Source organism: Methylorubrum sp. POS3 (assembly GCF_043352485.1).
GTDB lineage: Bacteria > Pseudomonadota > Alphaproteobacteria > Rhizobiales > Beijerinckiaceae > Methylobacterium > Methylobacterium suomiense.
This window is the reverse complement of the sequence record NZ_JAPRBT010000001.1, coordinates 797,462-852,823: the sequence shown is the minus strand read 5'-3', so window position 1 is coordinate 852,823 and position 55,362 is coordinate 797,462. Positions and strand designations below refer to the sequence as shown.

56 protein-coding genes (1 of these 56 running past the window's edge) are annotated in these 55,362 nt (G+C 67.8%); 25 read left to right on the top strand and 31 right to left on the bottom strand.

The features are described 5' to 3' along the window. From pheT to rpmI, 4 genes are all read right to left on the bottom strand, one after another. Positions 1–1,451, bottom strand: the 5' portion of a protein-coding gene (gene pheT / locus OWC43_RS04100; RefSeq protein WP_393955797.1) for a phenylalanine--tRNA ligase subunit beta. It extends 973 nt beyond the left edge of the window; only the first 1,451 of its 2,424 coding nucleotides appear in the window; the start codon lies at positions 1,449–1,451; its stop codon lies off the left edge, out of view. A 63-nt stretch (positions 1,452–1,514) separates the two neighbouring features. Continuing rightward, the gene (gene pheS, locus OWC43_RS04095; RefSeq protein WP_393955796.1) at positions 1,515–2,594 is read right to left on the bottom strand and encodes a phenylalanine--tRNA ligase subunit alpha; all 1,080 of its coding nucleotides are present in this window, start codon (positions 2,592–2,594) and stop codon (positions 1,515–1,517) included. Between the two features lie 210 nt (positions 2,595–2,804). After that, complete coding sequence (gene rplT / locus OWC43_RS04090; protein WP_137828480.1) at positions 2,805–3,170, bottom strand: 50S ribosomal protein L20; 366 nt, start codon at positions 3,168–3,170, stop codon at positions 2,805–2,807. Between the two features lie 49 nt (positions 3,171–3,219). Further along, the gene (gene rpmI / locus OWC43_RS04085; RefSeq protein WP_056244427.1) at positions 3,220–3,423 is read right to left on the bottom strand and encodes a 50S ribosomal protein L35; all 204 of its coding nucleotides are present in this window, start codon (positions 3,421–3,423) and stop codon (positions 3,220–3,222) included. A gap of 379 nt (positions 3,424–3,802) precedes the next feature. Between rpmI and OWC43_RS04080 the strand changes: the two genes are divergently transcribed. Together OWC43_RS04080 and OWC43_RS04075 are read left to right on the top strand one after the other, a co-directional pair. Then, entirely contained in the window at positions 3,803–4,936 is a 1,134-nt protein-coding gene (locus OWC43_RS04080; protein ID WP_137828477.1) for a glycosyltransferase family 4 protein, read from the top strand. Between the two features lie 175 nt (positions 4,937–5,111). Beyond that, entirely contained in the window at positions 5,112–7,448 is a 2,337-nt protein-coding gene (locus OWC43_RS04075; RefSeq protein ID WP_393955795.1) for a glycogen debranching N-terminal domain-containing protein, read from the top strand. A 100-nt stretch (positions 7,449–7,548) separates the two neighbouring features. On the opposite strand, the gene OWC43_RS04070 is transcribed toward OWC43_RS04075, so the two are convergent. The 5 genes from OWC43_RS04070 to OWC43_RS04050 all read right to left on the bottom strand — a co-directional run bounded on the left by OWC43_RS04070 (position 7,549) and on the right by OWC43_RS04050 (position 12,825). Continuing rightward, on the bottom strand, positions 7,549–8,814 hold the full coding sequence (locus OWC43_RS04070) for an adenylate/guanylate cyclase domain-containing protein (protein ID WP_238308232.1): 1,266 nt from the start codon (positions 8,812–8,814) through the stop codon (positions 7,549–7,551). A 209-nt stretch (positions 8,815–9,023) separates the two neighbouring features. After that, a complete protein-coding gene (locus OWC43_RS04065) occupies positions 9,024–10,151 on the bottom strand; it encodes a carboxylate-amine ligase (RefSeq protein ID WP_393955794.1) in 1,128 nt (375 codons plus the stop codon). An 83-nt stretch (positions 10,152–10,234) separates the two neighbouring features. Continuing rightward, a complete protein-coding gene (locus tag OWC43_RS04060; RefSeq protein ID WP_393955793.1) occupies positions 10,235–10,597 on the bottom strand; it encodes a hypothetical protein in 363 nt (120 codons plus the stop codon). Then, complete coding sequence (locus OWC43_RS04055; protein ID WP_393955792.1) at positions 10,594–12,204, bottom strand: S10 family peptidase; 1,611 nt, start codon at positions 12,202–12,204, stop codon at positions 10,594–10,596. Before OWC43_RS04055 ends, OWC43_RS04060 begins: the two co-directional genes overlap by 4 nt. 168 nt (positions 12,205–12,372) lie before the next feature. Continuing rightward, positions 12,373–12,825, bottom strand: coding sequence for a DNA polymerase III subunit chi (locus OWC43_RS04050; RefSeq protein ID WP_137828502.1), 453 nt, complete (start codon positions 12,823–12,825; stop codon positions 12,373–12,375). Positions 12,826–12,982: 157 nt separating this feature from the next. On the opposite strand from OWC43_RS04050, the gene OWC43_RS04045 reads away from it, so the two are divergent. Beyond that, positions 12,983–13,291, top strand: a complete 309-nt coding sequence (locus OWC43_RS04045; RefSeq protein ID WP_137828472.1) for a hypothetical protein — start codon at positions 12,983–12,985, stop codon at positions 13,289–13,291. 280 nt (positions 13,292–13,571) lie between these two features. Here OWC43_RS04045 and OWC43_RS04040 read toward each other — a convergent pair whose 3' ends face one another. Beyond that, positions 13,572–15,200, bottom strand: coding sequence for a CTP synthase (locus OWC43_RS04040; protein ID WP_137828471.1), 1,629 nt, complete (start codon positions 15,198–15,200; stop codon positions 13,572–13,574). 167 nt (positions 15,201–15,367) lie between these two features. Continuing rightward, on the bottom strand, positions 15,368–15,829 hold the full coding sequence (gene secG, locus OWC43_RS04035) for a preprotein translocase subunit SecG (RefSeq protein WP_393955791.1): 462 nt from the start codon (positions 15,827–15,829) through the stop codon (positions 15,368–15,370). 218 nt (positions 15,830–16,047) lie between these two features. On the opposite strand from secG, the gene OWC43_RS04030 reads away from it, so the two are divergent. Further along, positions 16,048–16,320, top strand: a complete 273-nt coding sequence (locus OWC43_RS04030; RefSeq protein WP_137828469.1) for a hypothetical protein — start codon at positions 16,048–16,050, stop codon at positions 16,318–16,320. Positions 16,321–16,501: 181 nt separating this feature from the next. Here the strand turns inward: OWC43_RS04030 and tpiA are convergent, their stop codons facing one another. Further along, positions 16,502–17,266: a triose-phosphate isomerase gene (gene tpiA, locus OWC43_RS04025; protein ID WP_137828468.1), complete on the bottom strand. Its 765-nt coding sequence runs from the start codon at positions 17,264–17,266 to the stop codon at positions 16,502–16,504. A gap of 337 nt (positions 17,267–17,603) precedes the next feature. Here tpiA and OWC43_RS04020 point away from each other — a divergent pair, with 337 nt between their 5' ends. After that, complete coding sequence (locus tag OWC43_RS04020; RefSeq protein ID WP_393955790.1) at positions 17,604–19,508, top strand: SurA N-terminal domain-containing protein; 1,905 nt, start codon at positions 17,604–17,606, stop codon at positions 19,506–19,508. Positions 19,509–19,515: 7 nt separating this feature from the next. Next, entirely contained in the window at positions 19,516–21,036 is a 1,521-nt protein-coding gene (gene trpE / locus OWC43_RS04015) for an anthranilate synthase component I (RefSeq protein WP_393955789.1), read from the top strand. A 4-nt stretch (positions 21,037–21,040) separates the two neighbouring features. On the opposite strand, the gene OWC43_RS04010 is transcribed toward trpE, so the two are convergent. Beyond that, positions 21,041–21,760 (bottom strand): DUF5625 family protein, encoded by a 720-nt coding sequence (locus tag OWC43_RS04010; protein WP_393955788.1) that lies wholly within the window; start codon positions 21,758–21,760, stop codon positions 21,041–21,043. Between the two features lie 285 nt (positions 21,761–22,045). Here OWC43_RS04010 and OWC43_RS04005 point away from each other — a divergent pair, with 285 nt between their 5' ends. The 5 genes from OWC43_RS04005 (at position 22,046) to glp (ending at position 26,473) form a co-directional block, all read left to right on the top strand. Beyond that, entirely contained in the window at positions 22,046–22,648 is a 603-nt protein-coding gene (locus OWC43_RS04005) for an aminodeoxychorismate/anthranilate synthase component II (protein WP_137828464.1), read from the top strand. Positions 22,649–22,807: 159 nt separating this feature from the next. Continuing rightward, on the top strand, positions 22,808–23,821 hold the full coding sequence (trpD, locus tag OWC43_RS04000; protein WP_393955787.1) for an anthranilate phosphoribosyltransferase: 1,014 nt from the start codon (positions 22,808–22,810) through the stop codon (positions 23,819–23,821). Between the two features lie 44 nt (positions 23,822–23,865). Beyond that, positions 23,866–24,714: an indole-3-glycerol phosphate synthase TrpC gene (gene trpC / locus OWC43_RS03995; RefSeq protein WP_393955786.1), complete on the top strand. Its 849-nt coding sequence runs from the start codon at positions 23,866–23,868 to the stop codon at positions 24,712–24,714. Continuing rightward, the gene (gene moaC / locus OWC43_RS03990; RefSeq protein WP_393955785.1) at positions 24,715–25,206 is read left to right on the top strand and encodes a cyclic pyranopterin monophosphate synthase MoaC; all 492 of its coding nucleotides are present in this window, start codon (positions 24,715–24,717) and stop codon (positions 25,204–25,206) included. It begins immediately after the preceding gene. 40 nt (positions 25,207–25,246) lie between these two features. Then, complete coding sequence (glp, locus tag OWC43_RS03985; protein ID WP_393955784.1) at positions 25,247–26,473, top strand: gephyrin-like molybdotransferase Glp; 1,227 nt, start codon at positions 25,247–25,249, stop codon at positions 26,471–26,473. Positions 26,474–26,777: 304 nt separating this feature from the next. Here glp and glnT read toward each other — a convergent pair whose 3' ends face one another. The 4 genes from glnT to OWC43_RS03965 form a co-directional block, all read right to left on the bottom strand. Next, positions 26,778–28,076, bottom strand: a complete 1,299-nt coding sequence (gene glnT / locus OWC43_RS03980) for a type III glutamate--ammonia ligase (RefSeq protein WP_393955783.1) — start codon at positions 28,074–28,076, stop codon at positions 26,778–26,780. A gap of 95 nt (positions 28,077–28,171) precedes the next feature. Next, on the bottom strand, positions 28,172–29,506 hold the full coding sequence (locus OWC43_RS03975) for an FMN-binding glutamate synthase family protein (RefSeq protein ID WP_137828458.1): 1,335 nt from the start codon (positions 29,504–29,506) through the stop codon (positions 28,172–28,174). Continuing rightward, a complete protein-coding gene (locus tag OWC43_RS03970) occupies positions 29,506–30,195 on the bottom strand; it encodes a protein glxC (RefSeq protein ID WP_137828457.1) in 690 nt (229 codons plus the stop codon). The genes OWC43_RS03975 and OWC43_RS03970 overlap by 1 nt, the downstream gene beginning before the upstream one ends. Next, positions 30,195–31,103, bottom strand: a complete 909-nt coding sequence (locus OWC43_RS03965) for a glutamine amidotransferase family protein (RefSeq protein WP_393955782.1) — start codon at positions 31,101–31,103, stop codon at positions 30,195–30,197. Before OWC43_RS03965 ends, OWC43_RS03970 begins: the two co-directional genes overlap by 1 nt. Positions 31,104–31,320: 217 nt before the next feature. Between OWC43_RS03965 and OWC43_RS03960 the strand changes: the two genes are divergently transcribed. After that, positions 31,321–31,941 (top strand): helix-turn-helix domain-containing protein, encoded by a 621-nt coding sequence (locus tag OWC43_RS03960; protein WP_393955781.1) that lies wholly within the window; start codon positions 31,321–31,323, stop codon positions 31,939–31,941. Between the two features lie 146 nt (positions 31,942–32,087). Beyond that, positions 32,088–32,423, top strand: a complete 336-nt coding sequence (locus OWC43_RS03955; protein ID WP_137828454.1) for a hypothetical protein — start codon at positions 32,088–32,090, stop codon at positions 32,421–32,423. Positions 32,424–32,510: 87 nt separating this feature from the next. Here OWC43_RS03955 and OWC43_RS03950 read toward each other — a convergent pair whose 3' ends face one another. The 9 genes from OWC43_RS03950 to OWC43_RS03910 all read right to left on the bottom strand — a co-directional run bounded on the left by OWC43_RS03950 (position 32,511) and on the right by OWC43_RS03910 (position 38,528). Then, positions 32,511–33,131, bottom strand: coding sequence for a hypothetical protein (locus tag OWC43_RS03950; RefSeq protein ID WP_393955780.1), 621 nt, complete (start codon positions 33,129–33,131; stop codon positions 32,511–32,513). 8 nt (positions 33,132–33,139) lie between these two features. After that, positions 33,140–34,021: an ABC transporter permease gene (locus OWC43_RS03945; protein ID WP_393955779.1), complete on the bottom strand. Its 882-nt coding sequence runs from the start codon at positions 34,019–34,021 to the stop codon at positions 33,140–33,142. Next, complete coding sequence (locus OWC43_RS03940; protein ID WP_137828451.1) at positions 34,018–34,767, bottom strand: ABC transporter ATP-binding protein; 750 nt, start codon at positions 34,765–34,767, stop codon at positions 34,018–34,020. The genes OWC43_RS03945 and OWC43_RS03940 overlap by 4 nt, the downstream gene beginning before the upstream one ends. Next, a complete protein-coding gene (locus tag OWC43_RS03935) occupies positions 34,764–35,078 on the bottom strand; it encodes a hypothetical protein (RefSeq protein ID WP_393955778.1) in 315 nt (104 codons plus the stop codon). The genes OWC43_RS03940 and OWC43_RS03935 overlap by 4 nt, the downstream gene beginning before the upstream one ends. 60 nt (positions 35,079–35,138) lie before the next feature. After that, complete coding sequence (locus OWC43_RS03930; protein ID WP_393955777.1) at positions 35,139–35,573, bottom strand: hypothetical protein; 435 nt, start codon at positions 35,571–35,573, stop codon at positions 35,139–35,141. A gap of 43 nt (positions 35,574–35,616) precedes the next feature. Further along, positions 35,617–36,603, bottom strand: coding sequence for a YVTN family beta-propeller repeat protein (locus OWC43_RS03925; RefSeq protein WP_137828449.1), 987 nt, complete (start codon positions 36,601–36,603; stop codon positions 35,617–35,619). Between the two features lie 161 nt (positions 36,604–36,764). Next, a complete protein-coding gene (locus OWC43_RS03920; RefSeq protein WP_393955776.1) occupies positions 36,765–36,935 on the bottom strand; it encodes a type II toxin-antitoxin system HicA family toxin in 171 nt (56 codons plus the stop codon). Positions 36,936–36,962: 27 nt separating this feature from the next. Then, the gene (locus tag OWC43_RS03915; protein WP_137828448.1) at positions 36,963–37,214 is read right to left on the bottom strand and encodes a DUF1902 domain-containing protein; all 252 of its coding nucleotides are present in this window, start codon (positions 37,212–37,214) and stop codon (positions 36,963–36,965) included. 69 nt (positions 37,215–37,283) lie between these two features. Further along, complete coding sequence (locus tag OWC43_RS03910; RefSeq protein WP_393955775.1) at positions 37,284–38,528, bottom strand: ABC transporter substrate-binding protein; 1,245 nt, start codon at positions 38,526–38,528, stop codon at positions 37,284–37,286. A 277-nt stretch (positions 38,529–38,805) separates the two neighbouring features. Between OWC43_RS03910 and OWC43_RS03905 the strand changes: the two genes are divergently transcribed. The 8 genes from OWC43_RS03905 (at position 38,806) to OWC43_RS03870 (ending at position 45,294) form a co-directional block, all read left to right on the top strand. Then, a complete protein-coding gene (locus tag OWC43_RS03905; RefSeq protein ID WP_393955774.1) occupies positions 38,806–39,264 on the top strand; it encodes a DUF3280 domain-containing protein in 459 nt (152 codons plus the stop codon). A gap of 111 nt (positions 39,265–39,375) precedes the next feature. Next, the gene (locus OWC43_RS03900; RefSeq protein ID WP_393958485.1) at positions 39,376–40,089 is read left to right on the top strand and encodes a (5-formylfuran-3-yl)methyl phosphate synthase; all 714 of its coding nucleotides are present in this window, start codon (positions 39,376–39,378) and stop codon (positions 40,087–40,089) included. A 77-nt stretch (positions 40,090–40,166) separates the two neighbouring features. After that, positions 40,167–40,724: a uridylate kinase gene (locus tag OWC43_RS03895; protein WP_393955773.1), complete on the top strand. Its 558-nt coding sequence runs from the start codon at positions 40,167–40,169 to the stop codon at positions 40,722–40,724. Continuing rightward, positions 40,721–42,304: a DUF6513 domain-containing protein gene (locus OWC43_RS03890; RefSeq protein WP_393955772.1), complete on the top strand. Its 1,584-nt coding sequence runs from the start codon at positions 40,721–40,723 to the stop codon at positions 42,302–42,304. Before OWC43_RS03895 ends, OWC43_RS03890 begins: the two co-directional genes overlap by 4 nt. A gap of 9 nt (positions 42,305–42,313) precedes the next feature. Then, positions 42,314–42,910 (top strand): DUF447 domain-containing protein, encoded by a 597-nt coding sequence (locus tag OWC43_RS03885; protein ID WP_137828443.1) that lies wholly within the window; start codon positions 42,314–42,316, stop codon positions 42,908–42,910. A 23-nt stretch (positions 42,911–42,933) separates the two neighbouring features. Beyond that, on the top strand, positions 42,934–43,470 hold the full coding sequence (locus tag OWC43_RS03880) for an SRPBCC family protein (RefSeq protein WP_393955771.1): 537 nt from the start codon (positions 42,934–42,936) through the stop codon (positions 43,468–43,470). A gap of 139 nt (positions 43,471–43,609) precedes the next feature. Beyond that, positions 43,610–44,140 (top strand): SRPBCC family protein, encoded by a 531-nt coding sequence (locus OWC43_RS03875; protein WP_137828441.1) that lies wholly within the window; start codon positions 43,610–43,612, stop codon positions 44,138–44,140. 29 nt (positions 44,141–44,169) lie between these two features. Then, the gene (locus tag OWC43_RS03870) at positions 44,170–45,294 is read left to right on the top strand and encodes a beta-propeller fold lactonase family protein (protein WP_393958484.1); all 1,125 of its coding nucleotides are present in this window, start codon (positions 44,170–44,172) and stop codon (positions 45,292–45,294) included. A gap of 131 nt (positions 45,295–45,425) precedes the next feature. Here OWC43_RS03870 and OWC43_RS03865 read toward each other — a convergent pair whose 3' ends face one another. Both OWC43_RS03865 and OWC43_RS03860 read right to left on the bottom strand, forming a co-directional pair. Continuing rightward, positions 45,426–45,626, bottom strand: coding sequence for a hypothetical protein (locus OWC43_RS03865; RefSeq protein ID WP_137828439.1), 201 nt, complete (start codon positions 45,624–45,626; stop codon positions 45,426–45,428). Positions 45,627–45,679: 53 nt separating this feature from the next. After that, complete coding sequence (locus tag OWC43_RS03860) at positions 45,680–46,714, bottom strand: hydantoinase/oxoprolinase family protein (protein ID WP_393955770.1); 1,035 nt, start codon at positions 46,712–46,714, stop codon at positions 45,680–45,682. Positions 46,715–46,717: 3 nt separating this feature from the next. Between OWC43_RS03860 and OWC43_RS03855 the strand changes: the two genes are divergently transcribed. Then, a complete protein-coding gene (locus OWC43_RS03855) occupies positions 46,718–47,419 on the top strand; it encodes a HisA/HisF-related TIM barrel protein (protein WP_393955769.1) in 702 nt (233 codons plus the stop codon). Between the two features lie 25 nt (positions 47,420–47,444). On the opposite strand, the gene OWC43_RS03850 is transcribed toward OWC43_RS03855, so the two are convergent. From OWC43_RS03850 to OWC43_RS03840, 3 genes are all read right to left on the bottom strand, one after another. After that, positions 47,445–49,463 carry a glycosyltransferase gene (locus tag OWC43_RS03850; RefSeq protein ID WP_393955768.1) on the bottom strand — a complete coding sequence of 673 codons (2,019 nt, stop codon included), beginning with the start codon at positions 49,461–49,463 and terminating at the stop codon, positions 47,445–47,447. Then, positions 49,445–50,680: an HlyD family secretion protein gene (locus OWC43_RS03845; protein WP_393955767.1), complete on the bottom strand. Its 1,236-nt coding sequence runs from the start codon at positions 50,678–50,680 to the stop codon at positions 49,445–49,447. The genes OWC43_RS03850 and OWC43_RS03845 overlap by 19 nt, the downstream gene beginning before the upstream one ends. 485 nt (positions 50,681–51,165) lie before the next feature. Then, positions 51,166–52,119: a GlxA family transcriptional regulator gene (locus OWC43_RS03840; protein ID WP_393958483.1), complete on the bottom strand. Its 954-nt coding sequence runs from the start codon at positions 52,117–52,119 to the stop codon at positions 51,166–51,168. Positions 52,120–52,362: 243 nt separating this feature from the next. Here OWC43_RS03840 and OWC43_RS03835 point away from each other — a divergent pair, with 243 nt between their 5' ends. From OWC43_RS03835 to OWC43_RS03825, 3 genes are all read left to right on the top strand, one after another. Then, a complete protein-coding gene (locus OWC43_RS03835; protein WP_393955766.1) occupies positions 52,363–53,172 on the top strand; it encodes an SDR family NAD(P)-dependent oxidoreductase in 810 nt (269 codons plus the stop codon). A 15-nt stretch (positions 53,173–53,187) separates the two neighbouring features. Then, a complete protein-coding gene (locus OWC43_RS03830) occupies positions 53,188–53,589 on the top strand; it encodes a tautomerase (RefSeq protein ID WP_393955765.1) in 402 nt (133 codons plus the stop codon). 523 nt (positions 53,590–54,112) lie between these two features. Further along, on the top strand, positions 54,113–55,243 hold the full coding sequence (locus OWC43_RS03825; RefSeq protein ID WP_393955764.1) for an FAD-dependent oxidoreductase: 1,131 nt from the start codon (positions 54,113–54,115) through the stop codon (positions 55,241–55,243). Positions 55,244–55,362 lie beyond the last annotated feature (119 nt).

Sequence of the window (55,362 nt, the reverse complement as noted above, 5' to 3'; positions counted from 1 at the left end):
ACGCGGGCGAGCGGCTTCGGCTCGATCCGGTCGAGCCCGGCGATCCGGACGATCTCCTCGACGAGATCGGCCTTGCCCTCGACATCGGCCCGCCAGGACGGCGGCAGCACCTTCACGCGGTCACCGGAGCCGGCGATGTGGAAGCCGAGCGCTTCGAGCGTGACCTTCATCTCCGCCCGCGACAGCTCGATGCCGGCGAGGCGCCGCACCTCGGTCCAGGGGAAATCGATGACGTGGGAGAGCTCGGGCACATCGCCCACGACATTCGCCTGGCTCGGCGTCCCGCCGCAGAGGTCGAGGACGAGGCGGGTGGCGAGATCGAGCCCCGGAAGGGTGAAGGCCGGATCGACGCCGCGTTCGAAGCGGTAGCGGGCATCGGTGACGATGCCGAGGCGCCGGCCCGTGCGGGCGATGGCGCGCGGGTCCCAGAGGGCCGATTCGATGAGCACGTCGGTGGTGTTCTCGTCGCAGCCCGAGGCCTGACCGCCCATGATGCCGCCGATCGACTCGACCCCGTTCGCGTCCGCGATGACGATCACGTCGCCGTCGAGGCGGTACGTCTTGCCGTCCAGAGCCACGAGGCTCTCGCCCTCCTCGGCCCGGCGCACCACGAGGCCGCCCGCGACCTTGTTGGCGTCGAACACGTGCAGGGGCCGGCCGCGATCGAAGGTGAGGTAATTGGTGATGTCGACGAGCGCGTTGATCGGGCGCAGGCCGATGGCACGCAACCGCTTCTGCATCCATTCGGGCGAGGGACCGTTCTTGACCCCGCGCACGAGGCGCAAGCCGAACAGCGGGCACAAACCCTTGTCATGGGCGTCGAAGGCGAGCGAAACCTGGGTCGGGCATGGGCCCTCCCCGCGCACCGGCGGCAGCGGCTCGCGTTTCAGGGTGCCGATGCCGGTGGCGGCGAGATCGCGGGCGATGCCGTGGATCGAGGCGCAATCGGCGCGGTTCGGCGTGAGGTTGATCTCGATGACCGGGTCGTCGAGCCCGGCCCAGACGGCGTAGGGCGTACCCACCGGCGCGTCCACCGGCAGATCCAGGATGCCGTCGTGATCCTCGCTGAGGCCGAGCTCCGCCCCTGAGCAGAGCATGCCGCGGCTCTCGACGCCGCGGATCGTGCCGACCGAGAGCGTGATGTCCTTGCCGGGAACGTAGGTGCCGGGAGGCGCGAAGACCGAGAGCATGCCGGTGCGCGCGTTCGGCGCCCCGCACACCACCTGCAGCGGCTGCCCGTCGCCCGCATCGACCTGGCAGACGCGCAGGCGATCGGCGTTGGGGTGCTGCTCGGCGGAGATCACCCGCGCGATCACGTAGGGCCTGAGGGCGGCGGCCTTGTCCTCGATCCCCTCGACCTCCAGCCCGATCCGCGTGAGCGTCTCGCTGATCGCGTCGAGCGAAGCCTCGGTGTCGAGGTGGTCCTTGAGCCAGGAGAGGGTGAATTTCATCTCAGAACATCCTCGCGGCCGCCGGGGCGAACCGAGCCGGAATCCACAATCGTTGCGACAGGGTCAGGCCGTCAGCCCGCCGACCAGGCTCGGCACGTCGATCGGCCGGAAGCCGTAATGGTCGAGCCAGCGCACATCCGCCTCGAAGAACGGGCGCAGGTCCGGCATGCCGTATTTGAGCATGGCGAGGCGGTCGATGCCCATGCCGAAGGCGAAACCCTGGACCTGATCCGGGTCGAGGCCGCCGTTCCGCAGCACGTTGGGATGCACCATCCCGCAGCCCAGCACTTCCAGCCAGTCGGTGCCCTCGCCGAAGCGCAGCTCACCGCCCTTGCGCGAGCACTGGATGTCGACCTCCGCCGACGGCTCGGTGAAGGGGAAGAACGAGGGCCGGAAGCGCATCGTCACGCTGTCGACCTCGAAGAAGGCACGGCAGAACGATTCCAGCACCCATTTCAGGTTGGCGATGTTGGCCGAGCGGTCGATGACCAGCCCTTCGACCTGATGGAACATCGGCGTGTGGGTCTGATCGGAATCGTGCCGATAGGTCCGGCCGGGCATGATCACGCGGATCGGCGGCTGCTTGGCCCGCATGGTCCGCACCTGCACCGGCGAGGTGTGGGTGCGCAGAAGCTTGCGCCGTCCCAGATGATCGGGCGCCAGGAAGAACGTGTCGTGCATCTCGCGGGCCGGATGGCCCTCGGGGAAGTTGAGCGCGGTGAAGTTCAACTCGTCGGTCTCGATATCGGGACCTTCCGCCACGGAGAAACCGAGATCGGCGAAGATCGCGGTGATCTCCTCGATCACTTGGCTGATCGGGTGGATGCGACCGCGGATCTCCGGCGCCTCGCGCAGGGGCAGCGTCACGTCGATGCGCTCGGCGGCCAGCCGCGCGTCGAGGGCGGCCTCGACCAGAGCCTCGCGCTTGGCCAGGATCGCGCCCTGCACCCGGTCGCGCAGACCGTTGATGAGGGGACCGCGCTCCTTGCGCTCCTCCGGCGTCATCGCGCCCAGCGTCTTCAGAAGCTCGGACACGCTGCCCTTCTTCCCGAGGGCGGCGACGCGCAGGGTTTCGAGGGCGGCCTCGTCACCGGCCTGCTCGACCTGGCCGAGGAGGTCGCGTTCGAGAGCGTCGAGATCCATGGTCTGTCCTTAGCCGGTCGTCGCGGGCTGCCTTTTGCGCGCGTCGTTTGCCGTCCTGCAAGCGCGCAAACGTTCGCATCCGTGCAAATCGCGAGGAGGCCCCGGGCGGGCAGAACGGGCCGGGCCCGTCCGGAAACGAAAAGGCGCGGCGCTCGATGAAGCGCCGCGCCTTGATGAAGGGTCGCGCTCCGCCCGGGGGCGGTACGCGGATCAGGCGGCCTTGGGCAGGGCCGACTTCGCCTTCTCGACGACGGCGGCGAAGCTCGCCGGCTCGTGGATGGCGAGTTCGGAGAGGGCCTTGCGGTCCACCTCGATGCCCGACTTCGCCAGCCCGTCGATGAAGCGGGAATAGGTCAGGCCATGCTCGCGGACCGCCGCGTTGAGACGCTGGATCCAGAGGGCGCGGAAGGTGCGCTTCTTGTTCTTCCGGTCGCGGTAGGCGTACTGCAGACCCTTCTCCACCGCCTGCTTGGCGATGCGGATCGTGTTCTTGCGCCGGCCGTAATAGCCCTTGGCGGCCTTCAGAACTTTCTTGTGCTTCGCGTGACTGGTCACGCCGCGCTTGACGCGGGCCATGGGAGATCTCCTCGGATTTTAGAAAAGCAGGTTCGCTTGGGACGAAGTATCAGCGCTGGTTCGGCAGAAAATACTTCTTCACGTTGGCGGCATCGCCCTCGAACAGGGTCGTGGTGCCGCGCAGGTTGCGGATCTGCTTCGTGGTCCGCTTGATCATCCCGTGGCGCTTGCCGGCCTGGGCGTACATCACCTTGCCGGTGCCGGTGATCTTGAAGCGCTTCTTGGCGCCCGACTTGGTCTTCAGCTTGGGCATTTGGCTCTCCTGACGCAACGGCGGGCCGGCCGGAGAGCCGGTGCCTTGCGCTGTGATGCTGCTGGAGCAACGGGAACCGCCACGGCAGCCCTATCGGCCGGGCGGTTCGACGCGGGCGGCTTATGGCAGAAACATCCGCGGGTTTCAATCGACCGAAATCGCATGGCTCGACCACATCCTCGCGCCGTCAAGCCTCCCCACACGCGCACCCACGAAGACTGTGGAAAGCCTGCATTCGGTGGGCTTGCAAAGATTCCCCATCGCGCCAGGGGCGGTGCGGAACCATAAACCTTGGCCGTCGGTTTCGTTCATGTCCCGCTCAGACCGCGTCGTTCAATAGTCTCTCCAACATCCTTATTCGGTCACAGGAGACGTCTTCGTGCGCATTGCCCAGGTTGCTCCTCTCGCGGAAGCTGTTCCCCCGAAGTTCTATGGCGGCACCGAGCGCGTCGTTTCGTGGATCACGGAAGAGCTGGTCCGTCAGGGACACGATGTGACACTGTTCGCGAGCGGCGATTCCCAGACTTCGGCCAAGCTTGCAGCCTGTCATCCGGAGGGCCTGCGCCTTCTCGGCTACCGCGATCACACCGCGGGCCACCTCGCGATGCTGCATCACGTCCATCGCCGCGCGCACGAATTCGATGTGATCCACTTCCACATCGACCTTCTGCAGTATCCGATGTTTGAAGATCTTTACCACAAGTGTCTGACGACCATGCATGGTCGCCTGGACGTGCCGGATTTTATGCCGGTCTACAACACGTTCACCGGGATGCCTCTGGTCTCGATCTCGGACAACCAGCGCGAGCCGATGCCGGAGAATTCGAACTGGCTGGCCACGATCCATCACGGCCTGCCCAAGGAGAACTGCCCGTTTTACCCGGAGGCCAAGGGCGGCTACCTCGCCTTCCTCGGCCGCATCTCGCCCGAGAAGCGCCCCGACCGCGCGATCGAGATGGCGATCCGCTCCGGTACGCCGCTGAAGATCGCCGCGAAGGTCGACAAGGCCGATCAGGATTACTGGGACGAGAAGATCGAGCCGATGATCCACCACCCGCTGGTGGAGTATATCGGCGAGATCAACGAGGAGCAGAAGAAGGACTTCCTCGGCAACGCCCTGGCGCTCGCCTTCCCGATCGATTGGCCGGAGCCCTTCGGTCTCGTGATGATCGAGGCGATGTCGGCCGGCACGCCGGTGATCGCCTTCGGCAACGGTTCGGTCCCCGAAGTCATCAAGGACGGCGTGTCGGGCTACATCGTCAACTCGATGGATGAGGCGATCGAGGCGTGCCGCAAGGTACGCGATCTGCCCCGCACCGGCGTCCGTGCCCATTTCGAGGGCCGTTTCACCGCCGAGGTGATGGTCCGCAAGTATGTCTCGGCCTACGAGCAGCTCCTTGCCGGCCAGGGAAACCTCATCAAGATGCCGGCGGCGGGCGCCTTCTCGCCCCAGTACGGCGAACTCAACGGCAAGGCCGGCGCGCCGCTCCACATCGCCGCGATGCCAGCCTAAACCGCCGCACGAAACCCGTCGTAGCCCCCTCGCCGGAGGCGGCGCGGCGCCTAACTGAACGATCCTCACCGCGCCGCCGGTCGTGACACACGACCGGCGGCTTTCGATTCGAAGGTCCGGACCTTGCGAGGGATCGGACCCGGCTCGCACGGATCATCGGCAGGAGGCGCTTCGCATGGCGGCACAGGACGACGCGGCAAAGGCCCGGCACGCCGAGGACGAGACCAGACAGGCGGCGAAGGCAGGGTTCCAGGACGCGGACGAGGCCCTGCCGCAATACCACATCGAGGCCCAGGCCTCGCTCGTCGAGCGCCCCTTGCGCTCGCTGAAATACGGCGAGGCTTTCGCCGTTCTCGACAGCTACGGCGATATCGGCTGGTATCCCGGCGCCGACGGCCTGTATTTCCAGGACACGCGCTATCTCTCCCGCCTCGCCCTGACGGTCGAGGACGAGCGGCCGATGATGCTGTCCTCGGCCATGCAGGACGACAACGGCGCGCTCTCGGTCGATCTCACCACGCCGGACATCCGCTTGGATGCGGGCGATGAGACCGCGATCCCCCGGGAGCTGATCGCGCTGGAGCGGACCAAGTTCCTGTTCAAGGGCACCTGCTACGACCGGATCGGACTGCGCAACTACGACACGCGGCGTCGCAAGCTTCGGATCGGCGTGACCTTCGACGCCGATTTCCGCGATCTGTTCGAGGTGCGCGGTTCCGATCGCGTGAACCGCGGCAAGCGCACGGTCGAGCGGCGCTCGGACACCGAGGTGCAGTTCCGCTACGCGGGGCTCGACGACATCGTGCGCACCACCTCGGTGCATCTGGGGCCGAAGCCGCACCTGCTGGAGCCGGGCAAGGCCGAATTCCTGGTCGAGCTGGCCCCCGGTGCCCATACCTCGCTGTTCATCCGCATCGCCTTCGAGTCGCACCGGGCCTTCACCAAGGCCCCGGGCCCCGAGAAGGCCGGTGAGGCTGCCGCCGCCGCTCTTTCGCGCGCGGCGGGCAGCCTTGCCGACCGGCCGGACCGCTCCCTGAGCGAGGGCCGCATCTTCGCCCGTGCCTATCGCGACAATCGCCGGGATCTGCGCGAGCTCACCGCCGGCATCACCACGATCATCTCCTCGAACGACCAGTTCAATGAGGGGCTCTGCCGGGCCACCGCCGACCTCTACATGCTGGCGACCCGAACCCAGGAGGGCGTCTACCCGTTCGCCGGCATCCCCTGGTACTCGACCGTGTTCGGGCGCGACGGGATCATCACCGCGATGATGGCGCTCTGGATCGACCCCAATTTCGGCAAGGGCGTTCTGCGCTTCCTCGCGGCGACCCAGGCCAAGGAGGTCGACCCGGCCGCGGATGCTCAGCCCGGCAAGGTGCTGCACGAGACCCGCCGCGGCGAGATGGCGATGCTCGGCGAGGTGCCGTTCCGCCACTATTACGGCACCATCGACGGCACGCCCCTCTTCGTGATGCTGGCCGCCCAGTACCACGAGGTGACGGGCGATCTGGACACGATCCGCTCGATCTGGCCGCAGCTCAAACTGGCGCTTGCCTGGATCGATCAGTACGGCGACCGGGACGGCGACGGTTTCGTCGAATATGCCCGCGAGACCGAGCAGGGGCTGGCCAATCAGGGCTGGAAGGACAGCCACGATTCGATCTTCCATTCCGACGGCGCCATGGCCAAGGGCCCGATCGCTCTGTGCGAGGTGCAGGGCTACGTCTTCGCGGCTAAGCAGGGCGCGGCGAAGCTCGCGCGCCTGCTCGGCGAGGACGATCTCGCGGCAAGCCTCACGGCGGATGCGGAGAAGATCCAGAAGAAGTTCGATGAGGCATTCTGGTGCGAGGAGATCGGCACCTATGCCCTCGCGCTCGACGGCGCCAAGCGTCCCTGCGCGGTGCGCTCGTCGAACACCGGCCACGCCCTGTTCACCGGCATCGCCTTGCCGGAGCGGGCGGCGCAGGTGGCGGCGCAGCTCCTGTCGAATGACGGGTTCAACGGCTGGGGCATTCGCACCGTCGCCAAGGGCGAGGCGCGCTACAATCCGATGTCGTACCACAACGGCTCGATCTGGCCGCACGACAACGCGATCTGTGCCATGGGTCTGGCCCGCTACGGCCTCAAGGACGAGGCCGCGCGGGTGTTCGAAGGCATGTTCGACACCAGCCTCTACTACGACCAGAAGCGCCTGCCGGAGCTGTTCTGCGGCTTCATGCGGCGGCGCCAGCGCGGCCCCGTGAGCTACCCGGTCGCCTGTTCACCCCAGGCCTGGGCCGCCGCCGCTCCGTTCGCGTTCCTCGCGGCAAGTCTGGGATTGGAACTCGATCACGCCCGCAACCGCATCCGTTTCCGCAACCCGGTTCTGCCGAAGTTCCTTGAGGCGGTGGAGCTGTACAACCTCAAGCTCGGCGCTTCGCGGGCCGATATCCGCCTGCACCGTCACGGGCACGACGTCACGGTGGCGGTGACGCGCCGGGTCGGGGACGTGCAAATCTCGATGTTGAAATAAGGCGCCGAAGACGCACTGCCTCGCTCCGTTCGGCGCGAGGCAGTGCCTTCCGCTGGCCGTAGCGAGGCCGGGCCGACCCCGATAGGCTTTGGAGGCGGCCTCAGCCTGCCTTCGCCAGCGGCTTCGATTTCCTCTCGGGCCGGAACACCGCCATCGGCTCGGGGAATCCGTCGAGCGGGTGGCTGCCCAGCGGCTCGGGGTCGCCCCAGAGGAAATCGACGAAGGGCTTCGACATCAGCAGCGGCTCTTGGAGCACGCGGTTCAGCCGTGCCAAGCGGCTCGCAAGATTCACGTCGCGGCCGATCACGGTGAAATCGAGCCGGGTGCCGGAGCCGACATTGCCATAGGCCGCCTCGCCATGATGGAGGGCGATGCCGGCATCGACCACCTTGCCGGAGAAGCGACCGACGGCGTTGGCCTCGGTGAGCGCCGCGAGCGCCGATTGCGCGGCGGTGAGCGCCCCCTTCGCGGCACTGCCCATATCGTCCCCGGACTCGCGGAAGATCGCGAGAAGGCCGTCGCCGAGATATTTCAGCACCTCGCCGCCCTCGCGCTCGATCGGCGGGACGAGGCAGTCGAAGAAGGCGTTGAGGAGATCCACCGCGCCCTCGGGCGTCAGGTCGGCGGACAGGCGCGTGTAGTCGCGCATGTCGGCGAACAGGATGGCCGAGCGGATGCGCCGCACCTGCCCGCGGCGAATGTCGCCCGACAGGATCGCCCGGTGGGGTTCGTCGCCGACATAGATGCGCAGCACCGTATCGAGCTGCTTGTTGAGGAGCCGCATCTCCATCACGGCGGCCAGCGTCGGCATGACGAAGCGCAAGATCGCGATGTCCTCGTCGCGGAAGCCGCTCGCCGCACGCGTCGCGAAGGTGATGCCGTTGCGCGTGCCGTTGGTGAAGATCAGCGGCGCCACGATGTAATGGGTGTAGCCGGCAGCCTTCAGCTCGGGGATGACGGCGTAGGCGGTGTCGGGCGTTCGGGCCAAATCGAGTACGAGCCATTCGCCCGATTGGTGCACCGTGTAGAACGGGCTCTCGCGATAGGCCCGCTCCGAGGCCTCGCCGTGCGGGAACAGGCGAACGCTCGATCCCTCCTCACGGGTCCAGCGGCGGCCGACGCCGGAATATTCCGAGTGCAGCGTGTCGATGGCGGTCGTCGCCCGATCGATCGGCACGCCGATCTCGTCGAGGCGCTGCGCCAGGCCGGACAGCAGGTCGTCGGCCTTCGGAAGCCGGGCACCCTCGCCCAGGAGCCAGTCGCGGATGCCGACACAGGACTGGAGCGCGCCGAAAGGCACGTCCTCGGCTTCCGACCCGTCAGCGAGGGCGGTCGGGGCAGGTCTCGGGGCGTCCTCGTCGAGCATCCGCCGAAAGTGGTCACTTCGCCGGTCAAAGCAAGGCTTGCCCAGCTCATGGTGGAGGTCATGGTTGAGGTTGCAACGCGATTTCGGTGCCAGCGCGGCTGTCACCGGATCTCCGCGTCTCGGTCAGTGCACCGCGATTCCTTCGGCGGCTCCCGCGCAGGTGGCGGGAGCCGAGCGTTGGATTCCCGATTCCTGCCGTCCTGGAGGGGCTACCGGCCGCAATCCGCCGTCTCTTGGGCCAGCCAGTCGATGACGCGGGAAAGCGCCTTGCGCTTGCCGGCGCCGGCATCGAGCGCCTTCTCATAGGCCGCGATCTGCCCGTCGGCGCTCGATCCGCAGCTGGCGATGGTGAGCGCGTGGGCGACCTGGGAGGCGCAGCCCAGGGCCGCCGCATCCTCCGCGGTGAGGTCGAGCAGCCGCTCGACGAGGCGGCGCACCGGGACGGTCTCTTCCGCCGCCTCGTCGACGAGATTGGCGTTCACGCCATCGCGCTCGGCCCGCCACAGATTCTCCATGACGATCCCGCGGCTGGCCCCGGTCAGGGGTGGGGCGAGGTCCGGCCGGCGCACAGAGAGTCGTACGAGGCAGCGATAGAGCGCGGCGATGGCGAGCGCGTCCTTGAGCCTAGTGCAGCTGTCGGCCACCCGAAGCTCCAAGGTCGGATAGCGAATGGAGGGACGGATGTGCCACCAGAAATACGTCGCGTCCTCGACGGCGCCGGCCCGGGTCATCACCCGGACGTAGCGGTCGAAATCGGCGGCGTCCGTGAAGAGTTCGGGAAGGCCGGTGCGGGGCAGCTCGGCATAGGCGCGCAGACGATATCCGGCGAGCCCGGTACGGTGCCGGTCGTAGAAGGGCGAGGAGGTCGAGAGCGCGAGCAGAACCGGCAGGTGGGGCATCAGGCGGTTGATGAGGGCGATGCGCTCGCCGGGCTCCGGAACCTCGACATGGACATGCAGACCGCAGACGACGGAGCGGCGCCCCACCATCTGAAGATTGTCGATCATCTTGCGGTAACGCAGCTTCGAGGTCTCGCGCTGCTCGGCCCAGATCGCGGTCGGATGCGTACCGGCGGCGAAGACCTTGAGGCCGTGCTCGCGCCCGATTCGGCACAAACCGGTGCGCAGGCTCGCCAGGGCATCCTCCGCCTCGGCGAAGCTCGCCGACGGCTTGGAGGAGATTTCGGCCTGGTTCTCGAGCAATTCGCGCTCGACCCCGTCGAGGCGGTGGCCGGCGGCCTTGTGGAAGGCTGCCACCGATTCCTGCGGCGCCGCCCGCGTGCGGGCATCCGCCAGGAACAATTCCTCCTCGATCCCGAACCGGTACTCGTGGGCCATCGCGCCGTCTGCCTCCCGCTCTCCGGACGGAATGCCGGGCACCACGCGCCGCAAGCAATCCGCTGTCCAGTTTCCCGAAGGCTCTAACGCACGATGCGGTCGAGTCGGTTGTTGACGAAGAAATACAGCTCCTTCGCCCCCGGCTCGGTGTAGAGCACCTGCACCTCGCGGCCGGAGCGGCCTTCGCCGATCAGGACATCGGTGGGTGGACGTCCCTTGAGCCGAACGAGATCGCACTCGCCGATGCCGGGCTCGATGGCGGCGGCCGTTTCCGGAGCGGACCCGGTGCAGGCGCCACTCCCGTCGAGGACGGGCCCGTACGACGGGGCGGGCGCCTTCGGCAGGACGGCACTGGGCGGCGGCGGCGCGGGAAACGGGGCCGCCCGCTCCGTGGCGGTGCAGGCGGACAGGGCCGCGAGCGCCGCGAGGAAGACCAACACCCTCACGGCGTCGGCCTCGGCCGGTCGGCCGCGCCCCCTCCCCCCGCGCTGCCATCGGAGCGGGCGCGCAGGGCACGGGCATAGAGATCGGCGGCGTCCGCGTGGAACGCCTTCCGCGAGTCGGGGCGCGTGTAGAACATGTGCCCGCCCGGATAGACCGACAGCTTCAGCCGGTCGGCCTCGCCGTAGACCGGTATCTGGTCGATCAGGAGCTTCGAGGTGAAGTAGGGGGTCACCAAGTCGGTGAAGCCGTGAACGACCAGAACGCGCAGGGTGCCGTCGAGCGCCAAGACGTCCTTGAGGGCTCCCATCGCCTCGGGCGCGGAACGGCCCGAGCCCCAACTCCAGCCGCGGTTGACCGCATTGTTCAGGAGTTCGTAGCGCATGTTCTCGACGCGCCAGCCGAGACGCTCGGTGTAGAGCCTGACCATCGCCCCCGAGAGCGGTGCCTGGAGTGCGGTCAGCACCGGATCCTCGAAGCCGGAATGGGCCGCGCCCGGATCCGGATCCCAGCCGGTCACACCGGTGTCGTAGGCCGACGCGACCCGCCCGACATCGCGGCCGATCTCCCGCTGATAGCTCGATGACGAGATGCGGCCCGCCTGCCGGCGTACGGTCTCGGGATCGAGGCCGGTCAAGGCCGACAACCTCTCCGTGAGCCGCGCCACCGCCTCGCGGTCGGACGGCCCCTTCAGGAGGTCGGCGAGATAGTCGCCCGCGGCGTAGGCCTCCGCCTCGCGCATCAGGGTGCGGTCGGGGGTCGTGCCGGCACGCTCTAAGGCAGCGGCGGCGAAGGAGGGCAGCCGCGTGACGTAGCCCCAGGGCGTGGTGCGCGGCGATTGCAGCCAGCCGAAATCGAGGACCGGCGAGAGCAGCACGAGACCGGACAATCCGATTCCGACATCGTCCTGAAGCTTCTGGGCGATGAGCGGTCCGCGGAAGCCGCCATAGCTCTCGCCGACGAAGAATTTCGGCGAGGCGAGCCGATCGTTCTGGCGCAGGTATCGCGCGATGGTCGCCGCCAGGACTGAGGCGTCGGACTCGACGCTCCAGTACTTCTTGCCGTCCCCGTCGGCGGCGCGGCTATAGCCCGTCCCGACGGGATCGAGGAACACCAGATCGGTGAAATCGAGCCAGGTCGAGGGGTTGGGTTGAAGGTCGAGCCGCTGCGACGGGCTGATGGTGCCGCCGTCGGTGGGCAGACGCCAGGGACCGATGGCGCCGATATTGAGATAGGCCGAGGCCGCACCCGGCCCGCCATTGACCGCGAAGGTGATCGGGCGCGCCGCACTCTCTTCCGCCGTGCCGGGCTTCAGATAGGCGATGAAGGCGATCTCGGCCTGGAGCTTGCCGTCCTCGTCCACGAGGCCAAGGCTTCCGGCGGTGGCCTTGAAGCCGAGCGTACGGCCCTCACCCAGATCGATCCGATGCTCGGTGGTGGCGTCCGGCGGCAGGCGCCGTCCCTCGCGTTCGGGTGCCTTGCGCGACTGTCCTTGCGCGGAAGCCGGCTGAGCCGGGGCGACCGCCGGCGCGAGGCCGAGGCAGACCGCGAGGAGGCCGGCGAGGCAGGCGCGAACCGCCCCGGCGGGAAGGCGCGTGGTCGGATGCATCATGCGCTCGTATCCGTCTCTACCATCGTTCACCGCTGCGGATCCGAGCACCGGCCGGAAGGGTGGTTGCCGGCCCTGGGATCAGAGCCGCGGAAAGCCTGAGATCGAGAGGCCCGTCCCCGCGACGAAGCCCGGAACGGGAGGTTCGACGCGGAGCCGGCGAAGGCCGCCTCACGCCTTCTTGGCCCAGCGTCCGGACTCGTCCTGCTGCCAGTAGGCGACCGTATGACCGGCCTCCTTGGCGCCGCGCCACTGCTCGCGAGCGCGCAGCAACGCGTCGGTGTCGGTGCCGTCGAACAGGATGCAGATGCGCTCGTAGCCACCCGCATCCTCAGGCAGATCCGCCCCCTCCACGAGAAAGCGGATCGAGGCGCCGTTGGGGTTCTCGGTGCGCAGGGTCAGCACCACCGGCTGGGTCGCGGCGTCGGTGTCCCGGTCCGTGCCGTGGGGGAGAAAACTTTCGTCCGTATAGGTCCACAGGCCGTCGTCGAGGGCCTGCAACCGCTCCTCACTCACCGCCTGGATGGCCGCCTGCCAGCCGCGCTCCAGCGACTTCTCGAGGAGGTTCGGCAGCACCTTTTCGAGGGGCTGACGCTGAAGGTGGTAGAACAGAATCTCGGTCACGGCCGTACTGATATAGGGCCGCAGCGTTCCGGCACAGCGCGGACCGAGCGTCGCGGGCCTACCGAGCGGCACGCCGCTGCCGAGGAGGAGAATGTTCTGAACATTGCCGATGGTCGCCGGTTTACCCTCGAGACAACCATCAGGGATGAAACGAACCATGCGGACCACCACGATCGCCCTCGCGGCCACCCTCGGCCTCGCCCTTTCGGGTGCGGCCTTCGCCCAGACAGCGGCCGGCGGCGGCAGTGCCGAGGGCAACATGAACAATCCCGGCAGCGTGAAGAGCAATTCCGAGAAGGGCATGGAGCGCTCGACCGGCTCCGCCACCGGTGCGACCACCGGATCGACCGGAACCGGCATGGCCCCCGGGGCCCCCGGTGCGGCGGGCGGAACCGCTGGCGGAAGCATGAGCACCGGAACGGGAGCTGGTGGCGCGGGTGCCGCGGGCGGAGCCGCGGGCCGCTAAGCCAACGCATTCAGGAAAGGGGGCCGGGTGATTCCGGCCCTTTTTTTATACGTGGTGTATCGGGTCCGATCCGCCCGTGAGGGCAACCCGATCAGATCGGGCACGAACCGGCCATCAATCCCCGTAAACGGTTCGTCGGCTTCCCGGCTGAACCGGACACCCGGAATGCCGCGGGCGATCCTGGCCTGAAAGCGCCAAAATCGATCTCGCTTCTGCCGTCACGGTGAATTCGGCCGAGACGGCAGCCTATCCCTCGGGCGCGATCGGAGGCCGCGGCGACCTAGACCAACCGGCTCTGCTCGACCGCGGCGGCGACGAACCCCTTGAACAGCGGGTGCGGTTCGAAGGGACGCGACTTCAGCTCCGGGTGGAACTGGACGCCGATGAACCAGGGATGCCCCTCGTGCTCGATCGTCTCGGGCAGAAGGCCGTCCGGCGAGGTTCCGGAGAAGCGCAGGCCTTTGGCCTCCAGGCACTCGCGATAGGCCATATTGACCTCGTAGCGATGGCGGTGGCGCTCCGAGATCTCGGTCTCCCCGTACATCTCCGCGATCTTGGTCCCGGCCTTCAGGGTCGCCCCGTAGGCGCCGAGCCGCATCGTGCCGCCGAGATTGCCCTCCGCCGCCCGCCGCTCCAGCTCGTTGCCGCGCATCCACTCGGTGAGCAGGCCCACCACCGGCTCGGAGGTCTCGCCGAACTCGGTCGAATTGGCGTTCTCGATGCCGGCGAGCGAGCGCGCCGCCTCGATCACGGCCATCTGCATGCCGAAGCAGATGCCGAAATACGGGATGCGCCGCTCGCGGGCATAGCGGGCCGCGCGGATCTTGCCCTCGGCGCCGCGCTGTCCGAAGCCGCCCGGCACGAGGATGCCGTGCAGCCCTTCCAGGAACGGCGCCGGATCCTCGCGCTCGAACACTTCCGCCTCGATCCATTCGAGGTTGACGCGCACGTTGTTGGCGATGCCGCCATGGGTGAGCGCCTCGGTCAGTGATTTGTAGGCGTCCTTGAGGCCCGTATATTTACCGACGATCGCGATGGTGACCTCGCCCTCCGGGTTGCGCACACGGTCGAGGATCTTCTTCCAGCGGTCGAGCTGCGGCTCCTGGGGCGGCTCCATGCCGAAATGGGCCAGGATCTCCCGGTCGAGGCCGGCTTCCCGGTAGGAGAGCGGCACGGCGTAGATCGTGTCCACGTCGCGCGCCTCGATGACCGCGCTCTCCCGCACATTGCAGAACAGGCCGAGCTTGCGCCGCTCGTCCTCGGGGATCGGGCGGTCGCAGCGGCAGAGCAGGATATCGGGCTGGATGCCGATGGAGCGCAGCTCCTTGACGGAGTGCTGGGTCGGCTTGGTCTTCAGCTCACCGGCCGACGGAATGTAGGGAAGCAGCGTCAGGTGCAGGTAGCAGACGCTGCCGCGCGGACGCTCCTGGCCGATCTGGCGGATCGCCTCGAAGAACGGCAACCCCTCGATATCGCCGACCGTGCCACCGATCTCGACGAGGACGAAATCGTACTCGTCGTTGCCGTCGAGGACGAAGGTCTTGATGGCGTTGGTGACGTGCGGGATCACCTGGATCGTGGCGCCGAGATAGTCGCCGCGCCGCTCCTTGGTGATGATGTCGAGGTAGATCCGACCCGTGGTGACGTTGTCCGCGCGCGAGGCCGGGAGCCCGGTGAAGCGCTCGTAATGGCCGAGATCGAGGTCGGTCTCGGCGCCGTCGTCGGTGACGAAGACCTCGCCGTGCTGGGTCGGGCTCATCGTCCCCGGATCGACGTTGAGGTAAGGATCGAGCTTGCGCAGACGGACGCGGTAGCCGCGTGCCTGGAGCAGGGCGGCAAGGGCTGCCGAGGCGAGACCCTTGCCCAGCGAGGAGACCACGCCGCCGGTGATGAAAACGTACCGCGTCATGGGCTTCGGTCCATAAAGGGGCTCGAGCGATTCGCCAAACCGCAACGGTCGCCGCATCCCGTCAGCCGAACGGGGCGCGGCGCAGGCCTAACAGCCTCGCGCCGGTGCGAGAGTTTTTTCGGTGAAGTCTTTTCCGTCGCCGATGGAGCACCGGCGACGTGGGGAGATCAGCGGGACTGCGGCGCCTCGGGGGTCAACGGCGTCGGGGCAGCGGGCGGCGCGCTCTCGACCGGGGCGGCCGGCGCGGTGGACGGCGGCGCTGCGGGCTGACCCACAGGCGCGTTCTGGCTGCCCTGGCGGAGCGTGTCGAGCAGGTTGTCGGCGTTCACCGGCTTGTTGGGCTGCTCGGCCTGACCCTGCGGCTGGCCGGTTCCGTCGAGGATCGAGCGCGGCGCCGCCGAGCGGTGGGCCATGATCGCCAGCGCCATGCTGGTGGTGAAGAACAGGGCCGCCAGAATCGCCGTGGCGCGGGTGAGCGCGTTCGCCTGTCCCCGGCCGGTCATGAAGCCCGACACGCCGCCGCTGCCGCCGCCGCCGAGTCCCAGGCCGCCTTCCGAGCGCTGCAGCAGCACCACGGCGATGAGCGCCAGTACGATGATGAGGTGGACGACGATCAGGAGGGTCTGCATGGTGTTTCCGGTGTCCGCCCGTCGACGGAGCCTCTCGGTGCCTGACCGCCGTTGATCGCGCGCAAGGGGCGCGCTCGCGGAGGCCGCTGCACGAAGTGGGGGCTCCTACACCGTTTGCCCAGCCGCGCCAACCGGCCTCGGCCGCATGAGGGTGGCCGGCGCACGCGTTTCTGCGCATCGCCACTCGCCAGGCGGATGACAGCATGCGAGGAGGACGCATGAGCGAATATGAGACCGACGCCGCGCGCCTGCGCAGCTTCATCGACCGCGCCGACCGCGACGAGCTCGCGGCGGTTCAGACCGATCTGCTGCGGATCGCCCTCGAGAAGCCCGATCCGGCCGGCCGTGCGGCGGCGATGGACGGGCTGCAGGCGGCGCTCGCGGACACGATCCGGCCAGACCAGATGAGCCCGCTGCATCAGGCCTTCTACGTGGCGGTGCTGTCGATGATCGAGCGCACGAAAGAGGCGGTGGCGAAGACGCCGGCCTGAAGTCGCGCGCCATCATTTCAAGGCGGCGTGCTCCCGGCGGTCCAACCCTTCCCCCGTCATCCTGAGGTGCGGAGCGAAGCGCAGCCTCGAAGGAGGACTCCAGGGATCGTGAGCCGGCTGCCCCCTCCCTCGAGGCCGCTTGCGCGGGCACCTCAGGATGAGGGGGTGGTTGAGGAGGGACCTACTTCTCGTAGGCCCGACAAATCCCCAGGAAATCCTCGGCCACGAGGCTCGCGCCGCCGACCAGGGCGCCGTCGACATTCTCGACCGACATCAGCTCACGGGCGTTCCCGGGCTTGACCGAGCCGCCGTAGAGGATGCGGATCTTGGCGCCCTCGTTGCCGGCCATCTTGTCGAGCATCTCCCGCAGGGAGGCGTGCACCTCGGCGATCTCCTTCGGGGTCGGGGTCCGGCCGGAGCCGATCGCCCAGACCGGCTCGTAGGCGATCACCGTATCCTCGGCGGTCGCGCCCTTCGGGATACCGATGGCGAGCTGCGCCCGCACGATGTCGAGGGCGCGGCCCTGCTGGCGCTCCTCCATGGTCTCGCCGACGCAGATGATGCCGCGAAGGCCCGCCCGGCGGGCGCCGAGCGCCTTGGCATGGACGCCGTCGTCGGTCTCGTAGTGATAGGCGCGGCGCTCGGAATGGCCGACAATGACGTAGGAGGCGCCGAGATCGGCGAACATCTCCGCCGAAATCGAGCCGGTGAAGGCTCCGTTCGGCCGGGCATGCAGGTTCTGGCCGCCGATGGCGATCGGCGAACCGCTCGTCGCCTCGACGCAGGCCGAGATCAGCGTCGCGGGCGGACAGATCAGCACGTCGATGTCTTGAAGAAGCTGTGGCGACAAACCGTCCCGGATCGCCTCGACGGTCGCGATCGAGGAGCGCAGGCCGTTCATCTTCCAGTTGCCGGCAACCAGTGGACGTCGTCCCTCGCTCGCCATGGCGTTTCGGCCCCCTCGCACCTGCAATCCGATGGGGGCGGACCTAGCAGAGCAAGCTTGGGCGCGCAAACCTTCCAGACCATCCGGGGGAAGCGATCGTGCCGCATGTCAGGGAGCGGAGAGCGGTTTGGCCAACGGCTTCGGCGCCGGAACCTCAACGACCGGACGCGACCATCGACGCTTGAGACAGCATCGCGACAAGGCGGAGGGTGCTCGCCGCACGCGATTGCCGTGAACCCGCCCTTTGCGGGAGACGCCCCGATCGTCTATCGCGAGCCTCGACAGATGCCCCACGCTGTGCGCTGGGGCGATCAGGGTTTGCAGGTCCGGACGTCCGATGCTCCAGTCCATACGCAGCGCCAGCCAGCACTGGCTCGGCAAGATCGTGCTGAGCGTGATCTTCACGCTCCTCATCGCGGGCGTGGCGATCTTCGGCGTGGAGGAATTCTTCCGCGGCGGCTCCAGCACCACGGTGGCCACCGTCGGCAAGACGCCGATCTCGGCCGAGGAGGTGCGCACCGCCTATCAGAACCAGCTCCAGCGCTATCAGCAGCAGCTCAAGCGCACCCTGACGCCGGATCAGGCCCGCGCCCTGGGCCTCGAGCGGCAGGTTCTGTCGCAGCTCATCACCGAGGCCGCCCTCGATCAGAAGACCGCCGATCTCGGCCTCGCCGTCTCCGACGCCGCGGTGCTCAGGGCGATCCAGGACGAACCGAGCTTCAAGGGTGCCAATGGCAGCTTCGACCGCACCCTGTTCTACCAGACGCTCCAGCGCGCGGGCCTGAACGAGGCCCTGTTCGTGCGCGAGCAGCGCTCAGTCATCGCCCGGCTCCAGCTGGCCGACGCGACCGTCGCCGACCTCCCGGTGCCGCAGGTGATGCGCGAGGCGGTGCATCGCTACTCGACCGAGCGCCGCTCGGCCGCCGTGCTGACGCTGGCGCCCTCGGCCGTCGGCGAGATCCCGGCGCCGACCGACGACGAGCTGAAGACCTATTACGAGGCGAACAAGGGCAGCTTCCGTGCCCCCGAATACCGCAACCTGAATCTGCTGGTGCTGGAGCCCGAGACGCTCGCCAAGCCCGATTCCGTGAGCGAAGCCGATGCTCGCACCGCCTACGACGCCAACAAGGGTCGGTTCGGCAAGCCGGAGCGCCGGACGATCCAGCAGATCACCTTCCCCGACGAGGCCGCCGCCCAGGACGCGCGGGCCAAGATCGAGAGCGGCGAACAGCCGTTCGAGGCGATCGCCGCCGCCCGCGGCCTCGATCCGAAGCAGCTCGACCTCGGCACGTTGTCGAAGTCGGAGCTGTTCGATCCGGCGGTGGCGGACACCGCCTTCGGTTTGGAGCAGGGCAAGGTCAGCCAGCCGGTCAAGGGCCGGTTCGGCACCGTGCTTCTGCGCGTCACCGGCATCGAACCCGGCGACGTCAAACCGTTCGAGGCGGTGGCCGACGAGGTTCGCAAGGAAGTCGCCCTGCGGCGCGCCCGAGAGACGGGCCTTCAGCAAGCGCAGGACGCCATCGAGGATGCCCGCGCCGCCGCCAAGCCGCTCGCCGAGATCGCGGGCGAACAGGGCCTGACCATGCTCTCGATCCCGGCGGTCGATGCAAGCGGGCTGGATCCGGCCGGGAATCCGGTGGCCGGCATTCCGGATAAGGACACCACGCTGGCCGCCGCCTTCCGGGCCGATGTCGGCAACGACACCGAGGCGTTGCGCACCAAGGACGGCGGCTCGATCTGGTACGATGTGGTCAAGGTCACGCCCTCGCGGGAAAAATCCCTCGACGAGGTGCGCGACGAGGCGGTGAAGGGCTGGACCAAGGCCGAGACCGACAAAAGGCTCGTCGCCAAGTCCAAGGAGCTGACCGAGCGGCTGGAGAAGGGCGACGCGATCGAGACCGTGGCCCAGGAGGCCGGACTCACCGTCAAGGAGGTGACCGATCTCGGCCGCAACCAGTCCAAGGACGACCTCTCGAACGAGACCGTCGAGCGCATCTTCGTGACCCCGGTCGGCAAGGCCGCCTCGGCCCCCTCGGGCGAGGGTCGCGCGGTGTTCAAGGTGACGGCCGCGACGATGCCGGCCTTCGTGCCGGGCACGCCGACCGACACGCAGCTCGTGAACTCGCTGCGGACGGCGCTCGCCGACGACGTGCTCGGCGAGTTCCTGACCGAAGTGCAGAAGAGCGCGGGCGTGAGTGTCAACCAGGCCGCGTTCCGACGCGCCCTCGGCGGCGAGTATTGAGGCCAGGATGACCGATCCCGCTCATGTCTCGGTCGTGCGCGCCTACGAGGCGGGCCGTCCGAGCCTGCTCGGCCTCACCCTGGTCGCCGATCTGGAGACGCCCGTCGCCGCGTTCCTGAAGCTCAAGGAAGGGCATGCCGGCCCCGGTTTCCTGCTGGAATCGGTCGAGGGCGGCGCCGTGCGCGGGCGCTACTCGATGATCGGGCTCGATCCCGACCTGATCTGGCGGTGCCGCGACGGCCGTGCCGAGATCGCACGGGACGCGACCCTGTCGACCTTCGTCCCCGACGACCGCCCGCCCCTGGAATCGCTGCGTGCTCTGATCGCGGAGAGTGCCATCGGCGACGAGCCCGGCAGTGCGACGCTGCCGCCGATGGCGGCGGGCCTGTTCGGCTATCTCGGCTACGACATGGTCCGCGACATGGAGAGGTTGCCGGAGCCCAACCCCGACCCGCTCGGCGTGCCGGACGCCATTCTCGTGCGCCCGCGGACCATGGTGGTGTTCGACGCGGTGGCCGACGCCCTCACGGTCGTGACCCCCGTGCGCCCGGTCGAGGGCGTGAGCGCGGGCATCGCCCTGGAGGCCGCCCAGGACCGGTTGGATCGGGTGGCGGCGGCCCTGGAGGGACCGCTGCCGATCGAGACCCGAGCGGATGCGGGCAGCCTCGCCCTGCCCTCTCCGGTCTCGAACACGCCACCGGACGCGTTCCTGGAAATGGTCGCCAAGGCCAAGGAGTACATCGTCGCGGGCGACATCTTCCAGGTAGTCCTGTCCCAGCGCTTCGAGGCGCCGTTCACCCTTCCGGCCTTCGCGCTCTACCGCTCCCTGCGCCGCACCAACCCGGCCCCGTTCCTGTGCTACCTCGATTTCGAGGATTTCCAGGTCGTCTGCTCCAGCCCCGAGATCCTCGTGCGGGTCCGCGAGGGAACGGTGACGATCCGCCCCATCGCCGGCACGCGCCGCCGCGGCGCAACGCCCGCCGAGGACAAGGCGCTCTCGGAAGAATTGCTCGCCGACCCGAAGGAGCGCTCCGAGCACCTGATGCTGCTCGATCTCGGCCGCAACGACGTGGGCCGGGTGTCGAAGATCGGCAGTGTTCGGGTGACCGGATCGTTCTTCCTCGAATATTACAGCCAAGTCATGCACATCGTCTCGAATGTCGAGGGCGATCTCGATCCCGCGCACGACACGCTGTCGGCCCTGGCGGCGGGCTTTCCCGCCGGCACGGTCTCGGGCGCCCCGAAGGTGCGGGCGATGGAGATTATCGACGAGCTGGAACGCGAGAAGCGCGGCCCCTATGGCGGCTGTATCGGCTATTTCGGCGCCCGCGGCGAGATGGACACCTGCATCGTGCTCCGCACCGCTATCGTGAAGGACGGGCGCATGCACGTGCAGGCGGGGGCGGGCATCGTCTACGATTCCGATCCGCATTCCGAACAGCAGGAATGCGTCAACAAGGCGAAGGCCCTGTTCCGGGCTGCGGAGGACGCGGTGTCGTTCGCGAGCCGGGCGCGGCGGGGACAGTAGCCGATCAGGGGCCGACCCGACGACGGCTTCGAACCCAGGCACCGAGCCCCTGTCCAATCAAAATCATGCCGAAGCTGCCTGTCATGGGAATCAGAACAAAGAAATTTATCAAGCCACCCCAGAAGGCCAAGTCGCTCTGCCAGCCGAACGATCGTTTGCCGCCTGGCAAGGCGAACGACAGGTGTGCTGTCATTCCGAGAAATTCCGGCACGTCACGAAGGATTGTCGCACTGAGATGATAGTGGCCTGCCTGGACGTAAATTGACGGCACGACGGTGCGCCAAAACTCATCCGATGCATGACCCGTCATGCCATGTGTTTCACCCTCGCCTGCGACGACGACCTTCCCGAATTGGTCCGTAAGGATCCATCGAAGAGGAACAGATGCGTCGCAGTCTGTTTTTAAAGTCTTTTCTCGGCAGTCCCACCGACTACCGACGAGCCGCATCGCTTCCTCGCGCGAACGCGTTCCTTTGGAAAAGCGGATCGTCAGCTCGTGGGTAGTATCAACTCGAACGCGAAAATCATCTTCGAACTTTCCCGCTGTCGATAACGAGATTGGCTGATCAAGGGGGACCGTGAACGTTTCCCTCCTCCAGAACTCAAAGCCTGATAGCCAGAATAATAAGATAGCAAATATGATATGCAGCCATCGCTGTCTAACAATAAAGATGCCCACAGCCACGTCCATTAGTTGATTTATCAATAAACGCAGCATTCCCATTCGAACAGTTTCGTGAATGCGCGTTGCCGCACATTTCGGCCACCCCGTGTTCCTTTTTCCGAGAAGCGGCGGGCTTGACTTGGCCCAAGTGGGTCGCCACGCCGTCAGCACGGTCCATCCCATCCACCCCCTCATCCTGAGGTGCCGGCGCGCAGCGGCGGCCTCGAAGGAGGGCTCCAGAAGTCACGAGCGCGCTGGAGCCCTCTTCGAGACCGCACCGCGGCACCTCAGATGAGGATTTGGGTCGGAGTCAGGTCCGCCGATTTCGCCGCAAGGCCTTGCCCGATGTCCAACGTTCTCGTCATCGACAACTACGATTCCTTCACGTGGAATCTCGTCCACCTCATCGGCCCGCTCTGCGGCCGGATCGACGTGGTGCGCAACGATCAGATCGACGTCGCCGGGATCCGTGAGCGGGCGCCGGACGCCCTGGTGCTGTCGCCGGGGCCCTGCACGCCGAACGAGGCCGGGGTGTGCCTCGACGTGGTGCGGGAACTCGGCGCGGAGGTGCCGATCTTCGGCGTGTGCCTCGGGCTCCAGACCATCGGACAGGCCTATGGCGGCGACGTGGTGCGCGCGCCTGCCCCCATGCACGGCAAGGTTTCCACCATTCGCCACGAGGCCAAGGGCGTGTTCCGCGGCATCAACGAGGGGTTCGACGCCACCCGCTATCATTCCCTGGTGGTCGACCGCGCGAGCTGCCCGGACGATCTCGCGGTCACGGCGGAGGCGGACGGCCTCATCATGGGATTGCAGCACCGGACATTGCCGGTGCACGGCGTGCAGTTTCACCCCGAGAGCATCCTCTCGAACCACGGCACGCAAATCCTGAGGAATTTCCTCGACATCGCCGCCGCGTGGCGGGCGGAGTCCGGCGCCCGCGGGTGACAAGGACGGGTTCGCCGTGCATTGACGGCGCTGGCTTTTCTCCCGCCCGCGGAGAGAGGACGATGGGGGGTCGTTCAGAAGAGGTCGCTTCGGTGCCTTCTGCACCACCCCTCCCCTTCCGAACAGGGCGAGGGGAACGGAGGATACGAGCGAGCCGTCATGGACGCCTTCAAGACCCATCTCGCCACGGTCGCGACCGGCACCGCGCTGACCCGCGATCAGGCGCGTGCCGCCTTCGACGATCTGCTCTCGGGCGACGTCACGCCGGTTCAGGCCGGCGCCTTCCTGACCGCGCTCGCCGTGCGCGGTGAGAGCGAGGACGAGATCGTCGGCGCGGTTTCGGCGATGCGGGCGCGGATGCTGCCCGTGACGGCGCCGGAGGGGGCCATCGACATTGTCGGCACCGGCGGCGACCATTCGGGCAGCTACAACGTCTCGACGCTCGCCGCGATCCTCACCGCCGCCTGCGGCGTGCCGGTCGCCAAGCACGGCAACCGCGCGGCCACGTCGCGCTCGGGCGCCGCCGACGTGCTGGCCGCCCTCGGCGTCACCATCGGGCTCCAACCCGAAGGATTGCAGCGCTGCCTCGAGCAGGCCGGCCTCTGCTTCATGTTCGCCCAGACGCATCACGGCGCCATGCGCCACGTCGCTCCGACGCGCTCCGAACTGCCGTTCCGCACGATCTTCAACATGCTCGGCCCGCTCTCGAATCCGGCCGGCGTCACCGCCCAGGTCTTCGGCGTCTCGCGCCCCGCCTGGGCCGAGCCTCTGACCCGCGTGCTCGGCACCCTCGGCAGCCGCCGGGTCTGGACCGTGCACGGCGCGGACGGGCTCGACGAGATCACTACCACCGGCCCGACGGCGGTGGTCGCGCTGGAGGACGGTGCGCTCTCCCGCTTCACCATCCACCCGCAGGATGTCGGCGTCCCGCTCGCCACCCTCGACGACCTGCGCGGCGGCGATCCCGAGCACAACGCGGCGGCCCTGCGCGCCGTGCTGGAGGGGGAGCGCAACGCCTATCGCGACATCGCCGTGCTGAATGCGGGCGCCGGTCTCGTCGTGGCCGGTGCCGCCGGCAGCCTCAAGGAGGGTGTCGAGCGGGCGCAGGCCGCCATCGATTCCGGCGCGGCGCGGGCGACCCTTGCCCGGCTCGTCGCGGCATCCCAGGCGTGATAAGGCCCCAACAGGGCCGTGTGCAGGACACCGAGGATCGACCGATGGACGACATCGTGGCCGATGTGATCGCGAGCCCCCCGGCACCGCAGCGCGCGAGTGTGCTGGCCCGGATCGAGGCCTACAAGCGTCGCGAGGTCGCCGAGGCGAAGCTGCGGCTGCCCTTGGCCAAGCTCGAGAAGCTCGTGGCGAAGGCCGATGCGCCGAGGGGCTTCGCCGCCGCCATCGAAGCGCATATCGCGGAAGGGCGACCGGCGCTGATCGCCGAGATCAAGAAGGCGTCGCCCTCCAAGGGGCTCATCCGGGCCGACTTCGATCCCGAGGCGCTCGCCAGGGCCTACGCGGCGGGGGGCGCCACCTGCCTCTCGGTGCTGACCGACACCCCCTCATTCCAGGGCGCTCCGGAATTCCTCGTCGCGGCCCGCGCGGCCTGCGCCCTGCCGGTGCTGCGCAAGGACTTCCTGTTCGAGCCCTACCAAGTGTTCGAGGCGCGGGCCTGGGGCGCCGACTGCATCCTCGTCATCATGGCCTGCCTCGACGATGCGGAGGCCGCGGCCCTGGTCGAGACCGCCCACGATCTCGGCATGGATGTGCTGGTCGAGGTCCACGACGCGGAGGAGCTGGAGCGGGCCCTGCCGCTCGGCACACGCTTGGTCGGCGTCAACAACCGCAATCTCAAGACCTTCGAGGTCTCGTTCGAGACCGCGATCAGGCTCAAGCCCGGCATCCCCGCGGACCGGATCGCGGTGGCCGAGAGCGGCATCGGCGGTCATGCCGACGTTCGGCGGCTGCGCCCGCACGGTCTCGACACCGTCCTGGTCGGGGAGAGCCTGATGCGGCAGGCGGACGTGACCGCCGCGACGCGGGCCTTGCTGTTCGGGGACGAGAAGTAAGTGAGCGAGGGCCGCCTCACCCATATCGATGCCACCGGCGCGGCCAACATGGTCGATGTCTCGGACAAGGCCGCCACGTCGCGGACGGCCGTCGCGGAGGGCGTCGTCGTGATGCACCCGGAGACCCTGGCGCTGATCCGCGAGGGCGACGCCAAGAAGGGCGACGTGATCGGCACCGCGCGGCTCGCCGGCATCATGGCGGCCAAGCGCACCCATGAGCTGATCCCGCTCTGCCATCCGCTCCTGCTGACCAAGGTCAAGATCGCCTGCGAGCCGGATGCAGCCTTACCCGGCCTGCGGCTCACCGCGGAGGTGCGGGTTCAGGGCCAGACCGGGGTCGAGATGGAGGCACTTACCGCCGTCTCGGTCGCCTGCCTGACGGTCTACGACATGGTGAAGGCCGCCGATCGGGGGATGCGCATCGAGGGCATCCGCCTCCTGTCCAAGGAGGGCGGGAAATCCGGGCAGTGGCGGGCGGAGGAGGAGGCGTGAGCGCGCGTCCCGGTGCGGCGCGCCGCGGGAAGCGCCACGCATGAGTCTCCTCCCCGTCGCCGAAGCCCTCACGAAGATCCTCGCGGCCATCCCTGGCCCGGTCGAGCCCGAGTCGGTCCCGGTCGGCCGGGCCGCCGGACGCACGCTGGCAGCCGATCTCGCCGCCGGGCGCACCCAGCCCCCCTTCCCCGCCTCGGCCATGGACGGTTACGCCGTGCGTGCGGCCGACGTGGCGCAGGTGCCCGCGACCCTGCGCGTGGTCGGCACCAGCGCCGCCGGCCATGGCTATGCCCAGGGCATCCGGCCGGGCGAGGCCGTGCGCATCTTCACCGGGGCTCCCGTTCCCGAGGGCGCCGACGCCATCCTGATTCAGGAGAATGCCGACGCCGCCGGCGACACGGTGATCGCCCGCGAATCCGTCGCGAGCGGCCGCTTCCTGCGCCGGGCCGGGCTCGATTTCTCCGAAGGCGAGACGCTGCTGCGGGCGGGCGAGACCCTCGATACCCGCCGCCTCGCCCTCGCGGCGGCGGCCGGTCACGCGGTGGTGCCGGTGCGCCGTCGTCCGCGCGTTGCGGTCATCGCGACCGGCGACGAGCTGGTGCGGCCGGGCGAGACGCCGGCCTGGGACCAGATCATCGCCTCGAACGGATTGGCGCTCAGCGCGCTTGCCGGCGAGGCGGGTGCGGAAGCGATCGACCTCGGTATCGTCTCCGACGATCTGGATGCCTTGCGAAGGGCCATCGGGCGCGCCCGGGAGGCCGGCGCGGATCTCGTCGTAACCCTGGGCGGTGCCTCGGTCGGCGACCACGATCTCGTTCAGGCGGCCCTGCGCGAGGAGGGGCTCGAACTCGGGTTCTGGCGCATCGCCCTCCGGCCCGGCAAGCCTCTGATGTTCGGGCGGCTCGGCGCCATGGCGGTGATCGGCCTGCCGGGCAATCCGGTCTCGTCGATCGTCTGCGGCCTGCTCTTCGTCGTCCCGGCGATCCGGGCGCTGCTCGGCGATCCCGCGGCCGGTGCGGATCGCAGCGAGCCGGCCGTGCTCGGACGCGATATGCCGGGCAACGACCAGCGCCAGGATTACCTGCGCGCCCGCCTCGACACGGCCCCGGATCGCCTGCCGGTGGTACATCCCGAGAACCGCCAGGATTCGTCGATGCTGTCGGTGCTCGGCGCGAGCGAAGCCCTGCTGGTCCGCGCGCCGCACGCGCCGGCGGCGAAGGCGGGCGATCTCTGCCGCATCATCCGGCTCGACCGGCGCCTCGTCTGAGGATGACGTGAAGCGGTGGCCCGTCGCCGCGGGGGGTCTCGGCGACCTGTTGTCTCCTCAAGATCAGACTGGTTCGATGCTGCGATCACTCCAATCCTCACCCTCATCCTGAGGTGCTCGGGCGAAGCCTGAGCCTCGAAGGAGGGCTCCAGGGATCGCGCGATGTCTGGAGCCCTCCTTCGAGGCCGCTTCGCGGCACCTCAGGATGAGGGGATTGAGTGGGATGTGCCTGTCGAGCAGGCTCTCGGCGAGCGGCCGCAGCGACCGGATCGATGCTGCGGCCTCATGTGGTGCGAGCGGATCCTCAGCAATCGAGCGTGGTGTCCCGCTCCCACTGGGTCAGGTGGCGGCAATAGCTGTTCCACTCCTCGGTCTTGAGCTTGAGATAGCTCGGCACGAAGGAGCCGAAGGCGTCGTTGAGCACGTCGCACTGCTCGAGCGCCCGCATGGCGTCGAGCATGTTGAGCGGCAGGCGCTTCACGCCCTCCACCGTGTGCCCGTCGGTGTACATGTTGATGTCGAGGCGCTTGCCCGGATCGCGGCGGTTGCGGATCCCGTCCATGCCCGCGGCCAGGATCGCCGCCTGGAGCAGGTAGGGATTGGCCGCGCCGTCCGCGAGGCGGAATTCGAGTCGCCCGCCATCCGGGATGCGGATCATGTGGGTGCGGTTGTTGCCCGTATAGGTGACGGTGTTGGGCGCCCAGGTCGCGCCCGAGGTGGTGCGGGGCGCGTTGATGCGCTTGTAGGAGTTCACGCAAGGATTGGTGATCGCGGCGAGCGCGTCCGCCGAGTGGATCAGGCCGCCGATGAAGTGGTAGCCGTCCTGCGACATGCCGATCTCGTCGGAGGCATCGGCGAAGACGTTGCGGCCGTCGCGCCAGACCGAGACGTGGGCGTGGCAGCCGGAGCCCGTCAGGTCCATGAAGGGTTTCGGCATGAAGGTCGCCCGCAGGCCGTGCTTCTCGGCGATCGAGCGGGTCATGTACTTGAAGAAGGCGTGCCGGTCGGCGGTCACGAGGGCATCGTCATAGTCCCAGTTCATCTCGAACTGGCCGTTCGCGTCCTCGTGGTCGTTCTGGTAGGGCTTCCAGCCGAGCGACAGCATCGCGTCGCAGATCTCGGTGATGACGTCGTAGCGGCGCATCAGAGCCGATTGGTCGTAGCAGGGCTTGATCTGCTTGTCGGCCATGTCGGCCGGCTCCGAGCCGCAGGGCGTGATCAGGAAGAACTCGCACTCGACGCCGGTCTTCATCTGAAGGCCGTCGCGGGCGGCGTCCTTGATCAGGCGCTTGAGGATGTTGCGCGGTCCCTGCTCGACCGGCTTGCCATCCATCACGAGATCCGCCGGCAGCCAGCCGACCTCGGGCTTCCAGGGCAGCTGGATCAGGCCGTCGGGATCGGGCACCGCCAACAGGTCGGCATCGGCCGGGCTCATATCGAGCCAGGTGGCGAAACCCGCGAAGCCTGCTCCGTTCTTGCAGGTGCTTTTGATGGCCGCCGCCGGCACCAGCTTGGCGCGCTGGGTGCCGAAGAGATCGGTGTAGGAGACGAGGAAATACTTGATGCCGCGTTCCTTGGCGGCGCTCTCGAGATCCAGGGGCATGACGATGTCCTCCCGTCCGGTGGGCCGAGCCTCGCGCTCCAGGCCCCGCATTCAAGAAAAAGGCCGCCCCTCCGATCAGGGCGGCCCTGGTCCTCTTAGAGCCCGGTCTGGCCCGGAACCCAGCTGGTGCCGGCGAGCGGCACCTGGGCCATGGCGGCGGCCTCGATGGTGAGCGCCACCAGATCCTCGGGCTCGAGGTTGTGGAGGTGGCTCTTGCCGCAGGCGCGGGCGATGGTCTGGGCCTCCAGCGTCATCACCGCGAGGTAATTGGCGAGGCGCCGCCCCGCGAGTTCCGGATCGAGGCGCTTCATCAGCTCCGGATCCTGCGTGGTGATGCCGGCGGGGTCCTTGCCCTCGTGCCAGTCGTCATAGGCGCCGGCCGTGGTCCCGAGCGCCTGATACTCCTCCTCCCAGCGTGGATCGTTGTCGCCCAGCGCGATCAGCGCAGCGGTGCCGATGGCCACCGCATCGGCCCCGAGCGCCAGGACCTTGGCGACGTCGGCACCCGAGCGGATGCCGCCGGAGACGATGAGCTGCACTTTGCGGTGCAGGCCGAGGTCGCGCAGGGCCTGCACGGCGGGACGGATGGCGGCGAGGGTGGGGAGGCCGACATGCTCGATGAACACGTCCTGCGTCGCGGCGGTGCCGCCCTGCATGCCGTCGAGCACCACCACGTCGGCACCGGCCTTGGCCGCGAGGGCCGTGTCGTAATAGGGCCGCGAGGCGCCGACCTTGACGTAGATCGGCTTCTCCCACTCGGTGACCTCGCGCAGCTCCCCGATCTTGATCTCGAGGTCGTCCGGACCGGTCCAGTCCGGATGGCGGCAGGCGGAGCGCTGATCGACGCCCGCGGGCAGGCAGCGCATGCCGGCGACGCGCTCGGTGATCTTCTGGCCGAGCAGCATGCCGCCGCCGCCGGGCTTGGCGCCCTGGCCGATCACGACCTCGATGGCGTCGGCCCGGCGCAGGTCGTCCGGGTTCATGCCGTAGCGGGACGGCAGGTACTGGTAGACCAGCGTCTTGGAATGCCCGCGCTCCTCCGGCGTCATGCCGCCGTCGCCGGTGGTGGTCGAGGTGCCGGCGATCGTCGCGCCCCGGCCGAGCGCCTCCTTGGCGTTGGCCGAGAGCGAGCCGAAGCTCATGCCGGCGATGGTGATCGGCGTCTTGAGGTGGATCGGCTTCTTGGCGAAGCGCGAGCCCAGCACGACCTCGGTGCTGCAGCGCTCGCGGTAGCCCTCGAGCGGGTAGCGGCTGATCGAGGCGCCTAGGAACAGCAGATCGTCGAAATGAGGCAGCTTGCGCTTTGCGCCGGCGCCGCGGATGTCGTAGATGCCGGTCGCCGCCGCGCGGCGGATCTCGGACATCACTTCGGGCGTGAAGGTCGCCGAATAGCGCGGCGCCGTACGGGGGCCCTTAGCGTTCTCGGCCATCAATAGGCTCCGGCGTTGTCGACATGGAAGTGGTAGAGCGTGCGGGCCGAGCCGTAGCGACGGAACTCGGACGGATCGACCTCGCCCGCGAGCCCGGCCGCCTTCAGCTTGGCGAAGAGCTGCTCGCGGTGCTCGTCGCGCATCTCCTTCTCGATGCAGTCGGCCCCCAAGCTCTTCACGGAGCCCCGCACGTAGAGGCGCGCCTCGTAGAGCGAGTCGCCGAGCGCCTCGCCGGCATCCCCGAGAACGGTCAGCGTCCCGGCCTGGGCCATGAAGGCCGACATGTGGCCGATCGACCCCTTCACGAGGATGTCGATGCCCTTCATCGAGATGCCGCAGCGGGCGCCCGCATTGCCGTCGACGACGAGCATGCCGCCATGGGATGTGGCACCCGCCGACTGGCTGACATCGCCCTTCACGTGGACGAAGCCGCTCATCATGTTCTCGGCGACCCCGGTGCCGGCGCTGCCGTGGATCACGACATTGGCCAGCTTGTTCATGCCGGCGCAGTAATAGCCGACATTGCCCTCGATCTCGACGGTGACCGGGGCGTCGAGCCCGGCCGCGATGGCGTGGGCGCCGTCGGGGTTCTGGACCGTCCAGTGGGTCTCGTTGGTGTCGGGCCGCAGCGCATGCAGCTGGCGGTTCAGGTCGCGCAGGCCTGCGCTTCTCAGATCGTAGACGGGCATCAGTGGCGCTCCCCCGTTTGGCGTTCCCACGCGTAGACGCGTGCTGGTTCGGGCTCGAAGACGCGGGCCTTGTCGATCCCCGGCAGCCCGATCAGCGCCCGGTACTCGGAGCCGAAGGCGACGTAATCGTCGGTCTCGGCCATCACGGCGGGCTTGCAGGCGATCGGATCGCGCACGACGGCGAAGCCCGTTTCGGTGCCGACGACGAAGGTGAAGAAGCCGTCGAGGTCGGTCAGGCTCGATTCGAGCGCGTCCTTCAGCGAGGCGCCCTCGCGCATCCGCCAGCTCAGATATCCGGCGGCGACCTCGGTGTCGTTCTTGGTGGCGAAGGTGATGCCCTCGTGCTGGAGGCGGCGGCGCATGTCGTTGTGGTTCGACAGCGAGCCGTTATGAACCAGGCACTCGTCGAGACCGGTCGAGAAGGGATGCGCGCCGTTCGTCGTCACCGCGCTCTCGGTGGCCATGCGGGTGTGACCGATGCCGTGGGTGCCGGTCATCTTCGAGAGATCGAAGCGCTTGGCGACGTTCTCCGGCAGGCCCGTCTCCTTGTAGATTTCCATGCGCTTGCCGGCGCTGACCACGTCGATGCAGGGCGCGTTGGCCGAGAGCCAATCACGGGCGGCCGTCTCCTGGTCGGCTTCCAGGGCGATCACGGTATGGGTGTCGCGCGCCGTCGTGCCGACGACACCGCCGAGCGCCGCTTCGAGGCCGGAAACCGCCCCGGCCAGGGTCTTGGCGTCGGGTCCGCGCAGGGTCAGCTTCACGCCCGTCCCGTCGGAGCCGTAGACGGCGAAACCGGCGCTGTCGGGCCCGCGATCCGTCATGGTCTTCAGCATGTCGGCGAGCAGCGTTCCGAGCTGCGGCTCCAGCTTCGGATTTTTCAGGAAGAGCCCAACAATCCCGCACATCGCCTTCACCCTCAGCGAGCCGCTTCGCCCGTGGTCGGATTGCTCGCATGGGCCGCCGATGCTGTCAATTATGGGGAACTAAAATTTCTTGAAGGGAAACTGACGTTTCCCGTGGCCCCAAACTCCCCCCGCGAAGCCGGATCTGCCGCCGGCTTCCGACTGGCAGCCTCAGTCATCGCGCGCCATATTGGGTCTGTGCCGACCGGAGCGAGTCACGGTGACTGCGGGAACTCTACTGAATACCGCCTCGAACGCTCCGGTGGCCGAGGAGCGTCCGCTCGAGAAGGCGCTCGGCCATCAGGTGCGGGTGTTGCGGCGCGAGCGCGACCTGTCGGTGGCCGATCTCGGAGCGGCGGCGGGCATCTCTCCGGGCATGATCTCGAAAATCGAGAACGGGGCGATCTCGCCCTCGCTCGCCTCGATCAACGCCATCGCCTCCGCGCTCAACGTTCCGATCACGGCCCTGTTCGCGGCGTTCGAGGAAACCCGCGACTGCTCCCACGTGAAGCGCGGCCAGGGCGTGCTGATCGAGCGGCGCGGCACCAAGGTCGGACACATCTACGAATTGCTGGGGGCGGGCATCCGCGGCGACGTGGTCGTCGAGCCCTATCTCATCACGCTTCAGAAAGAGGCGGAGGCCTATACCAGCTTCCGCCATGTCGGAACTGAGTTCATCTACATGCTGACCGGCGAGGTGGTCTATCACCATTCCGGTCTCGACTATCATCTCCATCCCGGCGATGCGCTGATGTTCGACCCCAGCGGCCTGCACGGGCCGGCAAAGCTCCTGAAGACGCCGTCCACCTATCTGTCGATCATCGTCTATCCGCGGGGGTAGGGAGACCCGCTCGGCCCGGCTCCCGTCTCGTCATTGCGGATGCCGCCGGGCAGCCTGTATGCGATGCCTCGCCGGAAGCGCCACGGTAACGGACCGTTCACCATAAACTGCGACGGCTTCCTGGGTTCTTACACGGGAAGGCGGTCATGACGAGTGGACGGCTCTGGGCCTGTGCCCTTCTCGCGCTCGTCGCGACGCCGTCCTCTGCCGCCGATCTGCTCGAACGTTACGAGACGGTGCCGGGCCCACAGGCGCCGCGCTTCTTCCCGCGCGCGGAAGGCGATTCTATCGTCGAGCGCCTGCCCTCGCCGCGACGCCTCGCGGGCTGCGCTCCGCGGATCGCCCCGGTGCCGACCGATGCCCCGGACGACCCGAGCTATGTCGGGTCGGCCTACGGCCTCGGGAAGCCGAGCTATTACGGCTTCCGCCCCGGTCCCGGATACGACGATCCGTTCGGTCGTCCCCTGCGCTACTGCCCTTGAATCAAAGGCGTCGTCCCACCCCAACCCTTGTCCTGAGATGCTGCGCAGCAGCCTTGACGGATGAGGGACTTTGGTGGGAATGACGGGTCAGAGCTTGGCCTGGATCCGCTTGGCGATCTCGCCGAGACGCTGCTCCAGCAATGTCGGCACTTCGCAGACATAGGAGACCGATTGGTTGCGCTCGTCGAAGATGCGACGATCCCAGTTGAACTTGGTTTCCAGTTCCGCGACGTCCTTCGAGGCGACCTTCGTGGTGTCGTTCTCCGGCGCATCGCGCAGTTCGCTGACCTTGTCGGCCTCGTCGCGAATTCGCTCGGCCAGCCGGCGCTGTCCCTGGGCGTAGCGGACGATCCCGTTCATCACCGTGCTGCGCTCTCCGGTGATGATCTCGAAGACGCCGGCAAAGACGCGGGTCAGGCGCTTTCCCTTCTCCGCCGGATCGGCCTTCTCGACGAATTCGTCGATGAGGCTATCGGCCTCGCGCAGCTCTGTCCGACGGGAGGCCAGCTTGCGGGCGAGTTGCGCCGCCTCGCGGTCACTGCCCCAATCACCGGCCTCGGCCGGATCCGGGCCGGTCCAGACCGCACCGTAGCCGATCGTCGGCACCCGGCGCTGGGCGCAGGGCCAATCCGGATCCTGTTTCGGCTGCGCCAGGGCCGGCCCGGCGGCCAGTGCCAGCAGGAGGGTCAGGGGAAGGGTCGCGCGCATGTTTCCTCTCACGGTGTCTCGCCGGCCGGTCCGCCGCGACGGGCCATGATTCCGCGGCCCGGGTCGTAGGCGATCACGGCGAGCGTGAAGAACAGGAGGCCGGTGCCGATCACGACGGCGAAGCTGAGCGGCTCGAACTTCCCGTACAGGGCAAAGCGCACCAGCTCGACGGCGTGGGTGAACGGGTTGGCCTGGCAGATCCAGTAGAGCGTGTCGCTCGATTCCCGGATGCGCCACAGCGGATATAGGGCGGAAGAGGCAAAGAACATCGGGAAGATCACGAAGTTCATCACGCTGGCGAAGTTCTCCAATTGCCGCACCAGCGAGGATAGGAACAGGCCGATGGCCCCGAGCATCATGCCCGCCGCCAGAAAGGCGGGGAGCGCAGCGAGGTAGCCGATGGTCGGGATGTCGGTCTCCCAGAACCATGCCACCGCCAGGAAGGCGTAGGCCTGGACGATCGAGACGCAGACGCCGGCGATCAGCTTCGCGAGCAGCAGCATCCAGCGCGGATAAGGCGAGGTCAGCAGCACCTTCATCGAGCCGACTTCGCGGTCGTAGACCATCGACAGCGAGGATTGCATGCCGTTGAACAGCTGGATCATCACCGCCAGCCCCGGCACCACGTAGACCTCGTAGAGCACGTAGGTCTCGTAGGGCGGCGTGATCGAGACGCCGAGGGTGTTGCGGAAGCCCGCCGCGAAAATGAACAGCCAGACGAGCGGGCGTACCAGCGCCGAGAAGAAGCGCTCCTTCTGATTGAAGAAGCGCAGAAGTTCACGACGGACGATGCCGCCGAGCGCGATCAGATAGCCGACCGCGTCGAGCCGACCGGCATGGGGAACCGGCCGGGCGCCTTCCGCGACGGCAATGTTCAACGGCGCGGTCATGCGGCCACCTTTCCCGCGGTCTTGCCCGGATCCGCCACGAGCCGTCGGAAGGCGGCTTCCAAGGTTTCGCCCGGGGCACCGATCTCCCCGGCCCTGCCGCGGGCGACGATGCGACCGCGGTGGAGGACGACCGCATCGTCCTCGGGGGAGATCTCTTCGAAGATATGGGTTGCCCACAGCACCGAGAGTTCCTCCTCGCGCACCAGCGCGCGGACGATGGCAACGATGTCGGCGCGGGATTCGAGATCGAGCCCGACGGTCGGCTCATCGAGGAGCAGGAGGCGCGGCTCGTGGATCAGCGAGCGGGCGATCTCGATGCGGCGCGACTGACCGCCCGACAAGGTGCGGATCTTGTCGTCCCGACGCTCCGACAAACCGACGCGGGCGAGCAATTGCTCGATGCGGGCGCGGGCGGCCTTGCGGCCGATGCCGTGCAGGCTCGCATGGTAATGCAGGTTCTGCGCGACGGTGAGATCGGTGTCCAAAGTCCGGGCCTGGAACACCACGCCCAACCGCGCGAGCGCCCGCGACGGCTCGCGATCGAGGGGATGGCCCAGGATCGACACCCGCCCCTCCTGGTTGTTGTAGAGCCGGGTGATCACGGAGAACAGGGTGGTCTTACCCGCCCCGTTGGGGCCGAGCAGCGCCATGAAGTGCCCGCGCTCGACGGTGATCGACACATCGGAGAGCGCGGCGCGCTGGCCGAAGCGGTGGCTGACGCCCGCGACCTCCAGAGCCGCGCTCATCGCGGCAAAGCCCGATTGGCGTCTTCAAGCGCCTCGACGCACTCGTCGTACTCGCCCTCGCCCTGCTCGCGCTCGGCGACCCAGAGGGCCTTCTTGAGCTTCTGCGGGACGGCGTCGGGGGCGAGGGCCGCGACCTTCGCCTTGATGTCGGCAATCCCGGCGCTGCAGGCCGCCTTGTCGTCGGCGAGAGCGGGAGTCGTCAGAAGGACCGCCGCGACCGCCCAGGCGCCCGCCGTCCCCGTCGCGGGGAGAAGACGACCGGGCAGAGAGGCCAGGACCGAGCGCGGCGACGACGATCGCACACTCTGCACGTGCATGTCAGCGCGCGGGGCGCAGCGTATCCGGCTTGCGGGGTTCATGAGCACCATCCCTCACTTCACCGAGATCTTGCCGGCCATCCCCTTCTCCTCGAGCCCTTGCGCGTACCACCGGTACTCGCCGGGCTTGATCGCGACGAACTCGATGGCGATCTCGCCCGGATCGTCGAATTCGAGGTGATCGGGTGGGCCGCCGCCATGGATCTCCTTGTGCTCGATGACGATCTGGTTGAGCCAGATGTAGCGGAAGAATTCCGGCGCGTAGAACTTGTATTCCTGCCGACCCTTGGCAACGATCCGCAAGCGGTAAGCCTTGCCGGCTTCCAGCTCGATGTCCTTGTTCTCCACCACGAAGTCGTTGCCCTCCTCGTTGCCGAGGACGAGGTCTGGCAAATTCTGACGCTTCTTGGTCAGGTCGAGGGCCCCGGCCGGGGCAGCGGCGAGCATTAGGGCCGCGGCGGCGAGGCCGAGGCGCGTGGTCCATGCCATGTCGTTTCCTCCTAGGGCCGTACGTCTTTTCTTGTTGTCCGGCTCACTTCTTCGAGATCGCCACGCCCCAGGGCAGCAGGCCCACGGGAATGCTTTTCACCACTTTCAAAGCTTCGACATCGATTACGGACACGTCGTTCGACGTGCCGTTGGTGGTGAAGAGCTGCTTCTCGTCCGGCGTGAAGGCGAGCTGCCACACGCGCTGGCCCACGGGCAGGTATTTCTGCACCTCGTAGGTCTTGGCATCGATCACCGCTACGCGGTTGGCGGGGCCCAGGGCGACGAAGGCCTTGCTGCCATCGGCCGTCAGGCGCACGCCGACCGGCTGGATCTGCTCATCGGTGACGCCGGGAATCTTGAAGGTGATCTTCTTGATGACCTTGCGCGTCCCGGTATCGATGATCGAAACCGTGCCACCGACCTCGGCCGAGACCCAGAGGATCTTTCCATCGCCGGAGAACTCCGCGAAGCGGGGCCGGGCATCGACCAACACGTTGTCGATCACCTCGAAGGTCTTGGTGTCGATGAAGTGGGCCATGTTGGTGGTTTCGGACGTGTTGACCAGGATCTTGCCATCCGGCGACAGGCCCATTCCCTCCGGTTCCACGCCCACCGGCACTTCGGCGAGCACCTTGTTCTTCTCGATGTCGAGGATCGTGACTTGGCTGTCATCCTCGTTGGCGACGTAGAGCGGATTGCCGCTGCGATCGAGGATGAACTGCTCCGGATCGGGGCCGGAGCGCAGCGAGCGCACCACCTTGCCGGTGGCAGTGTCGAGCACGTCGATGCGGTCGTCGTCGCTGGCGCAGACGAACAACTCCTTGTCGTCCTTCGAGAGTGTGACGCCACGAGGACGGCGTCCGACCTTCCACGTCGCCGTCACCGCCATGGTCGCGGTATCGATCACCGAGACGGTGTTGGCCTTCTCGTTGGTGACGTAGGCGGTGAAGGCCTGAGCGCCCTCAGCCCCGGCGACCCAGGCGCCCGCAAGCACCGCCAAACCCATCCCCGCCCTGAAGCGAGCGACCATCGGCTTCCTCCCTGTCGTTCCGGCGCTTGGCCGCGCCTTGGTTCGAATCATCTCTTGAAGCGACATGGCCATCTAGGGCGCGCGGCACAAACGGAAAATCGGTGTCCGCGCCGTCCCACACCGGGCGGTGGATTGCCGCAAGGGCATCCTGGGCGCTCTGATCAGAACGCCTTTTCGAGCCCGGCATCCTTGAGGATGGCGTTGGCCGTGTGCGTCATGGCCGTGTTGCGAGGCACCGTGAACCGGCGGTTGGTCCGTGGGCTGTACCAAATCTCGTGCGAGCCCTTGCCCGGCCGCACGAACAGGCATCCCGCCTCCCGAAGCAGACGCACGAGCTCGGGGTAGAGGTTGCCGCCCATCTATGCGGCGCGGGCAGGCTTCGCTCTGAAGACGTGCTGCACCCGCAACTCGGTCGGCGGAGCGGCGCCGTCGGCACCCCGCGACAAGTTCGTTTCGATGAGGTCGGGGGCGACATCCTCGATGATCGCCACCAGGGCATCGAGTGTCGACGCCTCGGCATGAAGGCCGGGCAGTTCCGAGGCATGGACGTACCAGAGCTGGGCCGCCTCGTCGTGATGCACCGTGACGGTGAGCTGAGCCGGAGCCTGCATGGAATTGCCCGCCTAAAAAAGCGATGCCCGGACGGTAGGACCCCGTGCGGCGCGCCGCAAGCGTCGCGCTCACTTCAGCTTGCACGTCGTCTCCGGCTCGTCGGTGCCGAGCGTGTCGAGCGGCGTGCGCTGGTGGATGAAGCCCTGCTCGGGCGCCACCGAGACCATGGCCTTGGGCTGCACCACGATCACCGGCTGGCGCAGCTGGTGATCCCACGGACGGTAGGTGAGCGAGACGCCCTTGTAGGCCGGCAGCGAGAATTCGGGCGTCGTCAGATAGGGGCGGATCACCCCGACTTCGGTCGACTTCTTCTGCGTCGCCGCTTCGCCGACCGTGCGCACCGCGGCCCAGGCCTGGTAATCGAGGGGTTTCATCAACCGGCCGGTCTGGCGGCGGAAGCGGTTCTGCGCCTGGGCCGCGCCCCAGGTCTCGAGCGTCGGGTGCCAGGTCGTGGCGATCAGCCCCTGGGTGCCGGCGACGGGGCGGGGATCGACGGTGCGGAACGGGACGTAGTCGCCCCAATCGCCCTCCTCGTCGGCGACGATCGCCATGTCGTAATCGAGGCCGCGGGTGAACACCATCGCCTCGGCGCGGGTCGGCGTGTCGCCCCGCGCCTTGGCCAGCGGCCCGAAGGTCCAGGGCTTCTCCGCGGTGATCTTGAGGCCGAACTTCCTGGCCGAATTCTTCAGCGCCTCGGCATAGGCCTTATCGCGCTCGGTCGGACCGATAATCAGGAAAATCTTCCGCCAGCGCATCAGCGTCATGTACTGCGCCAGCGCGTCGGTCTGCATGGCGCGGCTGGGGAGGGTGTGGAACACGTTCGCCCGGCAATCGGCACCGCGCAGGCGATCGTCCGGAGCGCCGGCATTGAGGATCACGATATCCTGATCCTTGAGGGCGTCGGCCACCGCCAGCACCTCGTCGGCCGGCAGGGTGAGGGCGAAGTACTTGACCCCCTTGGCGGCCAGTTCCTTCGCCGCCGCGACGGCGTCCTGACCGGGTTCGAGCGCGACCTCGTCGAGGGTGTAGGTCTGCTTGGTGAAGCGGCCGGTGGTGTTGTTGTCCTTCACCGCCATCCGGGCCCCGGCGACGCCGAGATCCTCGGGCTCGGCCTCCGCGTCGTAGGAGGATGGGGACGGCACCGGGCGATAGATCATCGCGATATGCGTATCGCTCCCGCCGGGCTGGGCCGCCTGGGCATTCGGCGTGCCGGGCGACGGCTCGCCGGTGGCCGCCTTCGGCTCCTGCGCCGCGGCGGCCGGGATTCCCGCGAAGAACGCGAGGGCGAGGAGGTAGGATGGGAAAACGCGCATGCGGGCACCACGCTAGCAACATTGGACCGCCCGCCTCAACGGCGAAAACATAAGATTTTTCTAAGACATGACCCTTCGGGGGGACGATCCGCAGCGCGGGCAACTCTTGGGTCCGCCGTTGCCAAATTCACCGAACGCCCGAGATATTTCATCCCGCGGCAGTCCTGGCCGCGACACTTCGTCGAGGCTTCGCCCCATGAGACCGCGCGCCCACCCGGCCTTCCGCCGTCATGCCCTGGCGGCGCTCGCGCTGTTGCCGGTATTCGGCGGGACAGCCATGGCGGACGAGGCGCGCAAGGCCGCGATCTTCCCAGCGGAAATGAACGATCCGACCCTGGCCTATGGCCGCAAGAACCTGCCGGCCGATCAGAAACGGCTCGGCCTCGTCACGGATGTGCTGAAGGACCAGCTCACCGAGAAAGCCGGAATCCAGAGCGTCGATCTCGCGCCTCAGGCGGAGGAAATCCGCAAGGAGAGTCCGCTCTACAAATGCAACGGCTGCACCGGGCCGATCGCGAAGGCACTCGGTGCCGAGCTCGCCGTGACGGCGTTCGCCGACAAGGGTGCCAACCAGTTGTTCAGTCTCGTCGTCACCATCAGCGAAGCCGAGAGTGGGAAAGTGCTGCGTCAGGGCCAGGTGGTGATCAGGGCCAATACCGACGACGACTGGTCCCACGCCATGCGTTGGATCGTGAAGAATCGCCTGTTGGCGGAACCGCTCCCTCCCCGCTCCTGACCTCTGCCGCCTCTCCAAGATCCGTTGCCGCCGCAGCGGTGCCGTGCGCCGGACGATGACAGGGCCATCCCCAGCGGGGCTTGCACAGGCGCCCTGTCCGAGCGTTTAAGCATTCCCGTGTCTCAGACCTTGAAGCCCGAACGCGCGTCCATCCTCGTCAGCGTCCGCGACGTCGCGGAGGCGCGCCTTGCGTTGCAGGCCGGCGCCGATCTGATCGATGCCAAGGACCCGGAGCGCGGCGCGCTCGGCGCCCTGCCGGTCGCCACGGTGCGGGCGATCGTCGAGGCGATCGCCGGTCGGGCGGTCACCAGTGCGGTGGCCGGCGATGGCACCGGTACCGACCTTGCGAGCGCCGTTGCCGCGATGGCGCAGGCGGGGCCGCGCTGGATCAAGATCGCGGTCGGCGTGGCACATGACAACAAACTGGCCGAGGCTGCCGACGCGGCTCCGGGCCGCCTGATCGGCGTCGTGTTCGCCGAGGATGCGCTCGACCTGCCCGATCTCCCGGCACGGCTCGCGGCGGCGGGCTTCTCCGGTGCCATGATCGATACGCGGGGCAAGCACGGCATCGGCCTTCGCGATCTACTGTCCGCCTCGAACCTCTCCGCCTTCGTCGCCGCCTGTCGGTCCTTCGGACTGATCAGCGGCCTCGCCGGCTCCCTGCGGCGCGCCGACATCCCGGCCCTTGCGGGTCTTGGTCCGGACTATCTCGGCTTCCGCGGCGGCCTCTGCCGTGCCGACGACCGGCGGCAGGGACTGGACGAGACCCGCATCGCCGAAGCCGTCGCGGCTGTGCGGGTGCTGCGCCGCGCCGACGCCGCCTGACGATGCACGCCGCCCGATCCTCCCTCTCCCGTTCGGCTCCCTCCGCCGATGCCCCGGCGCGCGACGCTGGAGGGGGGGTGTGCGTCGTCAAGATCGGCGGCAGCCTGGTCTCGGATCGCGAGCGCCTGCGCGCCGTCCTCGCCGCGTGCGTGGTCGAGGGCCCCGTCGCGGTCGTCCCTGGCGGTGGCCCCTTCGCCGACGCGGTGCGTGCATCTCAGGCCGCCCTCGGCTTCGACGACGCCCTCGCCCATCGTCTCGCCCTCGACGCCATGGGCCGCATGGCCGAGATCTTCTGCAGTCTCGAACCGCGCCTGACCGCCACGGTCCGCCTTGAGGATCTCACGCAGGCCCTCAGGGAGGGTCGCTCCATCGTCTGGGACCCGGCCGCGCTGAAGGTGGGTTTCCCGGAAATCCCCGAGAGTTGGGAGGTCACGTCCGACAGCTTGGCGCTCTGGCTCGCAAGCCGGCTCGGCGCCAGCCGCTGCATCCTGGAGAAATCCGCGCCCGTGATCGCCACCGATGCGGCGGAGCTTGCCGCCGCCGGTGTGGTGGACGCCGCCTTCCCGCGCTTCGCCGCGGCCTTTGCCGGCGAGATCGTGGTGCGCGGCCCCTCCGCCCTGGGACAGGCCGCATGAGCGCGCCCGAACATCTCGTCTTCATCACCGGCAAGCTGGCCCATGCCCGCCTCGAAAAGGTCGCCGCGACCTTGCCGCCGGAGCGCTACGTCTGGTCCATCGCCGATGCCGGCGTGAAGGTCGCCGCGTTGATGACGGAAGAGATCATCAAGCGCCGCGTCCGGATGCCCGACGGGGCGACCCGCATCGTCCTGCCCGGACGCTGCCGGGCGAACCCGGAAGCGCTGAGCCTCCATTTCGGCCTGCCGGTGGAGCGGGGGCCGGACGAGGTGGTCGATCTGCCGGCCTATCTCGGTCTCACCGCCCGCAAGGTGGACCTCTCCCGCCACGAGTTGCGCATCTTCTCCGAGATCGTCGATGCCTCGAAGATGACGCCCGCGCAGATCGTCGCGAAGGGCGTGGAACTGGCCCGCAAGGGCGCCGACGTGATCGATCTCGGAGGCCTGCCCGACACCGCCTTTCCCCATCTCGAGGAGAGCGTCCGCGGTCTGAAGGCCGCCGGTCTGACCGTCAGCGTCGATTCCTTCTCGCTGGACGAGCTGACTCGTGGGGCGAAGGCCGGGGCCGATTACCTGCTGAGTCTCAACGAGGAGACGCTCGACCTCGCCTTCGAGACCGACGCCGTGCCCGTCCTCGTGCCGATGCGTCCCGATGATCTGCCCTCGCTCGATCGCGCGATCGAGCGGATGGTGAAGGCGGGCAAGCCCTTCCTGGCGGATCCGATCCTGGAGCCGATCCATTTCGGCTTCGTCGATTCGATCGCCCGCTACCGCGACACCCGCGCCCGCTGGCCCGACATCGAGATGATGATGGGCACCGGCAACCTGACCGAACTCACCGAGGCCGACAGCCTCGGCGTCACGGCCCTGCTGGTGGGGATGTGCTCGGAGCTGGCGATCCGCAACGTGCTGATCGTGCAGGTCTCCAACCATACCCGCCGTACCGTCGAGGAGCACGACGCGGCTCGCCGGATCATGTACGCGGCCAAGGCCGACGCCGCCCTGCCGAAGGGCTACGGCCGGGAGCTCCTGGCCCTTCACGACAAGCGCCCCTTCGTGCAGACGCCCGACGAGATCGCGGCGCAGGCGGCGGATGTGCGTGATCCCAACTACCGCATCGCCGTGGCCGAGGACGGCATCCACGTCTTCAATCGCGACATCCACAAGACCGGCACCGACGCGATGGCGTTCTTCCCCGATCTGGGCGTGGAGAGCGACGGCGCCCATGCCTTCTATCTCGGGGGTGAACTGACCAAGGCCGAGACGGCGTTTCGCCTGGGCAAGCGCTACGTCCAGGACGAGCCGCTCGACTGGGGCTGCGCCGCCGATCGCGCCCAGGAGGACACCACGGCCTTCAAGCAGGCCGGGCCGACCAAGGGGGGCAACGCGGCCCATACGCGCCACAGCGGCCCCGCGGCGCCGGAAGCCGCGCAGGCGGCGGCGATCCCGCCGGAGCGCGACGCGCAGGCGCCCGAGATCGAGACCGGTACGGGTTCGGACGCGGCGCGCGACGCACTCAGCGAACCGCGCGGCGGGCGCATCGTCTGCGGACGGCTGGTGCCGGACGAGGAGCGGGGTTAGGAGCCGGCCATGCCGCTGATCCTCGAGACCGTCGTCACCACCCTTTCGGCCGAAGGCGCCATGCACCTCGTGCCGTTCGGCCTGATCCGCGACGGCGAGGATTTCGTGCTCGCGCCGTTCCGCCCCTCGCCGACCATCACGAACCTCGCCGAACGCCCCTATTTCTGCGCCTCCGCACCGAGCGACGTGCGGGTGATCGCGGGCATCGTCACCGGCCGCCGCGACTGGCCGGTGGTGGATTGCGACAGGATCCCCGGCAAACGCCTCGCGGATTGCTTCGGCCATGCCGAGTTCGAGGTCGCCTCCATCGCGGAGGACGAGACCCGCCCGCGCTACCGGGGCCGTATGGTCCACGCGCAGAGCCACGTGCCGTTCATCGGCTATAATCGGGCGCAGGCAGCCGTGATCGAGGCCGCCATCCTCTCGACGCGGCTCCACATGCTGGAACCCGAGAAGGTTCTGACGGAGATGGCCTACCACGCCATCGCCATCGAGAAGACGGCCGGCCCCGCCGAGCGCGAGGCCTGGGACTGGATTGAGGACAAGGTCGCCGCCGCCCTCGGGCGCAGCGAACGGGTTCTCAAGGATGTGGGCCGCCCCGCCTGATGGGGCAGGAGATGCTTTCCACGATGATGCGAACCCTCCTCCTCGCCGCCGCCGCGCTCGCCGCCACGGCCACCGCCGCCGATGCCCAGCACGCGCCGACCCGCCGCAAGGTGGTCGAGAGCGTGACGATCGCGGCGCCCGCCGACAAGGTCTGGACCGTGGTCGGCAACCCCGCGGACGCCACTTGGATCGCGCATGTCACGGGGGCCGAGCGCGTGGCCGATGCGGCCAAGCCCACCTACCGTCTGACGCTCGACAACGGGCATGCCCTCGTCGAGGAAACCCGCAAGCTCGATGCGCAAGCGCGCAGCTTCGCCTATTACCTCACTCAGAACGACGTCGCGGACCTGCCGGCCAACGATTACTCGGCGACCCTCTCGGTCGTGCCCGAGGGCGAGGGGGCGGCGCGCGTCGAGTGGAAGGCCGCCTTCTATCGCGGCTACCCCAACAACGATCCCCCGCCCGCCCTCAACGACGAGAACTCGGAGAAGGCGGTGCGGGACTGGATTCACGCCAGCCTGGAAAATCTCAAGGCGCGGCTTGAGAAGGGCGGTTCCTGAGGGGCTGCCCGACACGCCTGCACAAAATTCGCTGTGATGGCCTGCGCCGACCCCTGGCTAAGCCGTTGCGGCGGGCAATGTGTGGGGTGACACGTCGAGGACGCGCCGCCAACCGTGGCGCAGGGGAGGAGAAGAGACGATGCAGTTCAGGACGCTCGCCGCGGTCGCGGCTTTGGCGACGGTGACCTTCGCGGCCCAGGCCCACGGCCCGACCCGCCAGAAGGTCTCGGAATCGATCGAGATCAACGCCCCCGCCGACAAGGTCTGGCAGATCGTCGGCAACTTCCAGGACGGCAGCTGGATTCCGCCGGTGGAGAAGACCGAGGGCAAGGGCGGCAACGAGGTCAAGGCGACCCGTACGCTGACGCTCAAGGGCGGCGCCACGGTCGAGGAAGAGCTCGCCAAGTACGACGCCGAGAAGAAGACCTTCATGTACCGGATCACCAAGGTCGATCCGAAGACCCTCCCGGTGAACGACTACTCCTCCACCGTCGAGGTCGAGGGCAACGGCGACAAGACCAAGCTGACTTGGCGCGGCGCCTTCTATCGCGGCTACATGAACAACGATCCGCCGCCGGACCTCAACGACGAGGCTGCCAAGAGCGCCGTCAGCGGTCTCTACAAGGCGAGCCTCGAGAACGTGAAGAACAAGGCCGAGAAGGGTTCGTAGGGTCTTCGATGATGCAGGCGGCGCGCTCGATGGTCGTGATCGGACAGGCGTGCCGCCCCTCCCCTTCCCTCCTTGCGGGGAAGGGTGCCCCTCGGGGGATGTCGGGCAAGGGAGAACCCGGCGTCCCGGGGATAAGGGTCGAGGCTGGCCAAGCGGCACCGGTGCTCCCCTCGCCTGCGCATCCCGGGGGTACCCCGCTTCGCAGCAGGGCGGCGATTGCGCGCTGGTTCGGCCTGTGCCTGCTTCTGTTCGCGGCCACCCCTGCCCCGGCCCAGGAAGCCATCGTCACGGCGCAGCTCGGCAACGCGGTGGAGATCGTGGATCTCGCCACCAAGAAAATCCTGCAATCGATTCCCGTCGCGGGCGCCCCGGCCGGCATCGCGCTCTCGCCTGACCGGACCCGCGCCTACATCACGCGGCCGGAGGGGCACGGCGTCACGGTGATCGACCTCGCCGCCCGAAAGGTCGTCTCCGAACTGGGCCTGCCCGGCGGCCCCCTCGGCATCGGCGTGAATCCCGTATCGGGCGAAGTCTACGTCGCCGATTGGTTCGGCGAGCGGGTGTTCGCCCTGCGCGCGACCGAGGACGGCTTGACGCTCGATGGCGAGATCGCCACCGGTAAGTCGCCCTCCGGCATCGCCGTGGCTCCGGACGGGGCGACGCTGCTGGTGGCCAACCGCGAATCCGACTCGGTCTCGGTGATCGACGTGGCCTCGCGGACGGAGAGGCGGCGCATCGCGGTGGGCACACACCCGTTCGGCCTGACGCTCTCGCCCGACGCCACCCGCGCCTTTACCGCCAACGTCCTGTCCGACGACGTGTCGGCAATCGACATCGCCGCCGGCCGTGAGACCGGCCGGGTCAAGACGGGCCAGCGCCCCTACGTCATCGCCTTCGCCGGACAGCGCGGCTTCGTCACCGACCAGTATTCGAACACCGTGACGGCGTTCGACGCCGCCACGATGACGAAGCTCGGCACGATTGATGTCGGCGACCATCCGGAGGGAATCGCCGCGACGCGCGACGGAACGGTGATCGTCGTCGCCAATTGGGGCGACAACAGCTTGAGCCTGATCGACCCGTCGAGCCTCAAGATCACGGGCACGATCGAGACCGGCGACGGCCCGCGCGCGTTCGGGGATTTCTTGAGGTAGGCCCCACCCGTTCAATCCCCTCATCCTGAGAGGCCGGGAAGCGGCCTCGAAGGAGGGCTCCGCTTCCGCGGCGCATCCCTGGAAGAGTGTGAGCGGGAGACCGCTCGATCACGAGCGCGAGGAAACGGCGCTCAGGCCGCCGCCGGCGGCTCGCCGGAATCGCCCTCTGCGGGTGAGTTGAGGATGTCCTCCAACTCGTCCACGAGCCGGTCGACCTGATCTTCGCTGACCAGAACCCGGGTGGTGCGGCCGTCCTCGGTGACGAAGGCCAACTCGACATCCGGCCCGGTCCGGGTCGCCAGGATACGGGTGAGTTTCTGGGCTGCGCTCATTCTTCCCCTCTCCTCATTTCAGTTCCGGTAACGCGCGGGACGGGCGCCGTTCCTCACGCGATCAACCCCACGGCCACGGCCGGCCCGCAGGTCGACACCCATTCGCGTCCCGACGGGGGAATTCTTTCGGCGATGAGGTCGGTCAGCGGAAGCGATTCCCGTCCGAGCCGGCGAGCCAAGCGCTCGGCGAGGAATCGGCCGGCGCCGCAGACGACGAGGGGCGTATTCGGCGGCACATCCGGCCGGGACAGCAGCACCGACGCCGCATCGTGCAGGGGGCGCAACTGCGCCTCGGCGAACCATGCGGCGAGCGCCCGCCATTCCTGCGCGCTGCCCTCCCCCCGATCCCGGCCGACCATGCGGGCGAGGCGGGTCTCGGTCTCGGCGAGCGATTTGCCCTTGAGATCGGCGCTGTGCTGCTGGTCGGCGCCGTCGGGCAGGTCGCCGGTCAGGCGGTGAATGTCGGCAGCCGTGGCGAAGGTCTCGGCCATCAGGGCGGTGCGCCGGCCACGCCAGGGGGCGTGGGTCGCGAAGGCCAGGATCGGGGTCCGCACGACGCCGGTATAGACGAGTTCGCCCGTCTCCAGTCGCTCGGCATCGCTGTAGCCCGTGGCGGCCGGATTCCCGCCGACGATCGGGATCAGGTCGGCGGTGGTCGAGCCGATATCGACGAGAAGGGCCTCGGGCCGGCAGCGACCGACGAGGGCGGCGGTGGCGTGCCAATTGGCGGAGGCGATCCTGTCCGAAACGTCCCCCGCATTCGCGGGCGAAACGAAGCCGGCGCTGCCGGCATAGATGCGCACACGGCCTGTCAGCGTCGCGGCGGCCCAGTCCGAGAGCTTCCGGACACCGTCGGCACGGTCCGCGAAGCAATCGGTCAGTTCGCCCGTCATGGTGACGGCGTGGTCGGCCTCGCCCCGCGCCCACTCGGGCAATTCCGAGAACGTCTTGTCCAGGGCCGGAACGCCGCGCCAGAGCGGGCAAGCCGCCTGCACCGCCTCGATCACGCGGCCATCTTCGACGAGTGCTGCCTTGACATGCACCCCGCCGAGATCCCACCCGACGATCCTGCTCTTGGTCCGGTTCACGCGATGTCTCACGCTCTCAAGGCTCGGGCGGCGCCGTTCCGGCTCGTACCGGTGATCGACCTGCGCCGCGGCGTGGTGGTGCGCGCCCGTGCGGGCGAGCGCGATGCCTATGCCCCGATCGTCACCCCCTTGGCCAGGGGTTCGGCTCCGGCCGACATCGCCCGCGGCCTTCTCGACGCGGTGGCCGCTGACACGCTCTACGTGGCCGACCTCGACGCGATCATGGATGGCACGGCGCCCGACCGGGCCAGTCTGGAGGCCGTCGCCCGTGCCTGTCCCGGCGTCGGGCTGTGGGTCGATGCCGGATTTGCCGACGCGAACGGGGTCGAGCGGTTCCTCGGCATGGGGCTCGGCCGGCCGGTGATCGGCAGCGAGAGCCAGCGCGACGAAAGCCTCGTGCGGATGCTGGGCAACCGCGCCGTCCTCTCCCTCGACAGCCGGGGCGACGAGCGGCTGGGGCCGGACGGGCTGCACGAAGATGCCGGCGCGTGGCCCGATGAGGTCATCGTGATGACGCTGGCCCGCGTCGGCACCGGCACCGGCCCGGATCTCACTCGGATCGCGCAGGCGGTGGACCGGGCGGGAGACCGATCGATCTTCGCGGCGGGCGGCGTGCGCGGGCCGCAGGATGTGGCGCGCCTGACGGAAGCCGACGCTGCAGGTGCCCTGGTGGCCTCAGCCATCCATGACGGTACGCTGCGATGAAGGCCTGCTCTGAACGGATCGCAATTCAGGCCGGATCGTAGGAACGGGAGCGTCCGAAAAGGCGGCTCCAAAGGCCCCCGAAAATCGCCGACTTGTCGATGCCGTCGATGTCCTGCGAGTACTGGCCTGTATAGAGCCGGACGATCATCGCATCGCGGCAGGCCCCTCCGAGCGCGTAGGAGAACCTGATGCAGGCCGACCTGCGACGCGTGCCGGGCGCCATGCCTTCGACCTTGGCTTCGAGATGCGAAAACCGCTCCATCTCGATCCAGATCCGGTCGCCCTTGCGCAGGCCGGGGTCGATCGGGAACGCCGCGACACCCCGATCGAGCGAAAGGCTGACGATCCGGGCGGAGAGAGCCTGTTCGGAGGCGACGATCCGCGCCGGCTCGTCGGTTGCGAAACTGTCGAGAAGCGGGCGCGACTTCTCGAAACAGATCAGCGCCGCGACCAGGAGGACAAGAATATTGAGCGCGGCCCAGTAGGCCGAGACGAGCGAGAACTCGCTGTCGCCGATGCGCGACCATTCGGGCACGATGTTGATGACGAGGCCGAGGGCGGTGACGGCGATCCAGAAGGCGATCGAGAAGAAGGTATAGGCGTCGAAGGCATTCTCCTCGTTGCCGGAGCCTTTCGGCGTGACGCGGAACGGCACACCGAAGGGCTTGATCACGCTGGAGACCACCACGGGCAGCATGCGGAACGTCGCGAAGGTGCCCACGGCGCTCGACACCAGGGGCAGATAGCGGGTCGGGGTCAGCCAGCCCACCAGAAGAAAGTAGGCCGCGACGACGGGCAATTGATACGAGACGATGTCCTGCGTGCCGGTGAAGAAGAGGGGTGCGGCGCCAGTCCAGAGATAGACCGCCGGAACCACGAGAATGATGAACCGCGTCGTATATTGCATCAGCCATGACAGCGGCAGGAACATCACCCGCTGAAACAGGGTCAGGCCCGGTCCACGCAGCGGCCCGTTATGCAGATAGATCGTCTGGATGCCGCCGCGGCACCAGCGGCCCCGCTGGACGAAATATCCCTTCAGATTTTCCGCGGCGAGGCCCATCGAAAGGCGCTCGTTCAGGTAACGGGTCTTGTATCCCCGGTTCAGCATGGCGAGGGTCGTGAGCAGATCCTCGGTGATCGAGTCGTGCGGGAAGCCCCCGATCACATCCAGGGCCGCACGGCGGGCGATCGAGCAGGAGCCGCAGCAGAAGCTTACATCCCAGGCGTCGCGGCTCGCCGCCATCTCGTCGAAGAACAGCCGTTGCTCGTCGGGCCAGACCTTCTCGAGCGAGAGGTTCGACTGGACCGGATCCTTGTTGAAGAAGTGCTGCGGGGTCTGAACGATCCCGATCGTTGGATCGGTGAAGAAGGGCAGCGTGCGGCGCAGAAAATTGCGGTACGGCACGAAGTCGGCGTCGAAGATCGCGATGAAATCACCCGACGACACCTTCAGACCATTATTCATATTGCCGGCTTTAGCGTGGGAATTGTCCGGCCTTGTGACGTGGATGGCGCCCTTTTCCTCGCAATACGTCTTGAGCCAATCGCGCCGCTTGTCGTCGAGGACGTAGACCGTGAACTTGTCCCGCGGATAGTCGAGCGCGAGAGCGCCGATGATCGTCCGCTCCAGCACGTCGAGCGGCTCATTGTAGGTCGGGATGAAGACGTCGACCGTCGGCAACTCCTCCGTCGGGCGCGCGAAAAAACTCTTCTCTCGGCGGTTCGCCTCGGCGCTCCGGTCGACGGAACGGCTCATCACGACGAGGAAGAGCAGGATGTCGGCGAAGGCACCGAGTTCCACGCAGAACACGGTCCAGGTCCAGATGAACGCGAAGCTCCCGTCGGCCGGATGCGGCAGCACGGTGTAGAAGAACCGCCAGAGGAGATACCGAATGGCCACCGCGAGCACGAAGGCGCAGGCGATCGCGCGGGACCAACTTCGCTGCCGCGGCCAGTTCGTGATGAAGACGAGAAAGACGGCTGCGACCACCAGGGTCGGAGCCATCGGTCCGAGCTCCAATTCTAGGAGATACTGAACCACAGGCTCTTCACCCAATTGACGAGAGGCAGCGCTGCAGCCGATCGCGCGAACCGAACCTGCACGGTGCGCCCGACATGGCAGAAGTTCTCGTAGTCGGTGTGCATCGGGTTCTGGTCGAGGGTGACCCGGATGCGGGCGTTCTTGCCCCGGCTCTTCGGCGGCATGGCCGCAAGCGTCACTTCCTCGACCGCCGCGCTAGATCCCCGGACGGAGATCACCCGTCCCGCGATCACCTCCGAGGTGCCGAGCAGGCGCACCTCCGCCGGATCGCCGGGCGTGATCTCATCGTAATCGACCTCGTCGAGCAGGATGTCGACGAAGAGGTCACGGCAGTCGAGCAGACGCATCAGCTCGTTGCCGACCACGACATTCGATCCGCCCACGACGTTGTTGCGCCAAATCACGCCGCGGAACGGAAGGCGGATGGACGCACTCGACAATCGATCGTTCCGGCTGCGCTCGATCATGAGCTGCCGTTCCAGAAGCTGGACGCGGGCCCGCTCGATCTTGGCCTGGGCCTCGACATTGGCGAGCTGGATCGTGACTTCATCGCCGCGCTGCTGCGAGTAAGGCACGTCGTTGCGCCCCTCGCCGACGAAGGTCCCGCGCTTCAAGGCATCGAGCTGCTGATGCAGACGGTCGAGTTCGGCCTTCGCGATCGTTCCCTCATTGCCCGAGGCGATGGCCGCGGCCCGAGCAGCCTCGACCGAGCTGTTGGCGACCACTCCGGAGACACCCAGTGTCTGCTTGCGACTGAGATCGGCCTCTGCCGAGACGCGGTTGGCCTGTGCCGTGCTGATCCGCTGCTGGCGGATGATGATTTCCTGCTGAATACTTTGCAGACTTGCCTTTTGATAGTCACCGAGCCGCGCGGCAAGTTCCGCCTTGAGGGAAGCGAGCAATCCTAACTGCGCTTCGAGGGCCTTCAGGCGCTCGCGCGCAGCGCCGAGATCGGCATCGAGCTGCGCTTCGGTCGTGCGGGCGATGCGATCATTGCTGATCTGGAAGAGTTCGGAATCCTCGCTCAGGGCCGTCCCGACCTTCGGTGGCGTATCGGACACGACCCCCTCGATCGGCGCCGACACCACCGCGAAGCGCGCGTTCACGGTGCCGTCGAGACTCGTATAGCCGGTCAGGCCCGGCAGCATCACGAGGATAGCGATAGCTAGAAGCGCCAGCCCAACAAGAATGCGGACAATACGCGTGTTCCAGAACATGCCACATCATCCTCATACAGTTCCGCAGCGTCCTGTCAGCTCAGGCTATTCGCCCGAGCAGGTGGGATGAGATTCTTGACATGCATTCGCGTAAACCTTCAACGCACCGGTTGGTATCCTTTGGCTCGCACAATGGTTGCATGTTTCTTAACGGCGGCTCGGCTGCCGACGTGGGGGGTAGTCCACCGAGGATCACGGCAAGCCCCGCCATGGCGCGTTCGGGCCGGCGGCCCGTACGCAGGCAAGGGCACGCTGCGCGTGCCGGAACGTCGACGTTCCGCTGTTCCGCGCGGAAGTGAAAGACGACCTGCGGGCGGTCTAAGGTCATGAGGTTCCAACCCGATCGGCGAAAGCCGATCGAATTGATCGCGCGACGGACGGCTCAGGGATCGGTTGCGGACGTTCGGCAGGCTCGCGGCGAATGTCCGCTCCGAGCCTCACCCCAATGCGATGGATTTTTGCAAACGAGTTTCTCGGCGACGGTATTACGGCTCGGTGGATGCCAACGCCCCGCGGGCATTGCGGCGGATCACCTGGGGCGGTTGCCCGAAGGCGCGCAAGAACGCGCGCCGCATCCGATTGCGATCGGCGAATCCCGTCTGATCGGCAACGACGTCGATCGGATGCCGACTGCTCTCCATCATCACCCGCGCAGCCTCGACGCGCAGGTTCTCGATCGCCTTGGCCGGCGATTGGCCAGTTTCAGCGTGGAACACGCGGCTGAACTGCCGAGGGCTCAGATGCGCCGCGCCCGCCAACTCCTCGACCGTCAGCGGCTTGTGCAGGTTTCGTTTGGCGTAAGTCAGGGCGGACTGGATGCGGTCCGATTTCGGTTCGAGATCGAGCAGGGCCGAGAACTGCGACTGCCCCCCCGCGCGACGGTGGTAGAGCACGAGCTTCTTGGCGATCGCCTGGGCGACGTCGTGGCCCAGATCGTCCTCGATCAGGGCCAGCGCTAGGTCGATGCCGGCGCTCATGCCGGCCGAGGTCCAGATCGGCCCGTCGTTGATGAAGATGCGGTCCATGTCCACCGTGCTGTCCGGACACTGCGCCTGCAGCTCGCGGGCATGCATCCAATGCGTCGTCACACGGCGGCCTGCGAGGAGACCGGCTTCGCCGAGGACGAAGGATCCGGTGCAGATCGCGGTCACGCGTCGCGCCCGCGGCGCCGCTTCTCGGATCAGCGAGAGCAGCCCCGGCGTGGAGGGAAGGACGGACGTGCCCCCGCCGACGACCAGGGTATCGAACGCCGCTTCGCCGAAGGGCTCGGTCTCCACGCTCATGCCGGCGGAGGTGCGGACCGGCCCGCCGTGCTCCGAGATGAAGCGGATGTCGTAGGGCGTCTGCTCATCGGCCAAGTTGGCGAGCTCGAAGGCGGGCACGGCCGCCAGCCCCATGATCGAGAGGCCGGGGAAGATGACGAAGCCGACGCGCTGCATGCTGACCCCATACGTCTGAAAACGACGCATATATGACATTTGCGTCATGATGGGTCAAAGATAGCCTGCACTCATCGGAGGCTGGTCCCAGCCAGAACGGGGGAAGGCGGATGATCGACGATGTCCGGTCGCACGGCCCAGAGCGGCGCGACCGGCATCCGGCGATGGCGCAACGGCGACCTTTGCCCCTCGGCGCGCCTGCACCCAGGGCTGATCGGATCAACGGATACACGGAGAGAAGCGATGAGTGAGCAGAACAGGGGCGTCGCGGTGATCACCGGCGCCTCGGCGGGCATCGGCGCGATCTATGCCGATCGCCTGGCGAGACGTGGCTATGACCTCGTGCTGGTCGCCCGCAATGAGGAGCGCCTCCGCGCCTTGGCCGATCGTCTGACCCGGGAAACGGGGCGGAAGGTCGAGCCATTCAAGGCCGATCTCGGTCGCAAGGAGGATCTCGCTCGGCTCGAAGCGCGCCTGCGCGACGATTCGAGCATCACCATGCTGGTCAACAACGCCGGCATCGGCTCCGTCGCCTCGATCCTCAAGGCGGACATCGACGCGATGGAGGCGATGATCTTCCTCAATATCACCGCGCTCACCCGGCTCACCTACGCGGTCGCTCCGGCCTTCGCGTCGCGCGGCGCGGGTACGATCATCAACATCTCGTCCGTCGTCGGCGTCGCGGTCGAGATGCTGAACGGCGTCTACAGCGCTTCGAAGTCCTTCGTGCTCAGCTTCGGCCACACGTTGCAGAGGGATCTGGCTGACAAAGGCGTGCGCGTTCAGACCGTGCTGCCCGGCGCGACGGCGACCGAGTTCTGGGACGTGGCCGGCTATGCGGCCCAGAAGACCTCATCAATCACGATGTCGGCCGCCGATCTGGTGGATGCGGCGCTCGCGGGCCTCAATCAGGGCGAACGCGTCACCATCCCGGGCCTGCAGGACATCGAGGATTGGGAGCGCTGGGAGGAAGGTCGACGTTCCATCAGCCCGAAATTCAACAACGCCAAGCCGTCGCGCCGCTACGGCCTCACCCCAGCCAGCGCTGCCTGACGCGGAACGCAAACGATGCCGTACCTCCAGCTCGACACCCCCTTCGCATGCTCGTCCGACGCCAAGCGGCGTTTGGCCAAGCGCCTCGGCGATATTTACGCGCGGGAGATGCAGGCCGACGTCAACCGGGTGACGGTCGCGATCCGGGTGCTGGGCGAGGACGGGATCTGGCGCTGCAGCCGGGACGAGCTTCGGCCGGCCGGCCTGTTGATGTGTGACATCCGCCGGGGGCGCCCGGCGGAGCAGCGCGCAGAACTGGCCCGCCTGCTGCTCGAAGCCTGCCGGGACATTCTCGGTTTTGGCGACGACAATCTCAATCTCGAGTTCACGCAGCACGCGGGGGACGAGATGTATCACCCCTTGCTGGGTGGACTGAGCGACGAATGGAACGCGAGCGAAGACGCGCCCCGTTCATGATCGCATCGGCCTCGGCCTGTGGCCTCCTCGCGGAATTGTCTCGCTTCTAGGGAACGGGTGCGGGTGGATAGGCATGCGAGAACCGGGAGCTTCCACGTTCCCGGAAAGCTTCTGCCGAATGGAAACCCGACGGCCCCATCGCCCGTCTTCCGTCGAGTGCGGGAGCGCGCACGGGCCATTTCACAGGACCGAACAAAATCGAAAGCCATCCTTCTCGCGGTCACGGTGATGAGTTTCGACGCGACCGTCATGCGCTGATCGACCTGATCGCGTGACGGACTGCTCAGCGCTGAATCCGGTGCTCTTCGGCTGCCGTGAGCCGGGCCGTTGCCGAAACGGGGGGCCGGGGGTAACCTCGGCGATGTCGCGAAAAACGGCCGCCCCGAGGCGGTCGAATACACGTCATCCACGCCGTTCAGGTGGTTTGACCAGCGTCTCCGAAAGCAACCGCCCGACGATCTCGGGCAACCGTGGTGCTCGGCACTGAGCGGTGCTGATCGCGTACGGTCGCAGGAGCGCAGCCATGCGACACGCAATCCTGATCCTCGGCGCTGGCCTCGGCGGCCTCGTCCTCGCCCGGATCCTTCACCTCCACGGGATCACGGCAACAATCTATGAGGCCGAGCCATCGGCCGATGCGAGGGCCCAGGGCGGCCTGCTCGACATCCACGAGCGGACCGGACAGGTCGCCTTGCGGGACGCTGGACTCCACGACGCGTTCCTCCGCCTCGTGCGACCCGGCGAAGACGCCAAGCGCGTCGTCGATGCGCGTGGAACCACTCTCTGCGAAAGGCTTGGCGACGCGGCCGGTGCTCGGCCCGAAATCGATCGCGGCGATCTGCGCCGGTTGCTCATCGCCTCACTTCCCAAGGGGACGATCCGGTGGGACCATCGAGCCGTCGCGGTCATGGGATGCGGCGATGGGCAGCACGCCGTGACCTTCACGAACGGCGCGACGGTCACAGCCGACCTTCTCGTGGGCGCAGACGGCGCGTGGTCGAAGGTGCGCCCCCGGCTCTCAGCGGCCTTGCCCGCCTATTCGGGCGTCTCGTTCGTCGAGACACGAATCCATCACGGCGTGACACGCCTCAAGGCCAGCGCGGATGCGGTCGACGTTGGCACGCTCATGGCTGTGGCGCCGGGTCAGGGCATTCTGGTTCACAGGCATGCGGACGGAGCCCTACAAACCTACACGGCACTGGACAGGCCTGAACCCTGGTTCGACGCCATCCCCGTCCGTGATGGGAAGGCCTTCCTGGCCCGTGTCGCGACGGAGTTCTCCGGCTGGGCGCCACACCTGACCGCCCTCATCACGACCACCGACGTCGCGCCCGTCCTTCGCCCGATCCACGCGCTACCGGTCGGTCACTGCTGGGAGCATGTTCCGGGCCTGACCCTGCTGGGCGACGCGGCGCACTTGATGTCGCCGTTCGCCGGCGAGGGGGCGAATCTCGCGCTCTACGACGGAGCGGATCTCGCCAGAGCCATCGTCGCGACACCCGACGATCTCGATACGGCGCTCCGCGCATACGAGCGCGAGCTGTTCCCCCGCAGCGCCGCGATCGCGGCGATATCAGCGCAGAACCTCACCCGGTTCTTCGGGGTCGACGCACCGCACAGCGTCGTCGCGATGTTCGGGCCGGGACCGGCATGAGTATCCGCTTTGGGCTTACAGCCCGTCCCGCGTCCAGCCAGGCGAAGGAGGGTCTGCTGCGCGGGCTCCACGTCACGGGTGCCACCCTGCGCCGCTCGCTGCGGACGGGGCCCGACGAA

Excerpts from the sequence above, each read along its gene's own strand:
- rpmI (WP_056244427.1), bottom strand. The coding sequence starts at position 3,423 with ATGCCCAAGCTGAAGACCAAGTCGGGCGCCAAGAAGCGCTTCAAGATC.
- trpC (WP_393955786.1), top strand. The coding sequence starts at position 23,866 with ATGGACGACATCGTGGCCGATGTGATCGCGAGCCCCCCGGCACCGCAG.
- OWC43_RS03855 (WP_393955769.1), top strand. The coding sequence starts at position 46,718 with ATGTCTCACGCTCTCAAGGCTCGGGCGGCGCCGTTCCGGCTCGTACCG.
- glnT (WP_393955783.1), bottom strand. The coding sequence starts at position 28,076 with ATGCCCCTGGATCTCGAGAGCGCCGCCAAGGAACGCGGCATCAAGTAT.
- pheS (WP_393955796.1), bottom strand. The coding sequence starts at position 2,594 with ATGGATCTCGACGCTCTCGAACGCGACCTCCTCGGCCAGGTCGAGCAG.
- OWC43_RS03910 (WP_393955775.1), bottom strand. The coding sequence starts at position 38,528 with ATGCGCGTTTTCCCATCCTACCTCCTCGCCCTCGCGTTCTTCGCGGGA.
- OWC43_RS03970 (WP_137828457.1), bottom strand. The coding sequence starts at position 30,195 with ATGCCCGTCTACGATCTGAGAAGCGCAGGCCTGCGCGACCTGAACCGC.
- OWC43_RS03835 (WP_393955766.1), top strand. The coding sequence starts at position 52,363 with ATGAGTGAGCAGAACAGGGGCGTCGCGGTGATCACCGGCGCCTCGGCG.
- OWC43_RS03830 (WP_393955765.1), top strand. The coding sequence starts at position 53,188 with ATGCCGTACCTCCAGCTCGACACCCCCTTCGCATGCTCGTCCGACGCC.
- OWC43_RS04065 (WP_393955794.1), bottom strand. The coding sequence starts at position 10,151 with ATGGCCCACGAGTACCGGTTCGGGATCGAGGAGGAATTGTTCCTGGCG.
- OWC43_RS03840 (WP_393958483.1), bottom strand. The coding sequence starts at position 52,119 with ATGCAGCGCGTCGGCTTCGTCATCTTCCCCGGCCTCTCGATCATGGGG.
- OWC43_RS04010 (WP_393955788.1), bottom strand. The coding sequence starts at position 21,760 with ATGGGAATGCTGCGTTTATTGATAAATCAACTAATGGACGTGGCTGTG.
- OWC43_RS04055 (WP_393955792.1), bottom strand. The coding sequence starts at position 12,204 with ATGATGCATCCGACCACGCGCCTTCCCGCCGGGGCGGTTCGCGCCTGC.
- OWC43_RS03875 (WP_137828441.1), top strand. The coding sequence starts at position 43,610 with ATGCAGTTCAGGACGCTCGCCGCGGTCGCGGCTTTGGCGACGGTGACC.
- OWC43_RS03825 (WP_393955764.1), top strand. The coding sequence starts at position 54,113 with ATGCGACACGCAATCCTGATCCTCGGCGCTGGCCTCGGCGGCCTCGTC.
- glp (WP_393955784.1), top strand. The coding sequence starts at position 25,247 with ATGAGTCTCCTCCCCGTCGCCGAAGCCCTCACGAAGATCCTCGCGGCC.
- OWC43_RS03975 (WP_137828458.1), bottom strand. The coding sequence starts at position 29,506 with ATGGCCGAGAACGCTAAGGGCCCCCGTACGGCGCCGCGCTATTCGGCG.
- OWC43_RS03945 (WP_393955779.1), bottom strand. The coding sequence starts at position 34,021 with ATGACCGCGCCGTTGAACATTGCCGTCGCGGAAGGCGCCCGGCCGGTT.
- OWC43_RS04045 (WP_137828472.1), top strand. The coding sequence starts at position 12,983 with ATGCGGACCACCACGATCGCCCTCGCGGCCACCCTCGGCCTCGCCCTT.
- OWC43_RS03925 (WP_137828449.1), bottom strand. The coding sequence starts at position 36,603 with ATGGTCGCTCGCTTCAGGGCGGGGATGGGTTTGGCGGTGCTTGCGGGC.
- OWC43_RS03865 (WP_137828439.1), bottom strand. The coding sequence starts at position 45,626 with ATGAGCGCAGCCCAGAAACTCACCCGTATCCTGGCGACCCGGACCGGG.
- OWC43_RS04020 (WP_393955790.1), top strand. The coding sequence starts at position 17,604 with ATGCTCCAGTCCATACGCAGCGCCAGCCAGCACTGGCTCGGCAAGATC.
- trpD (WP_393955787.1), top strand. The coding sequence starts at position 22,808 with ATGGACGCCTTCAAGACCCATCTCGCCACGGTCGCGACCGGCACCGCG.
- OWC43_RS03880 (WP_393955771.1), top strand. The coding sequence starts at position 42,934 with ATGATGCGAACCCTCCTCCTCGCCGCCGCCGCGCTCGCCGCCACGGCC.
- OWC43_RS04075 (WP_393955795.1), top strand. The coding sequence starts at position 5,112 with ATGGCGGCACAGGACGACGCGGCAAAGGCCCGGCACGCCGAGGACGAG.
- rplT (WP_137828480.1), bottom strand. The coding sequence starts at position 3,170 with ATGGCCCGCGTCAAGCGCGGCGTGACCAGTCACGCGAAGCACAAGAAA.
- OWC43_RS03930 (WP_393955777.1), bottom strand. The coding sequence starts at position 35,573 with ATGGCATGGACCACGCGCCTCGGCCTCGCCGCCGCGGCCCTAATGCTC.
- OWC43_RS03955 (WP_137828454.1), top strand. The coding sequence starts at position 32,088 with ATGACGAGTGGACGGCTCTGGGCCTGTGCCCTTCTCGCGCTCGTCGCG.
- tpiA (WP_137828468.1), bottom strand. The coding sequence starts at position 17,266 with ATGGCGAGCGAGGGACGACGTCCACTGGTTGCCGGCAACTGGAAGATG.
- OWC43_RS03905 (WP_393955774.1), top strand. The coding sequence starts at position 38,806 with ATGGCGGACGAGGCGCGCAAGGCCGCGATCTTCCCAGCGGAAATGAAC.
- OWC43_RS03915 (WP_137828448.1), bottom strand. The coding sequence starts at position 37,214 with ATGCAGGCTCCGGCTCAGCTCACCGTCACGGTGCATCACGACGAGGCG.
- OWC43_RS03845 (WP_393955767.1), bottom strand. The coding sequence starts at position 50,680 with ATGTTCTGGAACACGCGTATTGTCCGCATTCTTGTTGGGCTGGCGCTT.
- OWC43_RS03870 (WP_393958484.1), top strand. The coding sequence starts at position 44,170 with ATGGTCGTGATCGGACAGGCGTGCCGCCCCTCCCCTTCCCTCCTTGCG.
- OWC43_RS04030 (WP_137828469.1), top strand. The coding sequence starts at position 16,048 with ATGAGCGAATATGAGACCGACGCCGCGCGCCTGCGCAGCTTCATCGAC.
- OWC43_RS04005 (WP_137828464.1), top strand. The coding sequence starts at position 22,046 with ATGTCCAACGTTCTCGTCATCGACAACTACGATTCCTTCACGTGGAAT.
- OWC43_RS03890 (WP_393955772.1), top strand. The coding sequence starts at position 40,721 with ATGAGCGCGCCCGAACATCTCGTCTTCATCACCGGCAAGCTGGCCCAT.
- OWC43_RS03965 (WP_393955782.1), bottom strand. The coding sequence starts at position 31,103 with ATGTGCGGGATTGTTGGGCTCTTCCTGAAAAATCCGAAGCTGGAGCCG.
- OWC43_RS04070 (WP_238308232.1), bottom strand. The coding sequence starts at position 8,814 with ATGCTCGACGAGGACGCCCCGAGACCTGCCCCGACCGCCCTCGCTGAC.
- OWC43_RS03950 (WP_393955780.1), bottom strand. The coding sequence starts at position 33,131 with ATGCGCGCGACCCTTCCCCTGACCCTCCTGCTGGCACTGGCCGCCGGG.
- OWC43_RS03885 (WP_137828443.1), top strand. The coding sequence starts at position 42,314 with ATGCCGCTGATCCTCGAGACCGTCGTCACCACCCTTTCGGCCGAAGGC.
- OWC43_RS03940 (WP_137828451.1), bottom strand. The coding sequence starts at position 34,767 with ATGAGCGCGGCTCTGGAGGTCGCGGGCGTCAGCCACCGCTTCGGCCAG.
- trpE (WP_393955789.1), top strand. The coding sequence starts at position 19,516 with ATGACCGATCCCGCTCATGTCTCGGTCGTGCGCGCCTACGAGGCGGGC.
- OWC43_RS04040 (WP_137828471.1), bottom strand. The coding sequence starts at position 15,200 with ATGACGCGGTACGTTTTCATCACCGGCGGCGTGGTCTCCTCGCTGGGC.
- secG (WP_393955791.1), bottom strand. The coding sequence starts at position 15,829 with ATGCAGACCCTCCTGATCGTCGTCCACCTCATCATCGTACTGGCGCTC.